The organism is Streptomyces sp. NPDC051776, assembly GCF_040681345.1.
Classification (GTDB): domain Bacteria; phylum Actinomycetota; class Actinomycetes; order Streptomycetales; family Streptomycetaceae; genus Streptomyces.
The window spans coordinates 1-57671 of sequence record NZ_JBFAYQ010000037.1 but is presented as its reverse complement, the minus strand read 5'-3'; the positions used below and the strand labels follow the sequence as shown (position 1 = coordinate 57671).

At 71.9% G+C, this 57671-nt stretch carries 43 protein-coding genes and 2 pseudogenes (1 of these 45 running past the window's edge); 12 read left to right on the top strand and 33 right to left on the bottom strand.

The window, feature by feature from the left end; translation table 11 throughout:
• Both AB0M26_RS24410 and AB0M26_RS24405 read left to right on the top strand, forming a co-directional pair.
• On the top strand, positions 1-467 hold the 3' portion of the coding sequence (locus AB0M26_RS24410; RefSeq protein WP_365263957.1) for a metal ABC transporter permease. The gene continues 433 nt to the left of window position 1, outside the view; the window shows 467 of its 900 coding nt (coding positions 434-900); its start codon lies beyond the left edge, outside the window; it ends in the stop codon at positions 465-467.
• Positions 468-537: 70 nt separating this feature from the next.
• The gene (locus tag AB0M26_RS24405; protein WP_365263956.1) at positions 538-981 is read left to right on the top strand and encodes a transcriptional repressor; all 444 of its coding nucleotides are present in this window, start codon (positions 538-540) and stop codon (positions 979-981) included.
• A gap of 521 nt (positions 982-1502) precedes the next feature.
• On the opposite strand, the gene AB0M26_RS24400 is transcribed toward AB0M26_RS24405, so the two are convergent.
• From AB0M26_RS24400 to leuA, 4 genes are all read right to left on the bottom strand, one after another.
• Positions 1503-2339 carry an isoprenyl transferase gene (locus tag AB0M26_RS24400; protein WP_365263955.1) on the bottom strand — a complete coding sequence of 279 codons (837 nt, stop codon included), beginning with the start codon at positions 2337-2339 and terminating at the stop codon, positions 1503-1505.
• A gap of 66 nt (positions 2340-2405) precedes the next feature.
• Positions 2406-3155, bottom strand: coding sequence for a DNA repair protein RecO (gene recO, locus AB0M26_RS24395; protein WP_365263954.1), 750 nt, complete (start codon positions 3153-3155; stop codon positions 2406-2408).
• A 99-nt stretch (positions 3156-3254) separates the two neighbouring features.
• On the bottom strand, positions 3255-3929 hold the full coding sequence (locus AB0M26_RS24390) for a TerB family tellurite resistance protein (RefSeq protein WP_365263953.1): 675 nt from the start codon (positions 3927-3929) through the stop codon (positions 3255-3257).
• A 328-nt stretch (positions 3930-4257) separates the two neighbouring features.
• A complete protein-coding gene (leuA, locus tag AB0M26_RS24385; protein ID WP_365263952.1) occupies positions 4258-6042 on the bottom strand; it encodes a 2-isopropylmalate synthase in 1785 nt (594 codons plus the stop codon).
• A gap of 296 nt (positions 6043-6338) precedes the next feature.
• On the opposite strand from leuA, the gene AB0M26_RS24380 reads away from it, so the two are divergent.
• From AB0M26_RS24380 to AB0M26_RS24370, 3 genes are all read left to right on the top strand, one after another.
• Entirely contained in the window at positions 6339-7436 is a 1098-nt protein-coding gene (locus AB0M26_RS24380; RefSeq protein WP_365263951.1) for a M4 family metallopeptidase, read from the top strand.
• A gap of 26 nt (positions 7437-7462) precedes the next feature.
• The gene (locus AB0M26_RS24375; RefSeq protein WP_365263950.1) at positions 7463-7729 is read left to right on the top strand and encodes a protealysin inhibitor emfourin; all 267 of its coding nucleotides are present in this window, start codon (positions 7463-7465) and stop codon (positions 7727-7729) included.
• An 869-nt stretch (positions 7730-8598) separates the two neighbouring features.
• Positions 8599-10020: an MFS transporter gene (locus tag AB0M26_RS24370; protein WP_365263949.1), complete on the top strand. Its 1422-nt coding sequence runs from the start codon at positions 8599-8601 to the stop codon at positions 10018-10020.
• Positions 10021-10092: 72 nt separating this feature from the next.
• Here the strand turns inward: AB0M26_RS24370 and AB0M26_RS24365 are convergent.
• From AB0M26_RS24365 to AB0M26_RS24355, 3 genes and pseudogenes are all read right to left on the bottom strand, one after another.
• Positions 10093-10386: pseudogene (locus AB0M26_RS24365) on the bottom strand (DUF2867 domain-containing protein); the annotation flags it as partial.
• Positions 10387-10459: 73 nt separating this feature from the next.
• Positions 10460-11401, bottom strand: coding sequence for a GTPase Era (era, locus tag AB0M26_RS24360; RefSeq protein WP_365263948.1), 942 nt, complete (start codon positions 11399-11401; stop codon positions 10460-10462).
• Between the two features lie 276 nt (positions 11402-11677).
• Positions 11678-12031 carry a cytidine deaminase gene (locus AB0M26_RS24355; RefSeq protein ID WP_365263947.1) on the bottom strand — a complete coding sequence of 118 codons (354 nt, stop codon included), beginning with the start codon at positions 12029-12031 and terminating at the stop codon, positions 11678-11680.
• Positions 12032-12167: 136 nt separating this feature from the next.
• On the opposite strand from AB0M26_RS24355, the gene AB0M26_RS24350 reads away from it, so the two are divergent.
• On the top strand, positions 12168-12659 hold the full coding sequence (locus tag AB0M26_RS24350) for a GNAT family N-acetyltransferase (RefSeq protein ID WP_365263946.1): 492 nt from the start codon (positions 12168-12170) through the stop codon (positions 12657-12659).
• Here the strand turns inward: AB0M26_RS24350 and AB0M26_RS24345 are convergent.
• The 14 genes from AB0M26_RS24345 to hrcA all read right to left on the bottom strand — a co-directional run bounded on the left by AB0M26_RS24345 (position 12656) and on the right by hrcA (position 29278).
• Positions 12656-13981: a hemolysin family protein gene (locus tag AB0M26_RS24345; RefSeq protein WP_365263945.1), complete on the bottom strand. Its 1326-nt coding sequence runs from the start codon at positions 13979-13981 to the stop codon at positions 12656-12658. The two genes, AB0M26_RS24350 and AB0M26_RS24345, sit on opposite strands and share 4 nt — an antisense overlap.
• A gap of 16 nt (positions 13982-13997) precedes the next feature.
• On the bottom strand, positions 13998-14495 hold the full coding sequence (ybeY, locus tag AB0M26_RS24340; RefSeq protein ID WP_365263944.1) for an rRNA maturation RNase YbeY: 498 nt from the start codon (positions 14493-14495) through the stop codon (positions 13998-14000).
• A 25-nt stretch (positions 14496-14520) separates the two neighbouring features.
• On the bottom strand, positions 14521-15522 hold the full coding sequence (locus AB0M26_RS24335; RefSeq protein WP_365263943.1) for a PhoH family protein: 1002 nt from the start codon (positions 15520-15522) through the stop codon (positions 14521-14523).
• Between the two features lie 239 nt (positions 15523-15761).
• Positions 15762-16826 carry a PfkB family carbohydrate kinase gene (locus tag AB0M26_RS24330; RefSeq protein ID WP_365263965.1) on the bottom strand — a complete coding sequence of 355 codons (1065 nt, stop codon included), beginning with the start codon at positions 16824-16826 and terminating at the stop codon, positions 15762-15764.
• 390 nt (positions 16827-17216) lie between these two features.
• A complete protein-coding gene (locus tag AB0M26_RS24325; protein ID WP_365263942.1) occupies positions 17217-18674 on the bottom strand; it encodes a M1 family metallopeptidase in 1458 nt (485 codons plus the stop codon).
• Positions 18675-18841: 167 nt separating this feature from the next.
• Complete coding sequence (locus AB0M26_RS24320; RefSeq protein ID WP_365263941.1) at positions 18842-19765, bottom strand: ribonuclease Z; 924 nt, start codon at positions 19763-19765, stop codon at positions 18842-18844.
• 15 nt (positions 19766-19780) lie between these two features.
• Positions 19781-20140: a histidine triad nucleotide-binding protein gene (locus tag AB0M26_RS24315; protein ID WP_365263940.1), complete on the bottom strand. Its 360-nt coding sequence runs from the start codon at positions 20138-20140 to the stop codon at positions 19781-19783.
• Positions 20141-20218: 78 nt separating this feature from the next.
• Positions 20219-20623, bottom strand: a complete 405-nt coding sequence (locus AB0M26_RS24310) for a hypothetical protein (RefSeq protein ID WP_365263939.1) — start codon at positions 20621-20623, stop codon at positions 20219-20221.
• 206 nt (positions 20624-20829) lie between these two features.
• Positions 20830-21165 (bottom strand): tetratricopeptide repeat protein, encoded by a 336-nt coding sequence (locus tag AB0M26_RS24305; RefSeq protein ID WP_365263938.1) that lies wholly within the window; start codon positions 21163-21165, stop codon positions 20830-20832.
• Positions 21166-21378: 213 nt separating this feature from the next.
• Positions 21379-24627: a PDZ domain-containing protein gene (locus tag AB0M26_RS24300; protein WP_365263937.1), complete on the bottom strand. Its 3249-nt coding sequence runs from the start codon at positions 24625-24627 to the stop codon at positions 21379-21381.
• Positions 24628-24986: 359 nt separating this feature from the next.
• Positions 24987-25742 (bottom strand): 16S rRNA (uracil(1498)-N(3))-methyltransferase, encoded by a 756-nt coding sequence (locus AB0M26_RS24295; RefSeq protein WP_365263936.1) that lies wholly within the window; start codon positions 25740-25742, stop codon positions 24987-24989.
• On the bottom strand, positions 25739-26818 hold the full coding sequence (locus tag AB0M26_RS24290) for a nitronate monooxygenase (protein ID WP_365263935.1): 1080 nt from the start codon (positions 26816-26818) through the stop codon (positions 25739-25741). The genes AB0M26_RS24295 and AB0M26_RS24290 overlap by 4 nt, the downstream gene beginning before the upstream one ends.
• Before the next feature lie 306 nt (positions 26819-27124).
• Positions 27125-28261 (bottom strand): molecular chaperone DnaJ, encoded by a 1137-nt coding sequence (dnaJ, locus tag AB0M26_RS24285; RefSeq protein WP_365263934.1) that lies wholly within the window; start codon positions 28259-28261, stop codon positions 27125-27127.
• Complete coding sequence (hrcA, locus tag AB0M26_RS24280) at positions 28262-29278, bottom strand: heat-inducible transcriptional repressor HrcA (protein WP_365263933.1); 1017 nt, start codon at positions 29276-29278, stop codon at positions 28262-28264.
• A gap of 199 nt (positions 29279-29477) precedes the next feature.
• Here hrcA and AB0M26_RS24275 point away from each other — a divergent pair, with 199 nt between their 5' ends.
• Together AB0M26_RS24275 and AB0M26_RS24270 are read left to right on the top strand one after the other, a co-directional pair.
• Positions 29478-30215 (top strand): MBL fold metallo-hydrolase, encoded by a 738-nt coding sequence (locus AB0M26_RS24275; RefSeq protein ID WP_365263932.1) that lies wholly within the window; start codon positions 29478-29480, stop codon positions 30213-30215.
• Positions 30216-30249: 34 nt separating this feature from the next.
• Positions 30250-31071, top strand: a complete 822-nt coding sequence (locus AB0M26_RS24270; RefSeq protein WP_365263931.1) for a DUF3097 domain-containing protein — start codon at positions 30250-30252, stop codon at positions 31069-31071.
• Here AB0M26_RS24270 and AB0M26_RS24265 read toward each other — a convergent pair.
• The 5 genes from AB0M26_RS24265 to lepA form a co-directional block, all read right to left on the bottom strand.
• Positions 31058-32608 (bottom strand): MFS transporter, encoded by a 1551-nt coding sequence (locus AB0M26_RS24265; protein WP_365263964.1) that lies wholly within the window; start codon positions 32606-32608, stop codon positions 31058-31060. The two genes, AB0M26_RS24270 and AB0M26_RS24265, sit on opposite strands and share 14 nt — an antisense overlap.
• A gap of 371 nt (positions 32609-32979) precedes the next feature.
• Entirely contained in the window at positions 32980-34212 is a 1233-nt protein-coding gene (gene hemW, locus AB0M26_RS24260) for a radical SAM family heme chaperone HemW (RefSeq protein ID WP_365263930.1), read from the bottom strand.
• Positions 34213-34420: 208 nt separating this feature from the next.
• Positions 34421-36310, bottom strand: a complete 1890-nt coding sequence (locus AB0M26_RS24255; protein ID WP_365263929.1) for an AMP-dependent synthetase/ligase — start codon at positions 36308-36310, stop codon at positions 34421-34423.
• Between the two features lie 281 nt (positions 36311-36591).
• Positions 36592-37599 carry a hypothetical protein gene (locus AB0M26_RS24250; RefSeq protein ID WP_365263928.1) on the bottom strand — a complete coding sequence of 336 codons (1008 nt, stop codon included), beginning with the start codon at positions 37597-37599 and terminating at the stop codon, positions 36592-36594.
• A gap of 388 nt (positions 37600-37987) precedes the next feature.
• A complete protein-coding gene (gene lepA, locus AB0M26_RS24245) occupies positions 37988-39862 on the bottom strand; it encodes a translation elongation factor 4 (RefSeq protein ID WP_365263927.1) in 1875 nt (624 codons plus the stop codon).
• Between the two features lie 194 nt (positions 39863-40056).
• On the opposite strand from lepA, the gene rpsT reads away from it, so the two are divergent.
• On the top strand, positions 40057-40323 hold the full coding sequence (gene rpsT, locus AB0M26_RS24240) for a 30S ribosomal protein S20 (protein ID WP_365263926.1): 267 nt from the start codon (positions 40057-40059) through the stop codon (positions 40321-40323).
• Between the two features lie 790 nt (positions 40324-41113).
• Entirely contained in the window at positions 41114-41734 is a 621-nt protein-coding gene (locus AB0M26_RS24235) for a hypothetical protein (protein ID WP_365263925.1), read from the top strand.
• Positions 41735-41979: 245 nt separating this feature from the next.
• Here AB0M26_RS24235 and holA read toward each other — a convergent pair whose 3' ends face one another.
• The gene (gene holA, locus AB0M26_RS24230) at positions 41980-42978 is read right to left on the bottom strand and encodes a DNA polymerase III subunit delta (RefSeq protein WP_365263924.1); all 999 of its coding nucleotides are present in this window, start codon (positions 42976-42978) and stop codon (positions 41980-41982) included.
• A gap of 365 nt (positions 42979-43343) precedes the next feature.
• On the opposite strand from holA, the gene AB0M26_RS24225 reads away from it, so the two are divergent.
• A complete protein-coding gene (locus AB0M26_RS24225) occupies positions 43344-43646 on the top strand; it encodes a hypothetical protein (protein WP_365263923.1) in 303 nt (100 codons plus the stop codon).
• Between the two features lie 4 nt (positions 43647-43650).
• Here the strand turns inward: AB0M26_RS24225 and AB0M26_RS24220 are convergent, their stop codons facing one another.
• The 6 genes and pseudogenes from AB0M26_RS24220 to leuS form a co-directional block, all read right to left on the bottom strand.
• On the bottom strand, positions 43651-44457 hold the full coding sequence (locus AB0M26_RS24220) for an arylamine N-acetyltransferase (protein ID WP_365263922.1): 807 nt from the start codon (positions 44455-44457) through the stop codon (positions 43651-43653).
• A gap of 230 nt (positions 44458-44687) precedes the next feature.
• Positions 44688-47426 (bottom strand): annotated as a pseudogene (locus AB0M26_RS24215) (ComEC/Rec2 family competence protein); the annotation flags it as partial.
• Positions 47423-48415, bottom strand: a complete 993-nt coding sequence (locus AB0M26_RS24210; protein WP_365263921.1) for a ComEA family DNA-binding protein — start codon at positions 48413-48415, stop codon at positions 47423-47425. The pseudogene AB0M26_RS24215 and the gene AB0M26_RS24210, both read right to left, overlap by 4 nt.
• Before the next feature lie 1680 nt (positions 48416-50095).
• Complete coding sequence (locus tag AB0M26_RS24205) at positions 50096-50944, bottom strand: DegV family protein (protein ID WP_365263920.1); 849 nt, start codon at positions 50942-50944, stop codon at positions 50096-50098.
• Positions 50945-51096: 152 nt separating this feature from the next.
• Positions 51097-51942: a hypothetical protein gene (locus AB0M26_RS24200; RefSeq protein WP_365263919.1), complete on the bottom strand. Its 846-nt coding sequence runs from the start codon at positions 51940-51942 to the stop codon at positions 51097-51099.
• A 543-nt stretch (positions 51943-52485) separates the two neighbouring features.
• On the bottom strand, positions 52486-55380 hold the full coding sequence (gene leuS / locus AB0M26_RS24195) for a leucine--tRNA ligase (protein WP_365263918.1): 2895 nt from the start codon (positions 55378-55380) through the stop codon (positions 52486-52488).
• Between the two features lie 576 nt (positions 55381-55956).
• On the opposite strand from leuS, the gene AB0M26_RS24190 reads away from it, so the two are divergent.
• Positions 55957-57636 carry a hypothetical protein gene (locus tag AB0M26_RS24190; RefSeq protein ID WP_365263917.1) on the top strand — a complete coding sequence of 560 codons (1680 nt, stop codon included), beginning with the start codon at positions 55957-55959 and terminating at the stop codon, positions 57634-57636.
• Positions 57637-57671: the final 35 nt, after the last annotated feature.

Below are 57671 nucleotides of genomic sequence, written 5' to 3'. Positions count from 1 at the left end.
CGGTCGCGCTGGGACTGCGGCGGCAGCTCTTCGCCGTCTGCCAGGACGAGGAGTTCGCACGCGTCACCGGGCTGCCGGTACGCCTGCTGAATCTGCTGCTGGCCGTCACCGCGGCACTCACCGTCACCGTGGCCATGAGGGTCGTCGGCCTGCTGCTGGTGAGCGCGCTGATGGTGGTGCCGGTCGCCGCGGCGCAGCAGGCCACCCGCGGTTTCGCCATGACGCTGGTGGCCGCGATCGGCATCGGCGTCGCCGTCAGCCTGTCCGGCACCGTGTACTCCTTTTACGTGGACGTGCCGCCCGGGGCGAGCATCGTGGTCCTGGCCATCGCCGTCTTCGCGGTGATCACCGCGCTCGCGACGCCGGTGGCGAAACGGCGGGCCCGCCGGGCAGCCGCGGCATACGAGGAACAGTGCACTCTGGAGGCAGGAGGCCCGAATCCGCCCGGGGACGACGTGAAGGTGTAGGCACTGTCGCACTCGCAGACTGGCACAATGGCCAGTCGTACGAGCGGACGGCGAGCATGAGGAGGCAACGGTGGCGACCGCGGGGAGCAGTGGAACGAGCACACCCCCGCCGGTGCGTGGCCGGTCGACCCGGCAGCGCGCGGCGGTGGCGGCGGCCCTCGACGAGGTCACCGAGTTCCGCAGCGCCCAGGAGCTGCACGACATGCTCAAGCACCGCGGCGACTCGGTCGGCCTGACCACCGTCTATCGCACGCTGCAGTCGCTCGCGGACGCGGGTGAGGTCGACGTCCTGCGCACGAGCGACGGCGAGGCCGTCTACCGCCGCTGCAGCACCGACGACCACCATCACCATCTGGTGTGCCGCAGCTGCGGCAAGGCGGTGGAGGTGGAGGGCCCCGCCGTGGAGAAGTGGGCCGACCAGATCGCGGCGGACAACGGATTCGTGGACGTGGCGCACACGATCGAGATCTTCGGCACATGCGGTGCCTGTGCGGCCAAGGCCTCCCAGGCGTAACGGGCGCCGGCCCGCGCGCGGGGATGCGGCGCCGGGACGGGCGTTCGCCCATGGGCCGAGGCGGGTTCGGCCCCGCCTGACCGCCGACCCCAGTGCCGGCCGGGGCCGCTCCGGCGCCGCAATCCTCGGCGCGGTACCGCGCGCCGGTAGCCGGGACCGCACTGCACTGCGGGACCGCATGCCCAAAGGCTGAGCACCGCAGCGGCCGGTTCCCGCCGCGGCCCGGCGATGCCCAACCAGCCTCAGTCGGAGGTCCGTTCGGCGGCCGGCCAGCGTGCGTTCGGCAGCGCCGGACTCCCCCGTACCCGCGGAGTACCGCCTCGGCGGACAAGGGTGGCTCACCACTGCCGCGGCGAACGAGGGGTTGCCGCTGCGGCGAGATCCACGCCGCGCGGCCCGGCGGTGGCCAACCAGCCTCAGCCGGAGGTCCGTTCGCCGGACGGCCGAGGCGAACTCCGCACCGCCGGGCAATGCCGTACGTGCCCGAGCGCCGAAGCGGACACCGGGCCGTGCCGCAACCGTCAGGCCGGAGCCCGGCCCGGCTGCGGCGGGGGCGTCTCGTTGGGGAGCGCGCCACCGAAGCGCCGGTCGCGCTGCGCGTACTCCAGGCACGCACGCCACAGGTCGCGCCGGTCGAAGTCCGGCCACAGCACGTCCTGGAAGACCATCTCCGCGTACGAGCTCTGCCATATCAGGTAGTTGGACGTACGCTGCTCGCCGCTCGGGCGCAGGAAGAGATCCACATCCGGCATGTCCGGGTAGTACAGGTACTTCGCGAAAGTCTTCTCGTTGACCTTGGACGCATCCAGCTTCCCGGCCTGCACATCGGCCGCCAGCTTCGCGGCCGCGTCCGCGATCTCCGCGCGGCCGCCGTAGTTGACGCAGAAGTACAGCGTCATCGCGTCATTGTGCTGCGTCTGCTCCTGGGCAACCTGGAGCTCCTGGACGACCGATTTCCACAGCTTCGGCATCCGGCCGACCCAGCGGATCCGGATGCCCATCGCGTCCATCTCGTCGCGGCGGCGGCGGATGACGTCGCGGTTGAAGTTCATCAGGAAGCGCACCTCTTCGGGCGAGCGCTTCCAGTTCTCGGTGGAGAAGGCGTACAGCGAGAGATTCTTGACCCCGATCTCCAGACAGCCCTTGAGGACGTCGAGGACGACGGACTCTCCGACCTTGTGTCCCTCGGTGCGCGGCAGGCCGCGTTCCTTCGCCCAGCGGCCGTTGCCGTCCATCACGCACGCCACGTGGTTGGGGACCAGTTCGCCGGGGATCTTCGGCGGGCGCGCACCGGAGGGGTGCGGCTCGGGAGCCAGGTATTCGCGGCGGGTACGGCCCAGAATCCCGCGTCGTGCCATGCGGTTCACGTCTCCCATGTCGATGGTTCTCGTGGATCTCGTGGATCTCGGTGTTCTCTGCCCGTCCTACGTCTTCTCCACGTACCGGAGCGACCGCAGACCCCGCTCCAAGTGCCAGAGCAGATACGCCGCCACAAGTCCGCTGCCCTCCCGTACGTGCCGCGCCTCGCACGTGTCCGCCGTCTCCCAGTCGCCGGTCAGCAGCGCGCCGAGCAGGGTCAGCGTCTCCGCAGAGGGTACGACGCTTCCCGGCACGCGGCAGTCGGCGCACACCACGCCTCCCGCGGCGACCGAGAAGAACCGGTTGGGGCCCGGTATGCCGCACCGCGCGCACGCGTCGAAGCTGGGTGCGTAGCCGCCGACCGCGAGGGAGCGCAGGAGGAAGGCGTCGAGGACGAGATGCGGGGCGTGCTCGCCCGCGGCGAGCGTCCTCAGGCCTCCGACCAGCAGCAGGTACTGCTGAACGGCGGGCTCGCCCTCGTGGTCGGTGAACCGCTCCGCGGTCTCGAGCATGGCGGTGCCAGCGGTGTAGCGGGCGTAGTCCGTGACGATACGGCCACCGTACGGAGCGATGGTCTCGCTCTGTGTGCACAGCGGCAGGCCGCGGCCGACCAGTTCGCTGCCGCGCGCGAAGAACTGCACGTCGACATGGGAGAACGGCTCCAGCCGTGCCCCGAACTTCGACTTGGTGCGCCGCACTCCGCGGGCGACCGCCCGGACGCGTCCGTGGCCGCGGGTGAGCAGCGTGATGATCCGGTCCGCCTCACCCAGCTTCTGGGTGCGCAGCACGATGCCGTCGTCGCGGAACAGACTCATGCGGCCATTGTCCCGTACGGGGAGGCCTGGACGGACCGACGGGGCGTACCGGAACCCTCGCGGGCGACGGCGGCGGAACGATACGGCAGGCCTGCGCCGTCAGAAGGGCATGCGCGCCGCGGCCGCCAGCAGCTGCTCGGTGTCCGGTTTGCCGATCAGCAGGGCGCGGCCGACGGCCGCCAGCGCTTCGCGCTCGGCGGGCTTGTACGGGCCGTCGGCGAGGGCGATACGGGCGCCTTGCAGCAGGATCCCCTCGCGACCCGCGGCGGCGAGGTGCGGGGCCAGGGGTTCGAGGGCCTCGTGGAGTTCGATGGCGAGAGCGGTGCCGCCGTCGCCGCCGTCCTCGTACCGGTCCGGGAGACGGCCGGTGTCGGCAGCCAGTGCCTCGACGAGGGTGAGGAGCTGCTCGCCCGTGCAGTCCTCGAAGCCGGCGCCGCTCACCGCGTCGACCGCCGCCTCGAGGACCGTACGGTCCTCGGCTCCGCCCGCCGCGAGGACCGCGAGGGCCACTGTGTGGACGGCGTCGCGGAGCATGGCCGAGAAGCGGTGAGTGGTGGGGTGGTCGAGCACCTCCGCACCGAACCTGGTGCGGCACGAGGAGCATTCGACGACCGGGGCGGCGGTGCCGCGCGGGAGGAGCGGCAGTCCGAGCACGGCGAGGCGGCGGCGGCCCGTACGGCGGCGGTAGTTGCGGTCGCCGCCGCAATCGGGACAGAAGAACTCGCCGTCCCCCACCGTGTGCCACGTCGTGCGCACACCCCACACGCGCTGCATAAGCGCACCTCCGGCGCGTAGGCCCAAAGAGTTCCGGAATTCCTGGTCGCAACGGACCGCTGCGACTCGGTGACTCTTCGGCAACGGCGCCGTGTTGGAGGTGATGTTAACCACATCGTTGAGGTGACGTCAGCACCTCGCGCCGAGGGATGGCGGGAAACGGTGGCCACGGCGCTCGCCCCGCGCGTGGGGCGCGGGGCAAGCGCGGCAGGTCCGGCGCGCGCCGGCTTGGTCAGGCGTGCGTGCGAGCGGTCAGGAGAACGGCCGGTCACGCGCGATCGCGGACCTGCGGCGAGCGCGACCGGCCGGGCGTGTGCGGCGTGCGCCGTCAGGCGCGGGCGGCCCGGTTGACCGCGGAGACCACGGCCTTGAGCGACGCACGCGTTGTGTTGGGGTCGATGCCGATCCCCCACAGCACCTTTCCGTCGATGGCGCACTCGATGTACGAGGCGGCCTGCGCGCTCGCGCCCTCGCTCATCGTGTGCTCCTGGTAGTCCAGGAGCCGTGCGTCGACCCCGACGTGCGCCAAGGCGTCGAAGAACGCCGAGATCGGGCCGTTGCCCGTACCGTTCAGGACGGTTTCCTCGCCACCCACGACGGCTTCGACGGTGAGGGTGTCGATGCCGTCCTTGTCGGTGGTCGTCTGCCCGGCGCGCAACTGGAGCCGGCCCCACGGGTTGTCCGGATTGGGCAGGTATTCGTCCTGGAAGACCGCCCAGATCTCCTGCGGCGTGATCTCGCCGCCCTCCGCATGGGTCTTCGCCTGGATGATCTTCGAGAACTCGATCTGCATCCGGCGCGGCAGGTCCAGCTTGTGGTCGTGCTTCAGGACGTAGGCGACACCGCCCTTGCCGGACTGCGAGTTGACGCGGATCACTGCCTCGTAACTGCGGCCGACGTCCTTCGGGTCGATCGGCAGGTACGGCACGGTCCACTCGATGTCGTCGACCGTCACGCCGTGTTCGGTCGCGGTGACGTCCATCGCTTCGAAGCCCTTCTTGATGGCGTCCTGGTGGGAGCCGGAGAAGGACGTGTAGACCAGGTCGCCCGCGTAGGGGTGGCGCGGGTGGATGGTCATCTGGTTGCAGTACTCGGCGGTGCGGCGGATCTCGTCGATCTGCGAGAAGTCGATCTGCGGGTCGACGCCCTGGGAGAAGAGGTTCATCCCCAGCGTGATCAGGTCGACGTTGCCGGTGCGCTCGCCCTGGCCGAACAGACAGCCCTCGATGCGGTCCGCGCCCGCCATGATGGCCAGTTCGGCGGCGGCGACGGCGGTGCCGCGGTCGTTGTGCGGGTGCACGGACAGGCAGACGTGCTCGCGCCGCGACAGATGGCGCGACATCCACTCGAAGCGGTCGGCGTGCGTGCTCGGTGTCGAACGCTCCACGGTGGCGGGCAGGTTGAGGATGATCTCGCGGCCCGGCTCGGGCTGCCAGACGTCCATGACGCCCTCGCAGACCTCCAGGGCGAAGTCGAGCTCGGTATCGGTGAAGATCTCCGGGCTGTACTGGTAGCCGAAGGCCGTACGGTCGTCGAGCAGCTTCTCGGCGTACTCCATCACCAGCCGGGTGCCGTCGGTGGCGATGGCCTTGACCTGCTCGCGGGTGCCGCGGAAGACGACGCGGCGGAAGGTCGGGGCGGTCGCGTTGTAGAGGTGAACGGTGGCCCGGCGCGCGCCCTTCAGGGACTCGACGGTGCGCTCGATCAGCTCTTCACGGGCCTGAGTGAGGACGGAGATCGTCACGTCCTCCGGGATCGCGTCCTCCTCGATGATCGAGCGGACGAAGTCGTAGTCCGTCTGTCCCGAAGAGGGGAAGCCGACCTCGATCTCCTTGTAGCCCATCCTGACCAGGAGGTCGAACATCGCGCGCTTGCGGGAGGGCGACATGGGGTCGATCAGGGCCTGGTTGCCGTCCCGCAGGTCGGTGGAGAGCCACCGCGGGGCCTGCGTGATACGGCGATCGGGCCAGGTGCGGTCCGGGATGTCCACGGCCTCGTACGGCCTGTACTTGTGGACCGGCATGCCGGAGGGCTTCTGGGTCACGGTCGCGGCCGTGACGGGAGTGGGGCGGCCCACGGAATTCCCGGACGCGGAATTCGGAGAGGTCGTCATGGGGGCTGGGCTCCTGTCGAATGGGCTTCGACGGCCGACGTGACGGCGGTGAGCAACACCGGACACCGCGGGGAGGGGGTCGGCCTTCGACTACAGGCCCTCGCCGCGGCAGCTAAGGAGAAGCAGCCCGAAACGCATGATGCGCAGAAGCCTAACCGAGCCTGCGCCAGGGCACCGAGTCCGTTTCAGTATGCAAGACGCGATGGGAACCGGGCAGAAGATGATCCATCGCTTCATTTCACTCGGTCCGGTTGCAACCAGTGACAGACCATGAACTCTGTGCCACATTGCGCTTCATGACCGTACACCCCGTACATCCCGTCTTCTGCACGATCGTCCCGCCGCACCTGCTCGACCGGCTCGCCCGGTCGGGCGAGGCGGCCGTCGCGGGCCCCGCCCGGCGCACCCTCGAGCGGGACGCCGCCCAGCGCACCCGCCGCCGGCTGACCACGGTCGCCGGCACACCGGCGGCCCCGTCGGGCCGACGCGGCCCCTCCGACCGCCCTCACCGCACGATCAGCGACGCCGGCCACCGCGAGCACCTGCCCGGCCGCGAGGTGCGGAGCGAGGGTGAGGACCCGGTGCGGGACGCGACCGTCAACCGCGCCTATGCCGGTCTGGGCGCGACCTTCGAGCTGTTCCTCAAGGCGTACTCCCGCAACTCCGTCGACGGCTCGGGGCTGCCCCTGGACGCGACCGTCCACTACGGAGAGGACTACGGCAACGCCTTCTGGGACGGCGAGCGGATGGTCTTCGGGGACGGTGACGGGGAGATCTTCCTCGACTTCACCATTCCGGTGGACGTGATCGGCCACGAGCTGACCCACGGCGTCACGCAGTACGCCGCCAATCTCGAGTACTTCGGCCAGTCCGGGGCGCTGAACGAGTCGATGTCCGATGTTTTCGGTTCGCTCATCAAGCAGTACGCGCTCGGCCAGACCGCGGCCGAAGCCGACTGGCTGATCGGCGCCGGGCTGCTCGCCCCGCGCGTCAGCGGCGTGGCGCTGCGCTCGATGAAGGCCCCGGGCACGGCCTACGACGACGATGTGCTGGGCAAGGACCCGCAGCCCGCCACGATGGACGACTACGTCCGCACCGGCAGCGACAACGGCGGCGTGCACATCAACTCCGGCATCCCGAACCGCGCCTTCCACCTCGCCGCCACGAGCCTGGGCGGCCACGCCTGGGAGCGGGCCGGACAGATCTGGTACGACGTGCTGACCGGCGGCGAGCTGGCCTCCGACGCCGACTTCGCCGACTTCGCCCGGCTCACCGTCGCCGCCGCCCGGGAGCGCTACGGCACGGGCGAGGAGCACGAGGCGCTGAAGAAGGCCTGGGAGGAGGTCGGTGTGGAGACGGCGGAGCGGAAGGCGGGGGATCCGTCCGGGACGTAGGCCCGGAAGGGGGTACAGATGAACCCATGCGAATTCAGGTGAAGCGCAGCGGAGGGTTCACGGGGATTCCCCGCCACGCCGAGGTGGACACCGCGGGACGGCCCGACGCCGGGGACTGGCACGACCTGGCCGAGCAGGCCCTCGCAGAGGGCCGGGACACGCCTCCCGTGGGGGTGCCCGACGGCTTCAGCTACCAGGTCACCATCGGGGAGCGCACGGTCTACTGCGCGGACCCCCGCCTCAGTGAGGCACAGCGCAAGTTGATCACGCGCGTCCTCAAGGAAGGCGTGTAGGGCGGGAGGCGCCGGCCGGTGCACGCGGACGGCCGGGCGCCTGCCCGGTGCCGCCCCGCCACGAGGGCCGCCCCCGTCCGGGTTCGCCCCGCTCGCCGTCCCGGCACGGCCGTCCGCTGCGTTGCCGGATCAGCCGAGCAGGCCCCCTGCGAGGCCGGTCCGGCGACGTGTTGTCGACCGCACCAGGGCGCCTCGCCACCGGGCAGACCTGGTGCGGTGGGTGCTGTGGCCGGGGCCGCCGTGCTCTTGGCTCGAACGAGGCAGAAGGCCTGAACGGGTCGGTGAGCGCAGTGGGCACGTCGGCGCAGGTCGACGACCGTGCCGCACGCGCCCGCACCAGGCGGGGGCGAACGATCCGGCCCGTTCACGTCGGGCTCCTCGTGGTCGTTCCGGGCCGCCGCCTGCCCGCTGGTCAACTCGCCTGAGCAATAACGCTGTTGGCCGAGCGGTAGCGAGCCGGCCCGATGGCTGGGCTCCACCGCTTTCTGCGATGCACCGCCCGTCGCGGTGTCGTGACCTTCGGCGCCAGGCCGGTACGTACGGTCGCCGTTCGGCCTTCGAGTGGCTTCCCGCGGAACGGGCCGGGGACGTGGCCGCGTTGGCCGCCGCGGAGCAGCGGTGAGGTCCTCTTCTCGGCTTCCGCGTCCACTTCGACGGCGAAGCGATGCACCTGGAGGTACGCGCTACCGGCGACGGTGCCGCGCTGCTCGGAGAGCTGTTCGGTCCCGGCCCAACTGCCTGACCACAGCGGCCTGTCCGGCCGTCCGCCGCGCGTCCGTTGTCCCCCGGCCTCGGGAACACCGGCGACCTCACCCCACAGAAGCTCGGATAAACCATGGCAACCGCCCATGAATCCGTAGAGTCGCCTCATGGGGCCGACGAGCGCAGCGAGAGAAGAGGCGGAGGCCGCAGGCAGGCGGCGGCAGGGGTGGGTGCTCGCCGCGTCGAGTCTGGCGCTGGGCATGACCTTTCTCGACGAGACGGTCGTCGGCGTGGCCCTGCCCGCGATCCGGAACGACCTCGGGATGAGCGTCGCGCTCTCCCACTGGGTCCCGAACGCGTACATCCTCGCCTTCGCCTCGTTCGCCGCGGCGGGCGGCCGGTTCGGGGATCTCTTCGGAACGCGGCGGATGTTCGTCCTGGGCACCCTGGGCTTCGCCGTGGCCTCCGTCGTCTGCGGTCTTGCGGGGAGCGGCGGGGCGCTGGTGGCGGCGCGGGCATTCCAGGGTGCCGCGGCGGCCGCCATGCTGCCCCAGACGATGGCCATCATCACGGACACCTTTCCGCCGGAGCGGCTCGGCAAGGCGATCGGGACGTATGTAGGCGCCGCGTCCGCCGCGCTCGCCGCGGGTCCTCTGCTGGGCGGTGTGCTGACCGAGTACGCGGGGTGGCGTTCCGTCTTCCTGCTCAACCTCCTTCCGGCGGTGGTGATCCTCGTGCTCGCACGGACCGCGGTCGGGCGGCGTCCGCCGCGAGCCGTGTCGGGCTCTTTCGACGGTGCAGGCCTCGTCACGTCCGTGATCGGTCTCGGCGCGGTGGTGACCGCCCTCATGCAGTCCGGCGGCCAGGGGTGGCCGGCTGTCGTCGTCGTCGCACTGCTCGGGGGCGGCCTGGCGACGCTGTGCGTGTTCGTGCGTATCGAGACGCGGCGACGGACACCACTGGTCGACGTGGGGCTCCTCGCCGAGCGGCGGTTCCTCGGCTCGGCAGTCATGGTCCTCTGCGCACAGTTCAGCTTCCTCTCCGCGGTCGTCTACGGCGCCGTCTACGTCCAGGACGCACTCCGCCTCAGTCCGATGTCAGCGGGTCTGGCCATGCTCCCTGCCATGGCGCCCACAGTCGCCCTCGCCCCGGCGACGGGTGCCCTGGCCCGGCGCTTCGGCGCCCGCGCGCTGACGGTGACGGGGGCGGCGGGCGGAGCGCTGGGCTTTGCGCTCATGGGCGTGGCCGTCGGCGGTAACAGCTACTGGCCGTTCGGCGGGGCCCTGTTGCTGTGGGGGGTGTCGGTCCCACTGATCTTCAACCCGGCCATGTCCGTGGCGATGTCGGCGCCTCCCCCGGACCGCCGGGCAGGGGCCTCCGGACTGCTGGAAACGAGCCTGCAGGTCGGCGGAACGTTCGGTATGGCGGTCGTGGGCGCGACGCTCCTCCACGCCCACCCCGGGTCGGCCCCGCTGCCGGGCGACGCATTCGCCCCCGGCTTCCGTCTGACCGCCGGCGTCCTGGCGGCCGCCGCGCTGACCCAGACGTACCTGATCGCGTCGGCGCGCAGCGGGGACGCCAACGCGTAGACGGAGAAGGCCGGTTACCGGCGGCTGTGCGCCGGAGGGCAGGGCGGAACCGGCTGGTGCAGGAGCGGAGATCAGGGGGCGCGCCGTGGCCTTGGGCACCGAGGTGACCAGCCCCACCCAGAGGCTGGACAGCCGAGGCGTGAGCACGTGGACGGGGATGTTGAGCCGCTGGGGCAGACCGGGAGGACGGCGTAGCGCTGCATCATCTCCCGTTACGTGACGACGACCGGCCCACCGGAGTCGAACGTGCGGTTCACCGCATGCGGCAGACGAGCGCACGCCACGAGCAGGCGCAGCACGTCACGGATGGCGATCGGCCGGGTGCTGGGTGCGGGTGCGGGTGCGCACCCAGCTCGGGGTGACCAAGCCTCGCGGCCTGATCAAACCGACCGCCTGTTGCAACGCCCCCTGGAAACCACCAAACCTGGGTGGGGCGGCACTAGAAGCCCAGCCTGCGAAGCTGCTTGGGGTCCCGCTGCCAGTCCTTGGCGACCTTCACATGGAGGTCGAGGAAGACCGGGGTCCCGAGCAGGGCCTCGATGTGCTTGCGCGAGGTGGTGCCCACCGCCTTCAGCCGGGCGCCCTTCGGGCCGATGACAATGCCCTTCTGGCTCGGCCGCTCGATGTAGATGTTGGCGTGGACGTCGAGCAGCGGCCGGTCCGCGGGGCGGTCCGGGCGGGGCTGCATCTCCTCGACGACGACCGCGATCGAGTGCGGCAGCTCGTCCCGTACGCCCTCCAGCGCGGCTTCGCGGATCAGCTCGGCGACCATCACCTGCTCCGGCTCGTCGGTGAGGTGGCCCTCGGGGTACAGCTCCGGGCCCTCGGGCAGCAGGGGCACCAGGAGATCGGCGAGCAGCCCGAGCTGGGACTCCGCCACGGCCGAGACCGGGACGATCTCCGCCCACTCGAGACCCAGTTCCTTGCCGAGCCGGTCGACGGCGAGGAGCTGCTCCGCAAGCCGCTCGGAGTCCACCAGATCGGTCTTGGTGACGACGGCGACCTTGGGCGTCTTCTTGATCCCGGCGAGCTCGCCGGCGATGAAGCGGTCGCCTGGGCCGATCTTCTGGTCGGCGGGGAGGCAGAAGCCGATGACGTCGACCTCGGCCCAAGTGGTCCGTACGACGTCGTTGAGGCGCTCGCCGAGCAGCGTGCGCGGCTTGTGCAGGCCGGGGGTGTCGACGAGGACGAGCTGGCCGTCGGGACGGTGCACGATGCCGCGGACGGTGTGCCGGGTGGTCTGCGGCCGGGTGGAGGTGATCGCCACCTTCGTCCCCACCAGCGCGTTGGTCAGGGTCGACTTCCCCGCGTTGGGGCGGCCGACGAAGCACGCGAAGCCCGCGCGGTGGTGGTCCTGGCCGGTGGAGGAGGGTGCAGTCATGGGGACCATTCTCCTCGATGGCGAGGGCCCGGCCGACCACGCGGGCCGCCCCCGGCCCGCGGCCTCTGCGCCCCGCCCCTCTGCCCTCTCCATGAGGGCTGAGCGGGCGACCGCCCCGTCGTCGCCACGGAGCCCGGCCGCGCGCCCGGGGGCCGCGAGGTGCGAACGGGCGCTTTCCGTCGAGGAGTTTGCCCCGGCGCCCGGGCGGGAGGGCGTGAACACCGGTGGAGACGAGATGGCGGGCGGAAGCCTCGCGGCCGACGGAAGCGGCCGTGCTCAGCCGGCGGTGACGGTGGCCCGCAGCGTGCCGTCGGGCCCCGCAAGCAGCACCGGGGTCCCGGCGCCGCCGAGGTCCCGTACGGCCGCGCGGTCCTCGTCCGGTACGGCCTCCGCGTCGGTGACCACGGCCGCCGCTTCGAGGGACGTGGCCCCGCTGGCGACCGCCATGGCCACGGCGGTCCGGAGCGCGCTGAGCGCCAGTGACGGGAGGTCGACGGTGCCGGCGACATAGGTGCGGCCGGTCTCGTCCCGTACGGCCGCCCCCTCGGGCACCGCGTTCCGCGCCCGGGCGGAACGCGCCAGCGTGATGATCTTGCGGTCCTCGGTGGTCAGGGCGTCGATGTCGCTCATGCGCCGATCATAGAGAGCGGCTTCCGGCGGGGAAGCAACGGCCCGGCCGCGGCTTCCGGCGGGGAAGCAACGGCCCGGCCCTCCCCGGCCGCGGTCCGGCTGCGGGACACGGGCGCGCCTGGCTACGCTCGCCCGTATGGCGATCCGCAGCGAAATCCGGCGTGTGACCAGGCAGGACGACGTGATGGCGGCAGGTCGTCTCCTCGACGGGCCGCCGAAGCAGGGTGCGACCGAACGCTTCCTCGCGGAATCGGGCCACCACATGCTCATCGCCTACGTGGACGGCGTCCCCGCGGGCATGGTCACCGGGGTCGAGACGACACACCCCGACAAGGGGACCGAGATGTTCCTGTACGAGCTGGCCGTGGACGAGCCGTACCGCCGCCACGGCATCGGCCGGGCGCTCACGGCCGCGCTCGCGGATCTCGCCCGGCGGCGCGGCTGTTACGGGATGTGGGTGGCCACAGAGGGCGACAACGAGCCCGCACTGGCCACGTACACCTCCGCGGGCGGCGTGTCCGAGCCCGATCAGACCGTGCTGGTCTGGACGTTCGAAGAGGACCCCGCGGACACGGTCCCCGCGGGGCCCGGACCGGACCGGACGGACCGCACGGACCCGCGCGGCTAGCCAGTGCCCGAGTCGACGTCCTCGCCCGCGACCGTGGAGCGCACCGGCTCCACCAGGACGGTGATGATCCGGTTCCTGCGTCCGGCGGCCGCCTCCGCCGTCAGCCGCAGCGCCTTCAGCTCGGGGGCGGAGGTGTCCTCCGACAGATCGACCTCCGCGGTCGCGCCCGCGATCGGCACCCGCCCCAGGGACTTGGCCAGCAGCCCGCCGACGGTCTCCACGTCCTCGTCGTCCAGCTCCAGGCCGTAGAGCTCGCCGAGATCGCCGATGTCGAGGCGCGCGGTGACGCGGTAGCGGTCCTCGCCGAGCTCCTCGACGGGCGGGAGTTCGCGGTCGTACTCGTCGGTGATCTCGCCGACGATCTCCTCGAGGATGTCCTCGATGGTGACGATGCCGGCCGTGCCGCCGTACTCGTCGATGGCGACGGCGACGTGGTTGCGCTCCTTCTGCATCTCGCGCAGCAGGTCACCCGCGTTCTTGGTGTCGGGCACGAAGGCGGCGGGCCGCATCGCGGTGGAGACCGGGTCGCTCTCGGCGTCGCGGTTGATATGCGTCTTCCGGACGAGGTCCTTCAGGTAGACGATGCCGACGATGTCGTCCTCGCTCTCGCCGGTCACCGGGATGCGGGAGAAGCCGGATCGCAGGGCGAGCGTGAGGGCCTGGCGCACGGTCTTGGCCCGTTCGATCACGATCAGGTCGGTGCGCGGCACCATCACCTCGCGGACGAGGGTGTCGCCGAGTTCGAAGACCGAGTGCACCATGCGGCGCTCCTCGTCCTCGATGAGCTGCTCGGACTCGGCGAGGTCGACCATGGCGCGCAGTTCGGCCTCCGAGGCGAAGGGGCCTTTGCGGAAGCCCTTGCCGGGGGTGAAGGCGTTGCCGAGGAGGATCAGGAGTTGCGGGACCGGTCCCATGACGCGGGCGAGCGGCAGCAGAACGTAGGCCGCGGCGGTGGCGGTGTTCAGCGGGTGCTGGCGGCCGATGGTGCGCGGTGACACACCGACGGCGACGTAGGAGACGAGGACCATCACGCCGAGCGCGACGGCCAGCGCCTCCCAGGTCTCGTCGAACTCCTGCAGGCAGACGTAGGTCACGAGGACGCCGGCGCCCATTTCGCAGGCGACGCGCACCAGCAGCGCGACGTTCAGATAGCGGGTGGGGTCGTCGGCGACAGCGAGGAGTCCCGCACTGCCGCGCCGCCCGGAGCGTACGGCCTCCTCGGCGCGGAAGCGTGTCGTGCGGGTGAGACCCGCCTCGGCGCAGGCGGCGAGCCAGGCGACCACGACCAGCAGGACGGCCACCGCGATGAACTGACCGGTCATCGTGTCGTCCGTCCCCTCATCGTGTGGTGGGGGCCGGGGAGGGACCCTCGAGACCGCGCTCGGTGCGCCAGCCGTCGATGATCGCCTTCTGCAGGCCGAACATCTCGGCCCGCTCGCCGGACTCCTCGTGGTCGTATCCGAGCAGGTGCAGCACGCCGTGGACGGTGAGGAGCTGGAGCTCCTCGTCCATGGAGTGCTGCGTCGGTGCCTCCTCGCCCTGCTTCCTGGCGACCTCGGGGCAGAGCACGATGTCGCCGAGGAGCCCCTGCGGGGGCTCCTCGTCGTCCTTCGCGGGCGGACGCAGCTCGTCCATCGGGAAGGACATGACATCGGTGGGCCCCGGCAGATCCATCCACTGGATGTGGAGCTGTTCCATGGCGGCGGCGTCGACGACGATCACCGACAGCTCGGACAGCGGGTGGATGCGCATCCGGGCGAGGGTGTAGCGGGCGACGTCCAGGATCGCCTGCTCGTCGATGTCCGTGCCGGACTCGTTGTTGACGTCGATCGACATGAGGGTGGTGTCTGGCTCTTTCGTGTCACTGCCCGTTGCGGCTGTCGTACTGCTCGTAGGCGTCGACGATACGGCCGACGAGCTTGTGGCGGACCACATCGGTGCTGTTGAGGATGGAGAAGTGCACGTCCTCCACCCCGTCGAGGATCTCCCGCACCTGGCGGAGGCCGCTCTTGGTGCCGCCCGGGAGGTCGATCTGGGTGATGTCGCCCGTGATGACGATCTTGGAGTCGAAGCCCAGCCGGGTGAGGAACATCTTCATCTGCTCGGGGTTCGTGTTCTGTGCCTCGTCGAGGATGATGAACGCGTCGTTGAGCGTCCTGCCGCGCATGTACGCCAACGGTGCCACCTCGATCGTCCCGGCCGCCATGAGCCGCGGGATGGAGTCGGGGTCCAGCATGTCGTGCAGCGCGTCGTAGAGCGGGCGCAGATACGGGTCGATCTTCTCGTAGAGCGTGCCGGGCAGGAAGCCGAGCCGCTCGCCCGCCTCGACCGCGGGCCGGGTCAGGATGATCCGGTTGACCTGCTTGGACTGCAGTGCCTGGACCGCCTTGGCCATGGCCAGATATGTCTTGCCGGTGCCCGCGGGGCCGATACCGAAGACGACCGTGTGCTTGTCGATCGCGTCGACGTAGCGCTTCTGGTTGAGCGTCTTCGGCCGGATCGTGCGGCCGCGGCTGGAGAGGATGTTCTGCGTCAGCACCTCGGAGGGGGTCTCGGCCGTGCCCTCGGCGCCCTCCTCCTCGCGGAGCATCGCGATCGAGCGCTCGACCGCGTCCTCCGACATGGGCTGGCCGGTGCGGAGCACCAGCATCATCTCGTCGAACAGGCGCTGGACCAGCGCGACTTCCTTGGAGTCCCCGGTCACGCTGATCTCGTTGCCGCGCACATGGATGTCGGTCGAAGGGAACTCCTGCTCGATGACGCGCAGAAGGGAGTCCCCGGACCCCAGAACCATCACCATGGGGTGCTTGGGCGAGACGGTGAAGTGGGCGGTTGCCTGCGATCGTGTGGGTGTCTGAGTCATGGGCCGGCTCTCTGGCCTGCTGACCCCGCCTTCTGTGCTCGACGTGCCGTACGCGGTTTCCGTACGGGCTTGATAGTCCAAGCCTACGACGGAGCACCGACAACCCCCGAGCCCTTTTCACCGCCGTTCTCCGGCGCTCTCCAGCGCTCTGCGCCCCGTTTCTCCCCCGTCCCGTCCCCGTGCCCCGGGCAGCCCCGTGCGCCCGTCACGGCGCCGTTCGTGGGATCGAGCGGGCCCCCTCAGCGCCGGCGGAAGCCGACCGTGGGGACGGCGCGGCGCAGCGGCAGGGCGCGGGCGGCCGAGGGCAGCAGATCGTCGAGGAATCCGTAGTGGCGCAGGGCGGCCGCCCGGTCGTCGTGGGTCTTCACGTGCTGCCACCAGGCGGCGATCTCCACCCAGCCGGGGGCGGAGAGCGATCCGCCGAACTCCTGGACGGACAGCGCCGCGGTCAGGCCCGCGAAGGCGAGCCGGTCGGCGAGCGGCCAGCCCGCGAGCGTGCCCGTGACGAAGCCGGCGACGAAGACGTCCCCGGCGCCCGTGGTGTCGAGGGCCTCGACCCGGATGGCGGGCACGGACGCGGTCTCGCCCGTACCGCCGTCCACCGCGTACGCGCCCTCGGACCCCAGCGTCACCACGGCCAGCGGGACCTTCTCGGCGAGCGCACGTGCGGCGGCGCGGGGGCTCACCGTGCGCGTGTAGCGCATCGCCTCCTCGGCGTTGGGCAGGAAAGCCTCGCAGTGCTCGAGGTCGGCGAGCGCCGAGAGCTCCCAGCGGCCCGTGTCGTCCCAGCCGACGTCCGCGAAGATCCGGCTGCCGCGGCCGGCGGACTCCGCGATCCACTCCTCCTGGCGCCCCGGGGCCAGAGCGGCGACACAGGCGCGGGAGGGGGGCGGGCAGCCGGGGGCGGGGTCGGGCGAGGGCGCCTCGTGCCCGTGGGAGACCATCGTACGCTCGCCCTCGTACGCCATGGAGACCGTGACCGGGGAGTGCCAGTCGGCCACCCGGTGCGACGGCGTCAGGTCGATGCCCTCGCCGTTCTCCAGGCTGTCCCAGCAGTAGTCGCCGTAGACGTCGTCGCCGAAGGCGGCGGCGAGCGAGGTGTGCAGGCCGAGGCGGGCAAGGGCGGTGGCCATGTTGGCGATGCCGCCCGGGCTCGAGCCCATGCCGCGCGCCCAGGACTCGGTGCCGCGGACTGGGGCGCTGTCGAGCCCGGTGAAGATGATGTCCAGGAAGACGGTGCCGGTGAGGTAGACGTCGACGGGCGGATCGGCGGGCGTGCGGAGCGCGGCGAGGGGGTCCACCAGGTGCCCCGCCGCTGCCGGGGTGCCACCGCCCGGGTCACCGGGGGCGGCTCGGTGCGCTCCGGGTGCGGGCTCGTCCTCCGGGGCGGGCCTGGCCTGCGCACCGCACGGGCGGAGCGGCCGGTTCTCGTCGCTTCGCGTCACGCTCCACTCCTCGTCCGACGACGATCGGTGCAGGTCGCACCGCCTGACCTGAGTATGGATCCGGCTGCGGGGATCGGGCCAAGTGCGCTCCGTACGGTACGCCGTCGGTCACGCCGGGCGACCCGGATCCGGTCAGCCGGCTCGCCCGCCGGCGGATTCCGGTCAACAGGGGCGCCCCTCGACGGACGCCGGTCAACCCGGTCGCCCGCCGGCGGATGCGGTCAACGGGTCGCCCGCCGGCGGATGCCGTCAGCGGATGCCGTGCTCCCGCCAGAATGGGCCGAGTTCCCGGGCGGTGACCGCCTGCGCGGCGCGACGGAAGGAGGCGCTGGTCGACACCCCGTGCCAGTGGTCACGGGCGTAGTCCTTCATCAGCCGCGCCATGGCCGATCCGCCGATCTCCCGCTCCAGCGCGTGCAGTGCGCAGGAACCGCCCTTGTAGACAGCGGATTTCCATGCGCCCTCATGCCCGGCCCAGTGGCCCATGGAGCGGGACATGCCGGTCGCGGGCCGGCAGTCGGGGCGGCGGTCGCCGCGGAAGAGGTCCTCGGCGTAGACGGCGAAGCCCTCGTCGAGCCAGGGCGCGTCGAACTGGTCGTTGCCGACGATGCCGTACCACCACTGGTGCGCCATCTCGTGGACCGTCGCGCCGCCCGCCGCACGGGAGTTGAGGAGGACGAGCCCGGGGTACTCCATGTCGCCCGGGGTCGTCCCGAACCCCTGGTGCAGGACGAGGTCCGCCTCGCTGTAGGGATAGCGTCCGAAGCGCGCGCCGAAGTCGTCCAGGGCCTCGGCGGCGAGCCGCCTGGTCGACGACGCGACCGGGGCGGGGGTGGCGGCGGGACGGAACGTGGTGACCCGGACTCCGCCCTGGGACTCGGTCGTTGCCGTGGCGAAGGGGCCCGCGGCCCAGGCGAAGTCGCGCACCCGGTGGGCGGTGGCGGTGGTGACGGACCTGGCGCTCCCGTCCCCGTCGTTCCCGCCCTCACCGGTACCGCTCCGGCCGGCACCCGTGCCGTTCCCGCCCTCACCGGTACCGTTCCGGCCGTCACCCTGCACGGTGACGGCCGTGCCCGTGGTGGGCACCTTCAGGTCCGAGGGGTGGTAGAGGCGGACCCGGAAGCCCGCGGCCAGCGTGTAGTAGCTCTCGCCGAAGCCGACATCGCGATCGAGATGCCAGCCCTGTGCGTCGTGTACGCCCAGCACGGGCAGGGCGTTGCCCAGGTAGGTGTACGGGCCGTCCCGGCCGAAGCGTTCGGTGCGGCGGGGCGCCGTGAGCTCGACGTCGAACGCGACCGTCGTGCGCGCCCCGTGCGCGAGGGGGCCCGGCAGATCGATACGGAGAGCGGTGCAGCCGGCGGACAGGCCGCGGGACGTGCCGCCCTCGACGCGGGTGACGCGCACGGGAGTCGGCCGCTCGCAACCGTCCCAGGCGTTTCCCCACAGCCGCAGATACACCTCGCGCAGGGGCCCGCCCGTCGTGTTGGTGAACGTCACGCTCTCCCGCCCGGTCCAGCGCGCCCCGCCCTTGTCGCCGCTGAGCGAGACGTCGTAGGCGACGCGTGTGGGACCGGCGTGGGTCCGGGCCGTGGTCGCGGCGGCGACGTGCTCGGGGCGGTCCGGCTGCCCGGCGGCCCCGGCGCCGAGAACGGCGAGCAGCGCCACGAGCGCCGCGGCCGGCCTGCTGCTGCGGACGGTCGGCCTCATGGTGAACCGCGCTCCCCGCCGGTGCGGCGGCGCCCTGCAAGGCGCACATTCCCCAGCCTACGACGGCTCGTCAGACTCCGCCCGGCGGGGCTGAACGCCGTCCGGGCCCGGGACTTCGGTGGTTCCGCGTGCGACCGCTGGCCCGGCCCCGCATGCGGCAGAACGCGTCAGAGCCGCTTCGGAAACGCAATGCGGTTCAGGTCACGGGCGATGGTCAGCTCGCCGTCGAACCCGGCCGCCCGCGCCTCCCGTTCAAAGTCCGCCGGCTCCGCGTACCGCTGCGAGAAGTGCGTGAGCACCAGATGCCGTACGCCCGACTCCGCCGCCACCCGGCCCGCCTGACCCGCCGTCAAGTGGCCGTACTCCTCCGCCATGACCGCCGCCTCGTCGAGGAACGTGGACTCGATGACGAGCAGGTCACAGCCCTCGGCGAGCGCGTGCACGCTCTCGCACATCCGCGTGTCCATCACGAATGCGAAGCGCTGTCCCCGCCGCGCCTCGCTGACCTGCGCGAGGGCGACCGTGCCGCGCCCCGGGACCTCCAGGGCCCCCTCGCGCTGCAGACGTCCGATGTCGGCCCCGACGATCCCGTACGCCGCCAGGCGCTCCGGGAGCATGCGGTGGCCGTCCGGCTCGGTGAGGCGGTAGCCGTACGCCTCCACGGGGTGCGAGAGGAGTCGCGCCTCCAGGGTGAACGGTGGTCCCTCGGCGAGCACTTCGCCCTCTCCGCTGACGGGCCGCTCCACAATCCGCGCCTTCTCGTGGTACGCCGTGGAGTACCTCAGCCGCCCGAAGAAGCGCTCGCCGCTGGCCGGATAGTGCGCGGTCACCGGGTGCGGCACGCGGTCGAGATTGATGCGCTGGACGACCCCTGCCAGGCCCAGGGAGTGGTCGCCGTGGAAGTGCGTGATGCAGATCCGGTTGATGTCGTGGGCGGCGACACCCGCGAGCAGCATCTGCCGCTGGGTGCCCTCACCGGGGTCGAAGAGGATGCCCTCGCCGTCCCAGCGCAGCAGATAGCCGTTGTGGTTGCGGTGCCGGGTGGGCACCTGGCTCGCGGTGCCCAGGACGACGAGTTCGCGGGCGGACATGTCGGGTCTTCCGCCTTATCCCGGTGGCCAGTTGAAGCCGCGGCCGCCCAGGACGTGGGCGTGCGCGTGCCATACGGTCTGGCCCGCGCCGCTGCCGGTGTTGAACACGATGCGGTAGCCCGTCCCGTCCACCTTGTCCTCGGCCGCGACCTCGCCCGCCTCGCGGAGCACGTCCGCCGTCACCTGGGGGTCGGCGGCCGCCAGGGAGGGGGCGTCCCGGTAGTGGACCTTGGGGACGACGAGGACGTGCGTGGGCGCCTGGGGGTTGATGTCGCGGAACGCGAGCGTCGTGCCGGTCTCGCGCACGACGTCCGCCGGGACCTCCCCCGCGACGATCTTGCAGAACAGGCAGTCGTCCTGCCGCTCTCCGGCCATGGTCCGGGCCTCCTTCGCGCCGATCCTCGCACCGCCCCGTACGGTCGGACCGTGCCGCGGATCATCCGAGTCGATCGTTTACGGGTCGCATGCTAGTGCCGTCCCGCCGAGGTTTGCCCCGCTCACCGCCCTGGCACGGCCGTCCGCTGCGTTGCCGGACCGGCCGAGCAGGTCCACTACGAGGCCGTTCCGGCGCCTTGCATCCGACCACACCGGGACGCCTCGCCACCGGGCAAACCTTGACGGGGCGGCCGAAGCGGCCCGTACCTGCCCGGTTTCAATCCTTGGGCCTGCGCACCGCAGCGCCGCCCGGCAGCTCCAGTACGCCAGGACCACCAGCCGGACGGAGTGGGCGACGGTCGCGCCGAGGAAGGCGGCGTCGGTCCACGGCACGGTCACGATCAGCACCGACACCAGGGCCATGGGCGCGATGACGCCGGCCAGGACCGTGACGGGGACGCTGCGGCGCGGCAGCCTCGACATCCCATGTCGAGGCGCCGCCGGGGTCGCCCGGCCCTTCGGCGGCAAGCGGGCGCTCCAGGCGCCGTACGTCCTCACCTCCGCCGCTCCCCATGTCGTCGCCAGTAGCCTCTCCCGTACCGTCGCCCGTGACGGAGGACTCGACGAAGCGGGGCGGTACGACGTCGCCGACCTCGCGCTCGGCCGCCTGCCAATCGAAGCCGCCCTGTTCACCGGGGACTTGGGAATTGGGCGGCGTACCGGTAGGGGCGTCCTGGCCGGTGCGGCCGCCGGTGGCCGAGGGGGTGGACCCGCCCTCCGACAGGGGCGTGGCGCCGGGCCCGGTGGCGGACGCCGGGCCGCCGCCCATGGCGCGCGCCATCAGGGGCCCCCGCCTGCGCGTCGCCCGGGGCGCGCTGGAGGGCGGCCGCGATCTCGGCCACGGCCTTGTCCGTCCGTCCTTCGCCGAGCAGCAGCTCGGCGAGGTGCAGACGCAGAGGGACATCGTCGGGAGCGGCCTCGACGGCGGAACGCAGACTGCGGATGAGCGGTGTCTCCTCGGCCATGGCACCACCCTACGGAGGGCCTCCGGCGCCCAGAACGCCAGGTCGCCCCACCGCCCACTGGCATGCGGGGGCCGCCTGTTGATCGCGCCGGAGGCGCCCGGACTCCGCGCCTGGCGGCGCCGCTCGGAGCCGCCCCGGAAACCCGCGCCGGCAGCGGGAGGCGGCCCCGCCGGACGCCTCTCCCTGCCGCCGCCTCCCCAAGCCGCCCGGGCGTTACGGGAGTTCGGGGAGCCGCGGCGGGATCTTCGCCGGGTTCTCCGAGAGCGCCGCCAGGGCGATGCGGATCGCCTCGTCGAGCTGGGGGTCGCGGTCCGCCGCCGAGTCCTGGGGTGCGTGGACGATCTCCACGTCCGGGTCGACGCCGTGGTTCTCGACACCCCAGCCGTAACCCTCCAGCCAGAAGGCGTACTTGGGCTGGGTGACCTCCGTGCCGTCGACCAGCGAGTAGCGGCGGTCGATGCCGATGACGCCGCCCCAGGTGCGCTCCCCGACCACCGGGCCGATGCCCAGGGCCTTGACGGCCGCGTTGACGATGTCGCCGTCGGAACCGGAGAACTGGTTGGCGACGGCGACGACCGGCCCGCGCGGCGCGTCCTGCGGATAGCTCACCGGCTGCACGCCGCGCGGCAGGTCCCAGCCGACGATGCGGCGGGCCAGCTTCTCCACGACGAGCTGGGAGGTGTGGCCGCCGCGGTTCTCGCGGACGTCCACCACCAGCCCCTCGCGGGCGACTTCGACCCGCAGGTCGCGGTGGATCTGCGCCCAGCCGGGCGCCTGCATGTCGGGGACGTGCAGATAGCCGAGGCGCCCCCCGGACTGCTCGTGCACGTACGCCCGCCGCCCCGCGACCCACGCGTGGTAGCGCAGCGGCTCCTCGTCCGCGACCGGGACGACCACGACGTGCCGCGGGTCGCCCCCGCCGGACGGCGCGACGGTGAGCTCGACCGGCTTGCCCGCGGCGCCGACGAGCAGTGGCCCGGGACCGGTCACCGGGTCCACCCGGTGGCCGTCGACGGCCAGGATCGCGTCACCGGCCCGTACGGCCACGCCCGGGGCGGCCAGCGGGGAGCGGGCTCCTGGATCGGAGGTCTCGGACGGCAGGATGCGCTCGATCCGCCACACGCCTTCCTCGTCGCGTGCCAGGTCGGCGCCGAGCAACCCCTGCCGGTGCGCGGGGTCGCCCCAACCGCCGGGCGGGGTGACGTACGCGTGGGAGGTGCCCAGTTCGCCCTGGACCTCCCACAACAGGTCGACCAGGTCGTCGTGGGTGGCGACGCGGCCGAGCGCCGGACGGTAGCGGTCCAGGACGGCGTCCCAGTCCGTGCCGCCCAGGTCCGGCCGCCAGAAGTTGTCGCGCATGAGGCGCCCGGCCTCGTCGTACATCTGCCGCCACTCGGCGGCCGGGTCGACGGTCAGTCGGATCCGGGAGAGGTCGACCGTGGTGCTGCTGTCGCTGTCGTCGTCGTCCGAGGACTTGGCGTCGGCCGGTACGGCGCGCAGCTTGCCGTCGGTCGAGAGCAGCACCCGCTTGCCGTCGCCGCTGACCGCGAAGTCGTCGACGTCACCGGCGAGTTCCTCCAGTCGCCGCTGGGCGAGGTCATAGCGGACGAGCGCGGTGGTCGGCCCGTCGTCCTCCGGCGTGGCCAGGCCGGAGCCGAGGACGCCGCGCATCGGGTGGCGCAGCCACAGCACGCCGTCCTCCGCCGAGCGCAGCGTGGAGTACCGGCCCGCCTCGACCGGGAAGGGCACGATGCGGTCGGCGAGACCGTCGAGGTCGATACGGGTGACGGGCGGCGTCTGGTCCTGGTCCTGGTCGCCGCCGTCGTGGTCCGTCTTGTCGTCCTCGCGGGGGCGGCCGTGCCGCTGCGGGCCGAACGGCGACGGCGTGGCCGCGGCGAGCGTGATCAGGTGCGGACGGCACGCGCCGACGAAGGCCAGGTCGAAGACGTGTGCGTCGTAGACCGGGTCGAAGGCCCGCTCGGAGAGGAACGCCAGGTGCTTGCCGTCGGCGGTGAAGGCGGGCGAGAAGTCGTTGAAGCGCAGCGGGGTGGCTTCGGCGACCGACAGGTCCGTGGCGTTGGCGATCTTGAGCTGGCGCAGCGGTCCGGGGCCCGGGTGGGACCAGGCGAGCCAGCCGGAGTCGGGCGAGAAGACCAGGCCGTCGGCGTCGCCGAACTCACTGCGGGCGACCTCGCGCACCTCCCCCGACTCGCGCTCGACGAGCAGCACCCGTCCGTCGTGCGAGGCGACGGCCACCCGGCTGCCGTCGGGCGCCGTGGCGAGGTCGAGAACGCGGCCGAACAGCCCCGCCCCGATGCGCCGGGGCGCCGTGCCGGGTGCCGTGCCGGCGGCGGGCGCGAACTCCAGGGCGTCCTCGCCCTCGGCGTCCGTGACCCAGACGACGTGCTCCTCGCTCCCGCCGCCCGCCCGGAAGACGCGGGGCAGCCGTCCCCGTACGCCCGCCGTGGCCGCGAGCGCGCGGGCCGGGCCCTCGCGGTGGGTCACCCAGTGGATGCTGCCGCGCACCTCGACGGCGCTGCCCCGGCCCGTACGGTCGGGGCGGGCGTCGCCGAGGTAGGCAGAGGCCCGCACCGGGTGCGGCTGGAGGTCGGTGCGCTGGCCGCCGAGACGGACGGTCATGAGCCGCGGCTCGGCGCTCTCCAGGTCGTCCAGCAGCCACAGTTCGCCGCCGGAGGAGTAGATGACGCGCGTGCCGTCGGTCGCGGCATGGCGGGCGTAGAAGCCGTCGAGCGGCGTGTGGCGGCGCAGGTCCGACCCGTCGGGGTGCGAGGAGTAGAGCGCCCCTGTGCCCTCGTGGTCCGAGAGGAACGCGAGCCGGTCCCCCACCCAGAGCGGGAACTCCATGTTCCCGTCGAGGTCCGCGTGGAGCCGCTCGAACTCGCCGCTTCCGTCGCGGTCGAGCCACAACTTGCCCGCCGTGCCGCCGCGGTAGCGCTTCCAGGCCGCGGCCTCGCGGCCCATGGTGGCCGAGAGCAGCAGGACGGCACCGCGCGGGCCGTAGGCCACGTCGCCGACCGGGCCGTACGGGAGCGTGCGCGCGGGGCTGCCGTCCAGCGGGAGCGCCCGGGCCCAGGTGCGGCGCAGGGACGCCTGCCCGTACGTGCTGATCGCCAGCACCTCGCCGTCCGGCGTCCAGCCCCGTACGGCGGTCTTCCAACTGCCCCAGTGGGTCAGGCGCTTGGCGCTGCCGCCGTCGGCGGGGGCCACGTGCACTTCGGGCGCCCCGTCGCGGGCGGAGGTCCAGGCGATGTGCCCCCCGTCCGGCGAGATCCGCGGACACGAGACGGGCAGGTTGTCGGCGCTGACCCGCCAGGCGCGGCCCCCGTCCAGGGGCGCGGCCCAGACGTCGTCCTCGGCGGTGAAGGTGATCAACTCGCCGTGCAGATGCGGGTGGCGGAGGTATGAGGGTTGCGGCGAAGAAGGCGTCGAAGGCTGCGTCACGCCCGCCACACTAATGACGCAACAGAGGCCCTACCAGCACTTTCCGGTACTCGGTGACCGGAATTCGGTACCGGCGGAAGGGAGATGACGACCCTTGCCGCACCGGGCGCGCGCTCCGGCCCGGACCGGCAGGCCGCTCAGGACCGGCTGCCCCCTCCGGACCGGCGACGCGCTCAGGACCGGCTGCCCCCTCCGGACCGGCGACGCGCTCAGGACCGGCTGCCCGCTCAGGACCGGCTGCTCCCTCAGGAGCGGCGGAGCCCGCTCAGGACCGGCGACCCGCTCAGGACCAGCGGCGCCCGCTCAGGACCGGCGACCCGCTCAGGACCAGCGGCGCCCGCTCAGGACCGGCGACCCGTTCAGGACCAGCGGCCCGTACGGCCCAGCAGCAGGGCCGTCGCCGCGGTACCCGCCGTGGAGGTGCGCAGCACGGTTGGACCGAGCCGGTACGGCTTCGCCCCCGCTTCCCCGAACGCGGCCAGCTCCTCCGGCGAGACGCCGCCCTCGGGGCCGACGACGAGCACGATGTCCCCCTGGGCGGGGAGTTCGGCGGTGGCCAGCGGTTCGCCGCCCTCCTCGTGGAGCACGCCCGCGAACGCCGCGTCCGCGAGCAGCCCGGCCACCTCTCGCGTCGTCATCGGCCCGGCCACCTCGGGGAAGCGGAGACGGCGGGCCTGCTTTCCCGCCTCACGGGCAGTGGTCCGCCACTTGGTCAGCGCCTTCGTCCCGCGCTCGCCCCGCCACTGGGTGACACAACGCGCCGCCGCCCACGGCACGATCGCATCGGCGCCGGTCTCCGTCATGGTCTCGACGGCGAGCTCGCCCCGGTCGCCCTTGGGCAGCGCCTGGACGACGGTGATCCGGGGCCGCGGCTCGGGCTCCTCGCGCCACGCCGAGACCGCGACGTCCAGCCGGTCCTTGCCTTCGACCGCGGCCACGGTGCCGTACGCGCCGGTGCCCGCCCCGTCCGTCAGCACGACCTCCTCGCCGACCCGCAACCGCCGTACGGACACCGCGTGGCGGCCCTCGGGCCCCTCTAGGGCGACGGCCGTGGCGCCCTCGTGCCGGAGGCGGTGCAGCAGGTCGCGGTCGGCGAGGAAGACCGGTGCCGTCACGACCCGGCTCCGGTCACCAACGACTCGCGCGCCGACTCCAGTTCTGCCACCAGCACCTCGACCAGCTCACCGGCCGGGAGCTGGCGCGCCAGCCGGTGGCCCTGCCCCGCCCAGAGCGCCATGCCCTGCGGGTCACCCGCCGTGGCCGCGGCCTTGCGCAGCCCCGCGGTCATGTGGTGGATCTGCGGATAGGCGGCCGGGGCGTATCGCCCGTGCTCGCGGATGAACCGGTTGACCAGGCCGCGGGCCGGGCGTCCCGAGAAGGCCCGGGTCAGTTCGGTCCGCGGGAACAGCGGATCGGTCATGGCCCGCTTGTGCAGGGCGTTGGCGCCCGACTCCGCGGCGACGAGGAAGGCGGTGCCGAGCTGGGCCGCCTCCGCGCCGGCTGCCAGTGCACCCGCGATCTGGCCGCCCCGCATCACCCCGCCCGCGGCGATGATCGGCAGCTGGACGGCCTCGCCGACCTGTGCGACGAGCGTCAGCAGACCGACCCCGGACGAGGTGCCGTCGGCCTGCGGGTCGTCGTGGTGGGTGCCCTGGTGGCCACCGGCCTCGATGCCCTGGACGCAGACGGCGTCGGCACCCGCCCACTGGGCCGCCTGCGCTTCGTCGGGGCTCGTGACGGTGACGACCGTGAGCGTGCCCGTCTTGGCGAACGCGTCCAGGGCGGCCCGCGAAGGGCAGCCGAAGGTGAAGGAGACGACGGGGACGGGGTCGTCGAGCAGGATCGCGAGCTTGGCCTCGTACGCGTCGTCCATGCTGCCGTCGGTGTCGCCGAGCGGCGTCTCGTACCAGGACGCCTCGCCCGCGAGCTGCTCCCGGTAGACCTCGAGCGCACCGGCGTCCGCGAGCGAGGGCTGCGGCATGAACACATTCACCCCGAAGGGGCGCTCGGTCAGCCCGCGGAGCCGCTTGACCTCCTGGTACATCGCCTCCGGCGTCTTGTACCCGGCGGCGAGGAATCCGAGGCCGCCCGCCTCGCACACGGCTGCGGCGAGCTCGGGGCAGGAGGCCCCGCCGGCCATGGGGGCCTGCACGATCGGGTACGGCGACAGATCCGAGAACACGGAGGGCATGGCCGTATGGTGTCACGCGGTTCCGTCCCGCGGCTGATCGGGTCAGCCGGTCCCCCATCGCTGTGGGCATGCGTTCGCCGGGGCCGGGGCCCGGCGAAGTCCGGGGGGCGGCGGCCCGCAGACGGCAACGGCGGGGGCACCTCCCTGTGTTTGCCGCTCACGCGGCAAGCCCGCACCGTGCTGCGGTTCGCCGATTCTCACGTGGCCGCGAGTCGGCGGGTTCGGTGTGCCCATCCTCCCTCGGGACTTCGTCCGGGGCCCGGACGAATTCGACGCCTGCCACCGGTTGGCCTCGGCCAAGACCGGTCAGCGGCCGTTGAAGGCGTCCTTCAGGCGGGAGAACAGCCCCTGCTGCCCCGGCTGGAAGTGCCCCGAGGGCCGCTCCTCACCGCGCAGCTTCGCGAGCTGCCGCAGCAGATCCTCCTGCTGCGGATCGAGCTTCGTGGGTGTCTGGACCTCGACGTGGACCACCAGATCGCCGCGCCCGCCGCCCCGCAGGTGCGTGACGCCGCGCTGGTGGAGCGGGATCGACTGCCCCGACTGCGTGCCGGGCCGGATGTCGACCTCCTCCAGCCCGTCGAGCGTCTCCAGCGGCACCTTCGTGCCGAGCGCGGCCGCCGTCATCGGGATGGTGACAGTGCAGTGCAGGTCGTCCCCGCGCCGCTGGAACACCGGGTGCGGCATCTCGTGGATCTCGACGTACAGGTCGCCCGCGGGGCCGCCGCCCGGGCCGACCTCGCCCTCGCCGGCGAGCTGGATGCGGGTGCCGTTGTCCACGCCCGCCGGGATCTTGACGGTGAGGGTGCGCCGCGAGCGGATGCGCCCGTCGCCCGCGCACTCCGGGCAGGGGTTGGGCACGACCGTGCCGAAGCCCTGGCACTGCGGGCACGGCCGCGAGGTCATGACCTGGCCGAGGAAGGACCGCGTCACCTGCGAGACCTCGCCGCGCCCCCGGCACATGTCGCAGGTCTGCGCGGAGGTGCCGGGCGCGGCGCCCTCGCCCGAGCACGTGGTGCACACGACGGCGGTGTCGACCTGGATGTCCTTCGTGGTGCCGAAGGCCGCCTCGTCCAGCTCGATGTCGAGCCGGATCATGGCGTCCTGGCCGCGCCGTGTGCGCGACCTCGGGCCGCGCTGGGACGCGGTGCCGAAGAAGGCGTCCATGATGTCGGAGAAGTTGCCGAATCCCGCGCCGAAGCCGCCCGCGCCGCCGCCCGCGGCTGCGCCGGAGAGCGGGTCCCCGCCGAGGTCGTAGACCTGCTTCTTCTGCGGGTCGGAGAGCACCTCGTAAGCGGCGTTGATCTCCTTGAACCGCTCCTGGGTCTTCGGGTCCGGGTTGACGTCCGGGTGCAGCTCACGGGCGAGGCGACGGAACGCCTTCTTGATCTCGTCCTGCCCTGCGTCGCGGCGCACGCCGAGGACGGCGTAGTAGTCCGTGGCCACTTACGACTCCGCCAGGATCTGTCCGACGTAACGTGCCACTGCGCGTACCGCTCCCATCGTTCCGGGGTAGTCCATGCGGGTCGGTCCGACCACGCCGAGTTTGGCGACTGCCTCGTCGCCCGAACCGTAGCCGACCGCGACGACCGATGTGGAAGTCAGCCCCTCATGGGCGTTCTCATGCCCGATTCGTACGGTCATGCCCGAGTCCTTGGCCTCGCCGAGCAGCTTGAGGAGCACCACCTGCTCCTCCAGAGCCTCCAGCACCGGCCGAATGGTCAGGGGGAAGTCGTGCCCGAAGCGGGTGAGATTGGCCGTGCCGCCGATCACCAGCCGCTCCTCGGTCTCCTCCACCAGGGTCTCCAGCAGCGTCGCCACGACCGTGGAGACCGCGGGATGGTCCTCCGCCTCGAAGGAGTCCGGCAGATCCTGGACGAGCTGGGGCACATCGGCGAAACGCCTGCCTCCGACACGGCTGTTGAGCCGCGCCCGGAGGTCGGCGAGTGAGCTTTCACCGAAGGGCGCGGGCAGGTCGACCATGCGCTGCTCCACGCGGCCGGTGTCCGTGATCAGCACCAGCATCAGCCGGGCGGGGGCAAGCGACAGCAGTTCCACGTGCCGGATGGTCGATCGCGTCAGCGACGGGTACTGCACCACGGCGACCTGCCGCGTGAGCTGTGCCAGCAGCCGGACGGTACGGCCGACCACGTCGTCGAGGTCGACGGCGCCGTCCAGGAAGTTGTGGATGGCGCGGCGCTCGGCCTGGGACAGCGGCTTGACGCCCGCGAGCCTGTCGACGAAGAGGCGGTAGCCCTTGTCCGTCGGGATGCGGCCCGCGCTCGTGTGCGGCTGGGCGATGTAGCCCTCTTCCTCCAGCACCGACATGTCGTTACGGACGGTGGCCGGGGAGACACCGAGGCCGTGCCGCTCCGTGAGCGCCTTGGAGCCCACGGGTTCCTCCGTGCCCACGTAGTCCTGGACGATGGCGCGCAGCACTTCGAGTCTGCGTTCGCTGAGCATGCGCACACCTCCAGCTGTGGTCCCTCGGTCCGGGCTTGGCACTCGCTGTGTCTGAGTGCCAGCTTCCCCCCGGCCAGTGTACGGCGCAGTGGTATGACCAGGGCAAGGGCGGCCCGCTCGCCCGGGGCCCGTCCCGCGCCCGCGGCCTATGTGAACTCGGCAGCGAGCAACGCTACCTGGCTGGGACTAGCGTCGTCGTATGAACCGCACTTGGGAAGAGGCGGGCTGGGAGCAGCTCACACCGGGCGTCGCCCGTCGCCGCCTGCCGCGCTGGGACGCGACGGCCGGCCTTGTCCACGGGCCGGCCGCCGTGCTCATGGTGGATGCGGGTGCGACGCTGCTCGAGGGCGCCCAGTTGCGGCACCAGGCGGAGGAGGTACTGGGGCGCCGGGTGACGCATCTCGCACTCACGCATCCGCACTTCGACCACCTGCTGGGCTCCGCGGCGTTCGCGGGGACGCAGATCTACGGCGCGATCCGGATGGACCTGATGATGGGCGGCACGCGGGCGCGCGAGACGCTGCGCGACGACGCCGTACGGCACGGACTCGACGGCGAGGCCGCGACCGAGGCCGCCGAGTTGCTGCCGCGGCCGAATCACCTGGTCAGCGGGGAGATGACGGTCCCGCTCGGCGACGGGCGGGACGCGGTGCTCGTCAACGTCGGCCCCGGGCACAGCGGACACGACCTGGCCGTACTGGTGCCCGGGCGCGGGGGCGAGGCCAGCGTCGTCTTCTGCGGCGACCTGGTGGAGGAGTCGGGCGAGCCGCAGGCGGGCCCCGACGCGGTCCCCGCCCAGTGGCCCGCCGCGCTGGACCGGCTCTTGGCCCTCGGCGGCGAGGACGCACTGTACGTGCCCGGTCACGGAGCGGTGGTCGATGCGGCCTTCGTACGGGCGCAGCGCGACGAGCTGGCGGCCCGGTTCGGCGTGTCGTAGGCGCGCCGTACCGCGGGTCCGTAAGATCGGCCGGATGCGCAGCAGAAGTTACGGGCCGGACCTCACCCCGCCGTGGAAGAAGCAGAAGCCCGCACCCGAGGTGCCGGTGGAGGCGGACATGGTGGTCGAGGAGGTCGCGACCGGTTTCTGCGGCGCGGTGGTGCGCTGGGAGAAAACGGCCGAGGGCCCGACCGTCACCCTGGAGGACCGCTTCCTCAAGCAGCGCGTCTTTCCCATGGTGCCCCGCGGCTTCCTGCTCGAGGGCCGCGTCGTCACGCTCGTACGGCCCACGGTCGCGGCGCCGCGTCCCCCGACCCGTACGGCGTCGGGCTCGGTCGCGGTCCCGGGCGCGCGGGCGCGGGTGGCGCGCGCCGGGCGGATCTACGTCGAGGGGCGGCACGACGCCGAACTCGTCGAACGGGTCTGGGGCGACGACCTGCGCATCGAAGGGGTGGTCGTCGAGTACCTGGAGGGCGTGGACGACCTTCCGGCCATCGTCGAGAGCTTCTCGCCGGGTCCCGACGCGCGCCTCGGCGTGCTGGTCGACCATCTGGTGCCCGGGTCCAAGGAGTCCCGCATCGCCACGGAGATCACGGGCGACGACGTGCTGGTGGTGGGCCACCCGTACATCGACGTCTGGGAGGCGGTGAAACCCTCCTCGGTGGGCATCCCGGCCTGGCCCTCCGTACCACGCGGCCAGGACTGGAAGACGGGCGTGTGCCGAGCGCTCGGATGGCCGGACAACACCGGCGCCGCGTGGCAGCGCATCCTGGGATCGGTCCGCAGCTACAAGGACCTGGAACCCGTGCTGCTGGGCCGGGTCGAGAAGCTGATCGACTTCGTCACCGCTCCGTAGCGGCGGTTCCGGCGCCGGTCTCCGGCTGCTGTGCGCCGTCGTCCCCGCCCGCGACGCGTGTGCCGGGGTGGAAGCCGGAACAGATGAACGCGATGGCCAGCGCGCCGGCCATGCAGAAGAAGACGACCTGGTTCGCCTCCGCGAAGTCCATGCGGATATCGCTCAGGGCATCGCTGCCGAGGCGGGCCAGCGGGCTGTCGCCGCTCGGCGGACGGTTGTCCGCGTTGCCGGAGATCGCCTCGGCGATGTCCCGCGCGCCCGCGTGGGCCTGCTCCGGCGAGGCGCCCCGGGCTTCCAGGCTCTCCACGACGCGGTCGGTCATGGTGTGGGTCAGCACCGTGCCGAAGACCGCAAGACCGATGCTGGCCGCGTAGTTGCGCACCGTCTGCGTGATGCCCGTGACCTCGCCGTACGAAGTGCCGATCGAACGGTTGACGGCGTCGGTGGAGGCGGGGGCCAGCAGGAAGCCGATCCCGGCACCGGCCAGTGCGGCGTACGGCCACTGGTCGTGCAGGGAGAGATCGGTGAGCTTGTTGGCCCAGAGGGCGAAACCCACGGCGCCGAGTGCGGTGCCGAGCCGGAGGGCGGGCCTGGCGCCCTGCTTGTCGAGGATGCGGCCGCCCCACTGGGAGGCGATGGCGAACCCGGCGAAGAAGTAGAGCAGGAAGAGCGCGGCCTGGTTGGGGGACGAACTCAGCGACACCTGGGCGTAGATCGAGGTGAAGAAAAACACCGGGACGAACGCCATCATCGAGAAGAACAGCACGGCGACATCGGCGGAGAAGGCCCGGTCGGTGAAGACCTGCAGCTTGATGAGCGGATGGCGGGAGCGCAGCTCGTAGCCCACGAACAGCGCGAGGACCACCAGGCCGCCCAGAATGCACAGCCAGGTGATGGCGCTGCTCCACCCCCACGCACTGGCCTGCTGCAGCCCAAGGACGCTCAGCCCCATCCCGATGACCACCAGCGCTGCGCCGGCCCAGTCGATGGACTCGCGGCGCGGCTCGTTCCTGATGCGGGCGGCGAACGTCAGGGCGATGGCGATGATCGCGACCGGGATGTTGACCCAGAAGATCGCGCGCCAGGTCCAGGTGGTCAGCCAGCCGCCGAGCAGCGGGCCGATGGCGGTCAGCGCGCCGGAGATCCCGAAGAACAGCGCGAGCGCCCGGCCGCGCCGCGCCACCGGGAACACGGCGACGACCACGGCGAGCGCGGCCGGGAACATGAGCGCCGCACCGACGCCCTGAGTGGCGCGGAAGGTGACCAGCCACGCCTGCGCCCCGTCCCCGGTGGGAACCGCACCGCACAGCGCCGAGGACACGACGAAGACCAGGGTGCCGATCAGCATGAGCCGTTTGTGACCGAAGACGTCGGACAGCCGGCCACCGAGGGCGAAGAAGGCGGCGAGGGTGAGCAGATAGGCGTTGACGACCCACTGCATGCCTGAGGAGGAGAGGTCCAGCTCCTTGATGATGTCCGGCGCTGCGATGGAGACGATCGTCTGGTCGATGAAGGTCATCGCCACCGCGAACATCATGGCCGCCAGGGCCACGGACTCGCTCGGCGCCTCCGCCGCGGCGGTGCGTGCCGGTTCCGGTGGGGGTGACGGCGGTGGCTGACGGCCCGAGGAACCCTTCATGTCGCTCACAGCAAGGATTCTCCGGGCCCTCACCGGCCGCGGCATCCCGGCGTCGGCCGCGCTCCCCCGGGCGGGTGAGTCCGGGGCCGCCGGGCCGCACCACGGGGCTGGGCCGGTCTTCTGGATCAGCTCGGATCAGCCTGCGGCGTCTGGTGCGGTGGATCGCAAGGCGGCGGAGTGTCCTCGTAGTGGCCCCACTCGGTGCGCCGACAACGCAGCGAGGTGCCGTGCCAGGTGTCGCGGGCCCGAGCTGATCCAGAAGACACGGCCTAGTCGACCAGGTCGCGTACGACGGCGTCCGCGAGCAGACGTCCGTGCAGGGTCAGCACCGCCCGGCCCGACTCGTACGGGCCCGGCTCGAGCAGGCCGTCCGCCAGCGCGCGCCCGGCCGCCCGCGTGCCCGCCGGAGCGAGCAGGTCCAGCGGGCAGCCGTCCTTCAGACGGAGCTCCAGCAGGATGCGTTCGACCCTGCGGTCCTCGCCGGACAGCACCTCGCGCCCCGCTCCCGGGGAGCGGCCCTCGCTCAGGGCCTGGGCGTACGCGCCCGGGTGCTTGACGTTCCACCAGCGCACTCCGCCGACGTGGCTGTGGGCCCCGGGACCGGCGCCCCACCAGTCGGCGCCGGTCCAGTACAGCTCGTTGTGGCGGCAGCGGCCCGCCCGTGACGTGGCCCAGTTCGACACCTCGTACCAGCCGAACCCGGCGGCCGACAGGGTCTCCTCCGCTATGAGGTAGCGGTCCGCGTGCACATCGTCGTCGGTCATCGGCACCTCGCCGCGCCGGATGCGGCGGGCGAGCTGCGTGCCCTCCTCGACGATCAGCGCGTACGCGGAGACGTGGTCGGGCCCGGCGCCGATCGCGGCGTCCAGGGAGGCGCGCCAGTCCGTCTCGCTCTCCCCCGGCGTTCCGTAGATCAGGTCGAGGTTCACATGGTCGAATCCGGCGGCCCGTGCCTCCGCGACACAGGCCTCGGGGCGCCCGGGCGTGTGCGTACGGTCCAGGATCTGCAGGACGTGGCGGCGGGCGCTCTGCATCCCGAAGGAGACACGGTTGAAGCCCGCCTCCCGGAGCTGGGCGAGATAGCGCGGGTCCACGGACTCGGGGTTGGCCTCGGTGGTGATCTCGGCCCCGGCCGCCAGCGAGAACTCCTCCCGGATCGCGGCCAGCATCCGGCCCAGGTCGGCGGAGGAGAGGAGCGTCGGCGTGCCGCCACCGACGAAGACCGTCTCCACGGGGCGTGGGTCGTCGCCGAGGACCTTGCGGGCGAGCCGGATCTCCTCGGTGAGCGTCTCCGCGTAGTTGTCGCGCGAGGCCAGGACGCCGCCGGAGCCGCGCAGCTCGCTCGCGGTGTAGGTGTTGAAGTCGCAGTAGCCGCAGCGCGTCGCGCAGTACGGCACGTGCAGATAGAAGCCGAGCGGGCGGGCGGCGGCACCGTCGAGGGCGCGGCCGGGCAGTGCCCCGTCGTGGGGCACGGGCTCGCCGTCGGGCAGTGCGGAGGGCATGCCCCCCATTGTCCACTGCCGCAGGAAGACCCCGGGCCGGCCGGCAAGGGGTGGGCCTCCGGGCGGACGGGCCACGGTCGGGCAGGCACCGTACGGCGGGCCACGGTCGGGCAGGCACCGTACGGCGGGCCACGGTCGGGCAGGCACCGTACGGCGGGCCCCGAGCGCGGAGAGCGCCCGGGGCCCGGTAACGTCCGCGCGGAGGCGGCTACACCTCGCGCGTACCGTCGTACATCTCGTCGATCAGGTGCTTGAATTCTCGCTCCACGACCGGCCTCTTGAGCTTGAGGCTGGGCGTCAGCTCGCCGTGCTCGACATCGAGGTCGCGCGGCAGGATCCGGAACTTCTTGATCGTCTGCCAGCGCTGCAGGCCCTCGTTCAGGCGGCTGACGTAGCCGCCGATCATCTCCTCGACTTCCCGGGAGGTGACCACGTCCGAGTACCGCTTGCCCGCCATGCCGTGGTCGGCGGCCCAGGCCGTGATCGAGGGCTCGTCGAGCGCGATGAGCGCCGTGCAGAAGTTCCGGTCGGCGCCGTGGACCAGGATGTTGGAGACGAACGGGCAGACGGCCTTGAACTGGCCCTCGACCTCCGCGGGCGCGATGTACTTGCCGCCCGACGTCTTGATCAGATCCTTCTTGCGGTCGGTGATCCGCAAGAAGCCGTCCGAGGACAGCTCGCCGATGTCGCCGGTGTGGAACCAGCCGTCGGACTCCAGCACCTCGGCCGTCCTGTCCGGCAGACCGTGGTAGCCCTCCATGATGCCGGGGCCGCGGAGCAGGATCTCGCCGTCGTCGGCGATACGGACTTCGGTGCCGGGCAGCGGCCTGCCGACCGTCCCGGTGCGGTAGGTGTCGCCCGGGTTGATGAAGCTGGCGGCGCTGGACTCGGTGAGGCCGTAGCCCTCCAGGATGTCGATGCCGGCGCCGGAGAAGAAGTAGCCGATGTCCGGGGCCAGCGCGGCGGAGCCGGAGACGGCGGCGCGCAGCCGGCCGCCGAACGCTTCGCGCAACTTGGCGTAGACGAGCTTGTCGGCGATGGCGTGCTTGACGGTGAGACCGAGGGGCGCCGTCCTGCTGCCGGTGCGTCGCAGGTTGTCCTGGGAGATCTTCGCGTACTCGCGGGCGACGTCCGCGGCCCACATGAAGACCTTGTACTTGGCCGGGCCGCCCGCGCGGGCCTTGGCCACGACGCCGTTGTAGACCTTCTCGAAGATGCGGGGCACCGCGGCCATGTAGGTCGGCTTGACCACTGGAAGGTTCTCGATGATCTTGTCGATTCGGCCGTCGACGGCGGTGACGTGGCCGACCGCGATCTGGCCCGAGGTCAGGACCTTGCCGAAGACGTGCGCCAGCGGCAGCCACAGGTACTGGACGTCCTCGCCGGTGACCAGGCCGGTGGACTCGATGGCCCGGGCCATGTAGGCCCAGTTGTCGTGCGGCAGCCGCACGCCCTTGGGGCGCCCTGTGGTGCCGGAGGTATAGATCAGCGTGGCGAGCTGATCGGCGGTGATCGCACCGATCCGCTTGCGGACGACGTCCGGGTTCAGCTCCAGGTAGGCGGCGCCGCGCCGTTCGAGTTCGGCGAGGGAGAGCACCCAGTCCTCGGGGTCGCCCGGGGCCGTCAGCGCGTCGGTCTCGTTCATCACGACGACGTGCGCCAGATCGGGGAGCTGGTCGCGCTGCTCTCGGGCCTTGCCGAGTTGCTCGGCGTTCTCGGCGATCATGACCCGGCTGCCGGAGTCCGCCAGAATGTACGCCGTCTCCTCAGCGTTGGTGGACGGGTAGACCGTGGTGGTCGCCGCACCGGCGCAGAGCACGCCGAGGTCGGCCAGGATCCAGTCCAGACAGGTCGCGGAGGCGATGGCGACCCGCTCCTCGGGACGTACGCCGATGTCGATCAGGCCCGCGGCGATGGACAGGACGCGGTCGGCGGACTGCTTCCAGGTGAGCGAGCGCCAGTCGTCCGGGCCGTCGCCCGAGGCGGGCGGCACGGGGTAACGAAAGGCCTCCCGCTCCGGTGTGGCCTCGACCCGCTCCAGGAAGAGCGTCGCCACGGAGGGCGGCCGGTTTTCGATAAGGGTCTGCGTGTCGCTCACGACATCCTCCGTGCCCCGCGGCAAGTGCTGTGAGTGGGAGCTGTTCAATCCGTCCGCCAGTTGTTTAACTCGCGAGTAACCTCGAGCAGCCATCAGCGTAGGGCGCGTTCCGCCTTTGCGTAAGAGGGAACTGCGCACTCGTTGAAGTGCGTTTCACCCAGTGGACGGCACGAAACCGTCATCTGCCAGTCATGGATAACGAACATGGAGAAGCGGGCCCGGATTGATATGTCCGGACCCGCTCGCACGCATCGCACGCTGCCGCCTAGGGAGGGCCAGGTTCAGCGGGCCGCGGGCATGCCGCCGAACTGACCACCCTGACCCTGGCCGCCACCGAACTGACCGCCCTGGCCCTGGTTGCCGCCGAACTGACCACCCTGGCCGCCCTGACCCTGGTTGCCGCCGAACTGAACACCCTGGCCCTGGTTGCCGTCGAACTGGCCACCCTGGCCCTGGTTGCCGCCGAATTGACCACCCTGGCCCTGGTTGCCGCCGAATTGACCACCCTGGCCCTGGTTGCCGCCGAACTGAACGCCCTGACCCTGGTTGCCGCCGAAGTGACCACCCTGGCCGCCGCCGAACTGGCCACCGGTGAACTGACCATCCTGACCCTGGTTGCCGCCGAACTGGCCACCCTGGCCGCCGGTGAACTGACCACCCTGACCCTGACCGCCGCCGAACTGGCCGCCCTGACCCTGACCGCCGCCGAACTGACCACCGGTGAACTGACCATCCTGACCCTGGTTGCCGCCGAACTGACCACCCTGGCCGCCGGTGAACTGACCACCCTGACCCTGACCGCCGCCGAACTGGCCCTCCTGACCCTGACCGCCGCCGAACTGACCACCCTGGCCACCGGTGAACTGACCACCCTGACCCTGGTTGCCGGCGAACTGGCCGCCCTGGCCGCCCTGGCCACCGGTGAACTGACCACCCTGGCCCTGGCCACCGCCGAACTGGTCCCCGGCGAGCGTTCCGGTGGATGGGTTCGCGGCCGCGTCGTGGCCCTGCCCCACCTTCTCGAGGACGGTCCTGCGGATGTCGTTGTCCACCCGGCGCGGGTCCATCATCTGGCGCTGCAGTGGAGTGGTGGCGGCGGAGAGAACCTCGTTGAGCGGCTTCTCCGCCGGGGGCTTCATATCGTCCAGCGGCTGGTCCTTGAGCAGCCTCGCCCAGCCCTGCGGCGTCGTCCCGGAGGCCGCGGGCCCGTCGTGGGCAACGGCGGCGGATCCGGTTCCGAGGGCCATCACGGAACCGGCGATCATGGCGGCAGCCTTCGTGTACTTCACTCGAGCATCCCTTCCCGAGCGGTGTCTGCGCGGCACGACCGTCGTGCCCCGCCCGGGTCCGCGCTGGGGCCGCCCGGATCACCGCTGCGCAGTGCGTAACGGCACGTTTCTTCCGCGAGAAACCGGAAGGCCCGGCATTCACCCGTATGCCACACGAAGGCGCCCGCCCCCGGGTGCCTGGGGACGGGCGCCTTTACGCCGTTCTACGCCGTGGCGGCCGCTTCTCGGCTTCGGCCCCGCTTCTCAACTTTCGCCTCAGTGCTCAACTTTCGCCTCAGTGCTCGACTTTCGCGCCACCGCTCGGCTTTCGCCCTACTGCTCGGCTTTCGCGCCACCGCTCGGCTTTCGCCCTACTGCTCGGCTTTCGCGCCACTGCTCGACTTCGGCCTTACTTCCTGGCCTTGGCTTCCCCGCCCTCGGAATCCGTGGACAGCACTGCGATGAAGGCTTCCTGGGGGACCTCCACACTGCCGACCATCTTCATCCGCTTCTTGCCTTCCTTCTGCTTCTCCAGCAGCTTCCGCTTACGGGAGATGTCACCGCCGTAGCACTTGGCGAGGACGTCCTTGCGGATGGCGCGGACGGTTTCCCGGGCGATCACACGGCTGCCGATGGCGGCCTGAATGGGCACCTCGAAGTTCTGCCGCGGGATCAGCTCGCGCAGCTTGGCCACGAGCCGCACGCCGTACGCGTACGCCTTCTCCTTGTGGGTGATCGCCGAGAAGGCGTCGACCTTGTCGCCGTGCAGCAGGATGTCGACCTTGACCAGGTCGGCGGTCTGCTCGCCGGTGGGTTCGTAGTCGAGCGAGGCGTAGCCGCGGGTCTTGGACTTCAGCTGGTCGAAGAAGTCGAAGACGATCTCGGCCAGCGGGAGCGTGTAGCGCAGCTCGACGCGGTCCTCGGAGAGGTAGTCCATGCCGAGCAGCGAGCCGCGCCGGGCCTGGCACAGCTCCATGATCGCGCCGATGAACTCGCTGGGGGCCAGGAGGGTGGCGCGGACGACCGGTTCGTGCACCTCGGCGATCTTGCCGGTGGGGAACTCGCTCGGGTTGGTGACCGTGTGCTCGGTGCCGTCCTCCATGTCCACGCGGTAGACCACGTTGGGGGCGGTCGCGATCAGGTCGAGCCCGAACTCGCGCTCCAGACGCTCCCGGATGACGTCCAAGTGCAGCAGGCCGAGGAAGCCGACGCGGAAGCCGAAGCCGAGCGCGGCGGAGGTCTCCGGCTCGTAGACCAGCGCGGCATCGTTGAGCTGGAGCTTGTCCAGGGCCTCGCGGAGTTCGGGGTAGTCAGAGCCGTCCATCGGATACAGGCCCGAGAAGACCATCGGCTTCGGGTCCTTGTAGCCGCCGAGCGGCTCCTCGGCGCCCTTGTTGAGCTGGGTGATGGTGTCGCCGACCTTGGACTGGCGGACGTCCTTCACACCGGTGATCAGATAGCCCACCTCGCCGACACCGAGGCCGTCGGCCGGGGTCATCTCCGGCGAGTTGGTGCCGATCTCCAGGAGCTCGTGCGAGGCGCCGGTCGACATCATCCTGATCCGCTCGCGTTTGTTGAGCTGACCGTCGACCACCCGGACGTAGGTGACAACGCCGCGGTACGAGTCGTAGACCGAGTCGAAGATCATCGCGCGGGCCGGGGAGTCCTTCACCCCGACCGGGGCCGGGACGACGTCGACGACCTTGTCCAGCAGCTCGGGAACGCCGTCACCGGTCTTCGCTGAGACCTTCAGCACGTCCTCGGGCTCGCAGCCGATGAGGTGCGCGAGCTCCTCGGAGAACTTCTCGGGCTGCGCGGCGGGCAGATCGATCTTGTTGAGGACCGGGATGATCGCGAGGTCGTTCTCCATCGCCAGGTAGAGATTGGCAAGGGTCTGCGCCTCGATGCCCTGGGCGGCGTCCACGAGGAGGATCGTGCCCTCGCAGGCAGCGAGCGAGCGGGAGACCTCGTAGGTGAAGTCGACGTGGCCGGGGGTGTCGATCATGTTGAGGATGTGGGTGGTGCCCGCACCCTCCCCCGCGGTCGGCGCCCACGGCAGCCTTACCGCCTGGGACTTGATCGTGATGCCGCGCTCGCGCTCGATGTCCATCCGGTCGAGATACTGGGCGCGCATCAGCCGCTGCTCGACGACGCCGGTGAGCTGCAGCATGCGGTCGGCGAGTGTCGACTTGCCGTGGTCGATGTGCGCGATGATGCAGAAGTTGCGGATGCGCGCCGGGTCGGTACGGCTCGGCTCCGGCACATTAATAGGGGTCGCGGGCACGCAGGGTCCTGTTTCTTGAGGCGTCTGCCGCCTCTGGTCGGATCGATACGTAGCCTCCATAGTCCCACGCCCGCGGGGAAGCGACGGGTTTGGGAGGCCCTCGGAGCGGCTGGTAGCCTGGTCCACTGTGCCTCGTGCCCTCATCAGCCGGGGCACTGCTCAAGAATCCGGACGAACCTGCAAAGGCTCTATACGTGGCGAACATCAAGTCCCAGATCAAGCGGAACAAGACGAACGAGAAGGCGCGCCTGCGCAACAAGGCCGTCAAGTCCTCGCTCAAGACCGCGATCCGCAAGACCCGTGAGGCCGTCGCGGCCGGCGACGCCGAGAAGGCCACCGTGGCCGCCCGCGAGGCGTCCCGCAAGCTCGACAAGGCCGTCAGCAAGGGTGTGATCCACAAGAACCAGGCCGCCAACAAGAAGGCAGCTCTGGCTCAGCGGGTCGCCACCCTCCAGGGCTGACACCCGTAGCACCTGCCTCACCACACCTCAACAGTGACGTGATGTACGGGGCTCCGGCCCCAGGGCCCTCCAGGGGCCCGACCCCGCCGGCCCGGATCCAGCGGTCCCTCTCAACCGCTCCGGACGGCAACCCACGCGCCGCACGCGGCCTGCGTTCGCCACGCGGGTGCGGCGCACCCGAGTTCGTACCCGATGGCCCGATGCCTGTCCCTTCCCCAGGACGGCACCGGGCCTTCGGTGTGTCAGGGCTTTCGGTTGTACGGGCCTCTTCGGTGTGGCAGGGCCTTCGGTGGCAGGGCCTTCGGAGTACGGGCGTCGTGCCTCGGTATTCGCCGGAGGCGGGCTTGGTCAGACGTACGGAATGAGGGCTCCGGTACGGGGGAGCGGGTCGCACGGACCCCGGGCTTCTGCGCGGATGCGGTGCGGGGCGTGGATCCTGCGCGGCCGGACCGGGGCGCGGCCGGACCGGGGCGCGGCCGGACCGGGGCGCGGCCGAGCGCGGGACCGGGGCGCGGGGAGTGAAGCGCGCGCCGGTGTCGTATGCGGACAGTTCCGCTATCTTCACGGCATGTCGATACCGGGGGACCAGTCGAATCCGTATGCCGCACAACCGTACGGTGCGCAGTCTCATCCGCAGCCGCCTCAGCCACAGCATCCACAGCCGACACATGCGCACCAGCCGCAGCCGCCCGGCCAACCCGCGCTCTACGTACCGCCGCAGCCCCAGCCGGGCGGTTACGGCTTCGGGCCGCCGGTTCCGCCCGCCCCCTCCAGCGCCGGAGGCCGCGGCTTGCTGTGGGCACTCGGCGGCGCGGTCGTCGCCTCCGCCGTATGGGTCGCCGTCGTCTTCGCGACCGGAGGCTTCCCGGGCCAGGGAGGCGGAGGCCCTGACCTCGGCGGCTACACCTTCCGCAAGGACATCTGCCCTGACACCGACCTCTCGGCCGTCAAGGAGCAGTACCCGGCGGAGAAGTCGTCGCCCAAGAGCGATGCGGCCACGCACAAGGCGCTCGACGCCATGTGGTGCACGACATCGCTCGCGCCGTCGGGCGCCCAGTACTCGAGCGCGACGGTGACCGTCGAGATGTGGCTCTACAAGGCCACCGATCCGTCCGCCAACTTCGAGGCGCAGTACGAGAGTTTCGACCAGCGGGGCGACAGCGGGAACACGTTCTCGGTACGGAAGGTCCCCGGCATCGGTGACGTGGCATACCTGGTGACGCCCGAGGAACCGCGCGAGACGGGCTCGTCGGCGTATCTGGCGGTGCGCGACGGCTGGATGACGTACCAGATGAGCCTCAGCAACTACGTCTCGTCCAGCGAGACCGGAGTCTCGGAGCCCGACCTGTCGGAGATCGAGGACATGCTGAAGCAGGACACGAAGGCGACGTTGACGAAGCTCAGCGGCTGAGAACGGAGCCGACCGAGGAGAACCCCGCACGGGGGCCGAGGACAACCCTGCATGGGCCCGAGGAGAACACCGCGCGTGCCCGGACAGCGAACGTGCGGGGTTCTGCCCGGGGCAAGTGGCCGGTCCGGCAGCGAAGTCGGACGGGCGACGACCCGCACACGTCACGTCGCGACGCAACCGACGGGCCCGAACGGGGCAGGAAGAGTGGTTCGGCCCAGGTTCAGCTGCAGCTCGTCGAGTGCGGGTCAGCGCGGGCGAGAAGGTCGCGCCGCGCGCGCGATGGTCACCACGGCCTTCTCCAGGGCGAATTCGGGGTCGTCCCCGCCGCCCTTGACCGCGCCGTCCGCCTCTGCCACCGCCCTCAGCGCGACCGAGACGCCGTCGGCCGACCATCCCCGCATCTGCTGGCGCACGCGGTCGACCTTCCAGGGCGGCATGCCGAGCTCGCGGGCCAGGTCGACGGGGCGCATACCGCGGGGCGCGGAGGCGAGTTTTCCGATGGCCCTGACGCCCTGGGCGAGCGCGCTGGTGATCAGAACGGGCGCGACACCGGTGGACAGTGACCAGCGGAGCGCCTCCAGCGCCTCGGCGGTCCTGCCCTCCACCGCCCGGTCGGCGACGGTGAAGCTGGATGCCTCTGCGCGACCCGTGTAGTACCGGGCGACGACGGCCTCGTCGATGGTCCCCTCGACGTCGGCGGCCAACTGCGAACAGGCGCTGGCGAGTTCGCGCAGGTCACTGCCGATCGCATCGGCCAGTGCCTGGCATGCCTCGGGCGTCGCGGAACGTCCACCGGCACGGAACTCACCCCGCACAAAGGCCAGCCGGTCCGCGGGCTTGGTCATCTTCGGGCAGGCGACCTCGCGGGCTCCCGCCTTGCGCGCGGCGTCCAGGAGCCCCTTGCCTTTGGCACCGCCCGCGTGCAGCAGGACGAGGGTGATCTCCTCGGCCGGAGCGGCGAGGTAGCTCTTCACGTCCTTGATCGCGTCCGCTGAGACGTCCTGGGCATCGCGCACGACGACGACCTTGCGCTCGGCGAACAGCGACGGACTCGTCAGCTCGGCGAGCGTGCCCGGTCGCAGCGCGTCGGGCATGAGCTCGCGCACATCGGTGTCGGTGTCGGCCGCGCGTGCGGCCGCGACGACCTGCTGCACGGCGCGGTCGAGGAGCAGGTCCTCCTGGCCCACGGCGAGCGTGACGGGGGCGAGAAGGTCGTCGTTCTGGGTCGCAGTCTTCCTGGCCATCGCGACCAGCATCCCACGGGCCACCGACAGCAACGTCCCGGGCGGACTGCGAGGTGCGCCCGACCGCTCCGGAGAGCCGCCCGCCCGGAGAACCGTCTGCGGACGGAACCACCTGGGCACCGCGGGCCGGGGCAACATCCGGAACAGCGGCCGCCTGCCTGGAGAGGTCACCGTCACGGAGAGGGACGCCCCTGGCCACGAGGGCAGCCGCCCGCAGGAGGACGCCGCAGGCCCGGGGCCAACGCCCGCTGACAGGGGCGTAGCGGGCAGGGGCCATGCGGACAGGGCCTGGCGGACAGGGGCGTGGCGGACAGGGCTATGCGGACAGGGGCCGTGCAGCAGGGGCCGTCACGCACAATGGGCGGATGAGCAGCGCCGCGTCCCTTCCGCCCGAAACGGATCAGTCCCCCGGTTCCGACGCCCCCGTAGCCCTGCACCACGTCCTTGTGTTCCCCGACCGCGAGTCGGCGGAGGATGCCGCAGAGGAAGTGGTCGACCGGTTCGCACCCGGCAGCATGCCTCAGCTCGTGCGGGACGCGCTTGCTGGTGAGGACGACGCCGAGGACGCGCAGTGGCTGGTGGTCATCGACGACCCGGCGGAACGACTGGACGCCGCGGAGCTGGCCGCCCTCTCGGAGGAGTACGAGGGCTGGCTCGAGGAGGAGTGACCCCCTACCGCCCGGAGACCTCGCTCAGCGGAGCCAACACCTCCGGTACATGGCGGAGTTCGATGCCGAAATGGGAGCGGTAGGCGGACAGGACGTCGTGGTCGGTCTTCAGTTCCTCCTCCCGGCGACCGCCCGCCGTCGTGGTGACCAGCTTGCGGCCGCTGAGCGTGATCCGGCCGCCGTTCTCCAAGAGCCGGGAGCAGACGAGGGAACGGGTGAAGCGGGACTTCGGTGAAGTGCGGTGCCACCAGCAGGTCGCCTCGAAGTCGCCCAGTTGGCGGGGGCGCGTGTCGAGGCGGAACTGCGGCTCACCGTCCTTGAAAACGTCCAGGTCGCCAGCCGGGGCCTCGACGATGCGGAAGGTTCCGCGAGGGTCGGCCTGGGCCTCGCCGTCGGCGAACCGGAGCGGGTGGTGGCTGTGGTCGCCGAACCCGACGTCCGCGAGCCAGGGTTCACCTCCGTCCGGGCTCTCGACGCGCAGCGCCATGTGATCGTAGGGCGGACCGACACGTCCGGGCCCGGTGAAGACCCGGGCTGCCAGCAGTGACACCGACCAGCCGAGGGAGGTGAGCAGTGCCGCGAAGGCGCCGTTCAGCTCGTAACAGAACCCTCCGCGCCGTGCCCCGACGACCTTGTCGACGAGTGGGGTCTCCTCGAGGACGATCTCCTCACCGAGGTGGATGGAGAGGTTCTCGAACGGGACGGAGCACAGGTGGCGCAGTTGCAGGTCACGCAGCGCTGCCTCATCGGCCCGGGCGGGGCGCGTCGCGCCGATCCGCCGGAGGTACGCGTCGGTCTGTGCGGAATCCATGTCCCCTTTATCGCGCAGGAGGCGTGCGCGTGCCATCGGTCCTCGACTCTCGGCCTGCCGGGCACACCGCGTGACACAACACCCCGACGGCATCGGCGTCGGCATCGGCGGGACAGGACTGGTGAGCCGCGTCGGCGGGGCAGGCTCCCGGGCGCCCGGGGACCGGCGTACCCGCGTACGGCTCCGGCACGGGTGCCCCTCACCACGGCGGCGAGGCGGGACGAGGGCCCACCGGTGACGGCGATCGCGCCGACGGTGTCGGTGCTGAGCACCATGGCACCGTGATTCCGGAGCGCGGCAACGGTACGAGGAGACGGGTGCCCGTACGGGTTGTCCCGTCCGGCCGAGATCACCGCGATGCGGGGGCTGACCCGGCGCAGTAGCCGGAGGTCCTGGTAGGCGGAACCATGGTGGGCGACCTTGAGGACATCGACGGACGGCAGATCGGGAACGGCAGCCAGCAGCCCTTGTTGGGCGGGGGGTTCGAGGTCGCCGAGCAGGAGCAGGGTCAGCCCTGCGGTGCGGACCAGAAGCGTCACGCTCGCGTCGTTCGGACCGTGCAGCGGGGGCGCCGGAAACGTCGGCGAGGGCCGCGCGGCCGTCCCGCCGGGGTCCGGGGGCGGGCCGGCCGGTGGCCACAGGACACGCCAGCGCAGCGGGCCGAGACGCCGCTCCCCCGGTGCCGTGCGGACCATCGGGACACGGGCCTCGGCCGCCACACGCCGCACGAACCCAGCCTGGTCCACGGGCTCCGCCAATGTGGTGGTCTCGATGGCTCCGACGGCGCGGCCCCGTAAGACCCCGGGCAGGCCGGCCACGTGATCGGCGTGGAAGTGCGTCAGCACGACCAGCGGGATCTTGGTGACGGCCAGGGCACGGAGGCAGCGGTCGGCGAGACGGGGGTCGGGTCCGGCGTCGACGACTACGGCGGTTCCCTGGCCCGCGGCCAGGACCAGTGCATCGCCCTGGCCGACGTCGCACGCCGCGAAACGCCAGCCGGACGGCGGCCAGCCGGTGATCAAGCGCGGGAGCGGCGCCGGGCGTGCGATGGCCAGCAGCAGGACGAGCGCGCAGGCCCCGGAGAGCCACGGGTGACGCAGCAGCCGGGGCGCGGCGAGCACGAGGACGATCGTGACGACGGCGAGCAGCAGCCCGCCCGCCCAGCCGCCCGGCCAGTCCAGTTCGGCGCCGGGCAGTGCGGCACCCGTACGCGCCACCGCGGCGATCCACTCCGCCGGCCAACCGCCCAGCCACGCCAGGCCCTTGGCGAGCGGCAACGCGACGGGCGCGAGGGCCAGCGCGGCGAAGCCGAGGACGGTGGCGGGCGCCACGGCCATCTCGGCCAGGAGGTTGCACGGCACGGCCACGATGCTGACGCGTGCCGCCAGCATGGCGGCCACCGGAGCGCAGACCGCCTGTGCTGCTGCGGCGGCCGCCAGCACCTCGGCGAGCCCGGGCGGTACCCGGCCCCGCTGGAGTGCCACGCTCCAGCGGGGCGCGATCGTCAGCAACGCGCCCGTGGCCAGGACCGAGAAGAGAAAACCGTAGGAGAGGGCGAGCCACGGGTCGTAGAGGACGAGGAGCAGAACCGCCGCGGCCAGTGCGGGCAGCAGCGATCGGCGGCGGCCGGTGGCGATCGCCAACAGCGCCACAAGCCCGCAGGCGGCAGCCCGCAGGACGCTCGGCTCGGGTCGGCAGACCACCACGAACGCGAGGGTGAGCAGTCCGCCGAGGAACGCCGTGGTGCGCAGGCAGGCACCGAACCGTGGCGCCAGGCCGCGGCGTTCGGCACGGATCGCGAGGTGTGGAGGGCCGATGAGCAGGGCGAGGAGAATGGAGAAGTTCGCCCCGCTGACGGCGGTCAAATGCACCAAGTCCGTTGCATGGAAGGCTTCTTCGAGGTCGGCGGGCATCCGGCTGGTGTCACCGATGACCAGTCCGGGCAGCAGGGCCCGGGCGTCCGCCGAGAGCCCGTCGGTCGCCTCCCGCAGCCCGCCGCGCAGTTCCCCGGCGACGCGCTGCATAGTGCTCGGTCCGTCGATCACCTGCGGTGCCGCGCGTTCGCCCTCGGCCACCCGCAGGACGGCAGCGACGGGCTCCCCTCCTCCGCCCGGCAGCGGTGTCGCCGCCTTGGCCCGGACCCGGAGTCGCGTCGAAGGAAGCAACCCAAGCCAACGCGCCCGCGGAGAGGCTCCTCGTGACTGCTCGAGTACGCCGGGTGGGGCAGCCGGACCGCCCCCGGAAGCGGTGATGGCCGTCTGGGCTCCGTCGGCCGCCACGGCATGCGGCGGAGCCCATCCTGTCCTGGTCGCACCACTCCTGCTGCCGTCGCGGCCGGATACGGGACCGGGGGGACCTGTAGCGCCGGGCGCCGCGCGCAGACCAACCGCGCTGCCGCTGGGGCGTGATGGAGAAAGGGAGCCCGGTGGATGGACGATGACCAGCACCGGCGTGCGAGTCGTCGTGACCGAGCCGTCCGGGGCGGTGACACGCTCTGCGTCGGCCCTCAGGACGACCGCGCCGGGGGCACGTTGCGCTCCGTGCACCCGCGGGCGGGTCAGCCGGGGATCGCCGGTCAGGGTCACCTCGGCCGTGACGTATGCGCTTTCCCGAGCGAGGAACGGCAGCGGACCCTGCCGGAGATCCGCCGCGTGCAAGGTTCCGGATGCCGCTGCCGCAGCAGCACAGAGCAGCGCCGCCGCGGCCACGGGCCGGGCGCGAACGCCACCGCGGACGCGGGTCCTGCGGACCGCCGCCCCGCCGAGCAACAAACCCAGCGCCACTGCCACGCAGGCCGTAAACCCGGCGACGGCCCAGCCCGTGGGCGCGGTGACCGCGAACGCGGCTGCGGCCCAGGCGGCAAGCGCCGGCGGGAAGAGGCGGAGGTCGGCCGGTCCCTCCTGAGGCGGGGCGGACTGGACCGAGCGGTGTCCCGGGTCCATGCGCGCCCCTGTTCGCGTGGTCGTCATGGCTGGACAAGGGGCTGAAGGTCGGCGAAGCGAGAGTCCCCGATACCGTTCACCTCTCGGAGTTGGGCGACGGAGGTGAAGCCGCCGTTCTGCTCGCGGTATTCGAGGATGTGCCGGGCCAGCACAGGACCCACACCGGGCAGCGCGTCGAGCTGCTCCGCGGTGGCGGAGTTCAAACTGACCGGGCCGGCACCGCTGCCTCCGGAACCTGGGGCACCGGCAGGGCCCGCGGCGGAGGTCCCCGGCCCGGTTCCGCCCACACCGGGCGCTCCGCCGACCACGATCTGCTCGCCGTCGTTGAGAACACGCGCCCGGTTCAGGGCGCGGGTGTCCGTGCCCGGGCGTACTCCGCCGGCCGCATCGAGGGCATCGGCGACCCGCGAACCGGCAGGCAGACGAAAGATGCCGGGGTTGCGGACCTTGCCTGCGACATCGATCACGACACGGCGGGCGCCGCCCGCACCCGAAGCCGCGGGCGAAGGTCCGGGCGCGATGGCACCAGGGGCCGACGCGTGGGGCTGCGGGGGCTCGGCCGCAGGTGCCCGTACCGTCTGGGGTCGCCCGGTCCAGTAGTGATACGCGGCCAGGCCGCCCGCCAGTACGAGGACGACAGCGAGCGCTGCCAGCGTCCGCGGTTCGATGCCGACCCTCAACTGCAGCCACAGCGGCAACCGTTCGCGCAGGGCCAGGTGCCACCGCAGGCGCCGGGGCTGCGGGGCTGTGGACGGAACGCCCGGTGCTCCGAGGCCCGCCGACCCGATCGGGGCCTGTGGCTCAGGCTCGGGTTCGGGGTCCGGCGTCCAGGGTGGCTGCCCGAGCGCTGCCGGGTGGAGCCGCTCCCGCCGCGAGGACCTCGGCCCGACGGACGGACTTCCCTGTCGCCACGCCCGGACGGCGTCACGCTGCCCCACCGACGACCACGGCCGTGTCTGCTCGACACCCGCCGCCCGCGTCACGTCCGGGGCCGGCCCCGGCGCCCGGTTGAGCATCAGCTCGACCGTGGGGGCCTCCGACTGACCGGGCTTCCTCGGCCCCCTCCTCGCCCGGCTGGGCTGCGGGAACTGGGTTTCTGCCGGATCCGGCTCTGCGGGCGCGGGTTCGGCCGAGCGGAAGGTCCCGGTCCCCGTTCCGGGCTGTCCCCCCTTCGGGGGCCGCGGAGCGCTCCGTTCCGCCGTCACGCCGTCCCACCCGATGTTCCGCCCGCTTGGCACAGCATCGAGAACTGCCGTCGCCGGCTCGTCCAACTCCGCGTGGGCCGGGGTCGCTCGGGCCGGGGTCGCTCGGGCCGAAGACGCATGGGCCGAGGTCATCGCGCAGGCCTTTCCCACTCGTACGGATGCCGACACCCGTGACGCGGACCAGCTCGGGACCCACGGCCCAGCAGTCGGCCCGACGGCTTCCGGCGCGATCCGGCCCTTCCGCGAGACGTCCGGACGCTCGGGGGGACCCCCCGCCTTCCCCGCCGGAGCGACATCGGGCGGCTCCGTGACTGCTCGGCTCGCACCGGACTGCCGTACAGCCGCCGCGGACTGCCGTACAGCCGCCTCGGCCCCCCGTACAGCCGCCCCGGACTGCCATACAACGGGCCCGGGTTTCCGTACAGCCGCCCCGGACTGCCGTACAACGGGCCCGGCTTTCCGTACAGCGGGCCCGGACAGCACTGGGGCCGCATCGGCACCAGGTCCGACCCCCGGCCCGGTTCCCGGCACTTCGGGCACTTCCCGTTCGGCCCGCTCAGTCGCCTCAGTCGGTTTCCGACGATCGGAGCGCGAGGCATCGGACGTCTCGCGCCGCCTCTCCATCTCCTGCGGCGCATCCATGCCGAGGAACGGAGGATCCGCCTCCCACCCGGTTCCATCAGAGACTTGCCGCTCCGGTCCCCGCTGCGCCCCGTACGCGCCCTGCGGTCCGGCTTCCCGCTCCTCCCCTGCCGAGACCCCCTCTTCCGCTCGCTGTCGCGCCCAGCTCGGCACCCGGCGACGCGACACCCGCTCCGAGGGCGAGGGAGCGGCTTCGCCGACGCCGTCTCCGCTCGCCGGACCGGCCACCGCCCGTCCCGCATACGACGGGGCCGATTGCGGCCTCAACTGCACCGCGCCGCGCGGGAGAACCAGCGCGTCCGGATGAGCGGACAGCGTCGGCATGACATCCGGCCCGGGGCGTTCGCCAGGAAGGCTCGTGGCATGCGGCGAAGACGTGGTGGCACTGCCCAGTGGGCCGAGGAGCGCCTCCGCGCGGGCACGCAGAGCGGCAGGGCCCGGCGACCCGGGTGTTGCGGCCGGTCTCCCGCCCGCGACCGCACGGCGCCACCCACGCTGCGCCACGGCGCCGTCGACGCGGTGTGTCCCCCCGCGATCGGCCCGGTGTGCGCCTGCACGGCGCGCACCGGGATTGCGGCCGCCCAAGCCGCGCGAACCGTGACGACGCGCCCCATGGCGCCGTCGGGCGCGCTGATCGGAGTCCGGTGCCCGGCCAGGTCCACTCGTTACGCTGCGTGCTCGCATCTCCATGGCGACCGACCGTAGGCGCGAACCCCGACATCCGCTCAGCAGCGCCAATTTCCGTGGACAGCCGACGAGTTGTGGACAACCTCACCACCCGCACGAGTGACCTCGGCAGACGTCGGCGGGGCCGAAGCACCCGGCGCCCGCCGTCCTCGCGCGCCCCGTTCAGCCCTTCGGCGAGAGCACGGCGCCGAGCAGCCCGGGACCGGTGTGTGCCCCGATCACCGCGCCCACCTCACTGACGTGCAGCTCCTCCAGACCGGGCACGCGGGCGCGGAGCCGGGAGGCGAGCTGGTCGGCGCGTTCGGCCGCGGCGAGGTGGTGCACCGCGATGTCCACGGGCGTACTGCCGGCCCGTTCGACGACGAGTTCCTCGAGACGCGCGATGGCCTTCGATGCCGTGCGCACCTTCTCCAGCAACTCGATCCGCCCGCCGTCGAGCTGAAGCAGCGGCTTCACCGCCAGGGCCGAGCCCAGCAGGGCCTGTGCCGCGCCGATCCGCCCGCCCCGCCGAAGGTAGTCGAGCGTGTCGACGTAGAAGTACGCGGAAGTCCCCTCGGCACGCTTCTCGGCCGCAGCCACCGCCTCGTCCAACGCGCCGCCCGCCTCAGCGGCCTCCGCCGCGGCCAGGGCGCAGAAACCGAGGGCCATCGCCACCATGCCGGTGTCCACAACGCGCACGGGTACGGGCGCGTCCTTCGCCGCGAGCACGGCCGCGTCGTACGTTCCGGAGATCTCCGCCGACAGGTGCAGCGACACGATCCCTTCCGCGCCCGCATCCGCGGCGGCCCGGTAGGCCGCGGCGAACGTCGCCGGGCTCGGCCGGGACGTCGTCACCGGGGTACGGCGCTGCAGGGCCTGAGCCACGGAGCGGGCGGAGACCTCGGTGCCCTCCTCCAGCGCCCGGTTGCCGAGCACCACCGTCAGCGGCACTGCCATGATGCCGTGCCGCTCCATCGCCTGCGGGGGCAGGTACGCCGTGGAATCAGTGACGATAGCGACAAGCCGGGACATGACTGGGAGGTTATCCGGGCAGGCCGGTGGCCGACAGTCCGGGACCGCGTCACCGTCCACTCTCACGCCCCCGGTCGACTCGCCCACTGCTGTGCCGCCTGCTCAACTCCCGGTTCTCCTCAGCTGTCGGTTCACCCGGCCGGGAGATCCGTTCACGTCGTGCTCTCCGGCCGGCGGACGGCCTTCTTCTCCCAGGGATACCGGGCCCGCTGCTCCCGGGGGTCCTGCGCGGTGATGGCGGGAGGCGGCTCCTGCGACGCGACTCCCGGCTGCGAGACATCCGGCCAGGCGGGCGTGGGATGCGAACCGGAAGCCGAGGACGGGGCAGACCCGGAGGACTCGTACGCCGCGGCCCCGGACGGCGCGGAGGGCGCCGAGGACGCCGAGGACGCGGAGGACGCCGAGGACCCGCAGGACGCGGAGGGCTTTGAGGCCGTCGCGTTCGCCGACGGCGCGGGCTTCCAGTGCCGCAGCGCCCCCGATTCGATGTCGATCTGGGTGCCGAGTGTCGTCAGGTCGTCGTCGGCGAAGCGCCGCGCTCGGTCCTGCGCCGCCCAACGCAGGGAGTCCGCGTGACGGGTGATCTGCTGCGTCCGCTCGCGCAGATCCGGCAGCCGGGCTGCCAGCGCGGCCCTGTCCGGCTCCCGCTCCAGCCGCTTGAGCTCGTCGTCCAGTTCGCGCCCGTGTGCGCTGAGCCGCTCGAAGAGGCCCTGGGCCTCGGACAGCGACTCGTCCTCGCGGCGCCCGGCGTGCAGGACGTCCTGGGTGGCCCGCATCGACGTGCGCAGCGAGAGGCGCAGTTCGGCGAGCTGCCCCTGCGGGCCGGGCTGGGCGATCTGACGCGCTCTGAGGGTCGTGTCCTCCACCGTGCGGCGCGCCTGGGCGACCGTGCGGTCGACACCCCGCTTCGCCGCCCCCACGGCCTTCACCGTCGCGTAGGCCCCGAGCACCACGAAGGCGAGGAACAGCAGCGCGAGGATGAGGATCGCGGCTTCCATGGGCGGTCGCTCCTTCGCGGTGACGGTGCCGGGCGGGCGCTACCGGACGGTCCGGCCGGGCACGGACCCCGAGTGCGCGGGGGCCAGCCGGTCGTGGCCGTGACGACATCGTGTCTCCAGCCTAAACGGCCCGGGCCGGTCGAGGGTTCCGGCGGAACCCCCAACCGGCCCGTAGGGGAATGCCCTCAGCCAGGCGCCGGCCGCGCTCCGCCGGCCCGGGCACAGGGCCGGACGCAGAGCCTGCCGCACCGGGTCCTGCCGTACCTGCCTGTCGCACCGGGTCCTGCCGTCTGCTGGCGTGCCTGGCCTGCCGCACCGGGTCCTGCCGTCTGCTGGCGTGCCTGGCCGGGACCCATCAGGAATCAACCCGGGGCCCATCGGGGACCCGGGACCCGTCCAGGGAGCCGCCCGGTTCCCCATCCGGGATCAACCCGGCCCGGGGACCCGGCCAGGGAGGACGGTCGCGTCCGGCCACAGGCACCCGCCAGGTTGCCGGGCACGCTCCGAGCCACCGCTCCGCTTCACGCGAGCCACCGTCCCGCTTCACACAGGGACGATATTCACCAGCTTCGGCGCCCTGACGATCACCTTGCGGATGCCCGCGCCGTCCAGCGCCGACTGCACCGCCGCGTCGCCCAGCGCCAGCTTCTCCAGCTCCTCGTCGCCGATCGACGGCGACACCTCCAGCCGTGCCCTGACCTTGCCCTTGATCTGCACCACGCAGGTCACGGTCTCGTCCACGACGTAGGCCGGGTCGGCGACGGGCATGGGCTCGTACACGACCGACGACTCGTGGCCCAGCCGGTGCCACAGCTCCTCGGCGATGTGCGGCGCCAGCGGCGCGGCCAGCAGCACCAGCTTCTCCGCGACCTCGCGCGGTACCGGGCCGCCCGCCTTCGTCAGGTGGTTGTTCAGCTCGGTCACCTTGGCGATGGCGGTGTTGAAGCGCAGGCTCTCCATGTCCTGCCGCACACCGTCGATCGCCTTGTGCAGGGCGCGCAGCGTGCCCTCGTCCGGTTCCGTGTCGGCGACGGTGACCTCGCCCGTGTTCTCGTCCACGACGTTGCGCCACAGCCGCTGCAGCAGCCGGTACTGGCCGACCACCGCGCGGGTGTCCCAGGGCCGGGAGACGTCCAGCGGACCCATGGCCAACTCGTACAGGCGCAGGGTGTCCGCCCCGTACTCGGCGCAGATCTCGTCCGGAGTCACCGCGTTCTTCAGGGACTTGCCCATCTTGCCCAGCAGCCGGGAGACCCGCTCGCCCTGGTAGAAGTACGCGCCGTCCCGCTCCTCCACCTCGACCGCCGGGACGGCGACACCGCGGCTGTCCCGGTAGACGTAGGCCTGGATCATGCCCTGGTTGAACAGCTTGTGGAACGGCTCGAACGAGGAGATGTGGCCCAGGTCGTACAGCACCTTGTGCCAGAAGCGGGCGTACAGCAGGTGCAGAACGGCGTGCTCCGCACCGCCCACGTACAGGTCGACGCCGCCTGCGGGCCGGTCCTCGTTCGAGCCCATCCAGTACGCCTCGACGGCCGGGTCGACGACCTGCTCGCCGTTCCGGGGGTCCAGGTAGCGCAGCTCGTACCAGCACGAACCGGCCCAGTTGGGCATGGTGTTGGTCTCGCGGCGGTACATCTTCGGTCCGTCGCCCAGGTCCAGCTCCACGTTGACCCAGTCCTCGTTGCGGGACAGCGGGGTCTCGGGGGAGGTGTCGGCGTCGTCCGGGTCGAAGGTGCGCGGCGCGTAGTCGTCGACCTCGGGCAGCTCGACCGGCAGCATCGAGTCGGGCAGGGCGTGGGCCGTGCCGACCTCGTCGTAGACGATGGGGAAGGGCTCGCCCCAGTAGCGCTGGCGGCTGAACAGCCAGTCGCGCAGCCGGAAATTGACCATGCCCTCGCCGATGCCCTGCGCCGACAGCCACTCGGTCATCTTCGCCTTGGCGTCGACGACTCCCAGGCCGTCCAGCGAGGTACCCGGACCGGTCGAGTTCACGATCTTCGCGTCGTACGAGGCGAACGCCTCGTCCCAGGTCGACGGGTCGGTGCCCCGGTCGTCCGGGGGCTCGACGACGCAGCGCATGGGCAGTTCGAAGGAGCGGGCGAAGGCGAAGTCCCGGGCGTCGTGCGCCGGGACGGCCATGATCGCGCCGGTGCCGTAGCCCATCAGAACGTAGTCGGCGATGAAGACCGGGATCCGCTCCCCGCTGACCGGGTTGGTCGCGTACGCACCGGTGAAGACCCCGGTCTTGTCCTTGACCTCGGCCTGCCGCTCGACGTCGGACTTGGCCGCGGCCTGCTTGCGGTACTCGGCGACGGCTTCGGCCGGGGTCGCGTGCCCGCCGGTCCACACACCGTGGGTGCCCTGGGGCCAGGCCCCGGGGACGATCGCGTCCACCAGGTCGTGTTCGGGCGCCAGCACCATGTACGTGGCGCCGAACAGGGTGTCCTGACGGGTCGTGAAGACCGTGATCGCACCCTTGTCGCCCACGGGGAAGTCGATACGGGCTCCCTCGGAGCGGCCGATCCAGTTGCGCTGCTGCAGCTTGATGGCCTCCGGCCAGTCCAGCGCGTCCAGGTCGTCCAGCAGCCGGTCCGCGTACGCGGTGATGCGCATGTTCCACTGGCGCAGCTTGGCCTTGAACACGGGGAAGTTGCCGCGCTCGGAGCGGCCTTCGGCCGTGACCTCCTCGTTGGCCAGCACGGTGCCCAGCCCGGGGCACCAGTTGACGGGCGCGTCGGAGGCGTATGCCAGGCGGTACTCGCCCAGGACGTCGGCTCGCTCGGCGGCGGTCAGCTCGCTCCAGGGGCGGCGGTCCGGTGTCGCGCGGCGGCCCGACGCGAACTGCTCGACCAGGGTCTCGATGGGCCGCGCCTTCTTCTCCTCCTCGTCGTACCAGGAGTTGAAGATCTGCAGGAAGATCCACTGGGTCCACTTGTAGTAGTCCGGGTCGATCGTCGCGAACGACCGGCGCTTGTCGTGGCCCAGGCCCAGCCGGCGGAGCTGGGCCTTCATGTTCTCCATGTTGGCCTCGGTGGAGACCCGGGGATGCGTGCCGGTCTGCACCGCGTACTGCTCGGCGGGCAGGCCGAAGGCGTCGAAGCCCAGGGTGTGCAGGACGTTGTGGCCGGTCATCCGGTTGAAGCGGGCGTAGACGTCGGTGGCGATGTAGCCCAGGGGGTGACCGACGTGCAGCCCCGCACCCGAGGGGTACGGGAACATGTCCATGACGTACTTCTTGGGCAGCGCGGCGCGCTCCGCGGCGCCCGACAGGTCACCACTGGGGTTCGGCGTCTCGTACGTGCCCTCGGCGTCCCAGAAGTCCTGCCAGCGTGCTTCGATCTCGGCGGCCATGGCGGCCGTGTAGCGGTACGGCGCGACCACCTCGGCGGGGGCACCTCCCGCGCCCGGGGCAGGGGAGGAATTCGTCTCGCTCATGATCCTTAAGGCTCCATCGATCGTCTCTGCCAGCTGGTTCGGAAACGAAAAATCCCCTCGCACAGGAGGGGACGCCGCGCCGATTCCGGCCGGGATGTCCACCGGCCGGGACTGATCAGCGCGGCCCGCTAAGCAGAAGGCGTACGGCACGCATGGGCTCAGGGTACCGCAGGGGTCACTCGGACCGCACAGAGCCACTGTCCACTTGCGGACAGCAACCGTTCCCGTCACCGGCCCGCTCGGCCCGGTCGGCGGCTGCACGGAAGGCACCACCGGGCCCCCGGACGGGGCGAATCAAAACGAGATCCACGTCACATCGAGCGCCCACCGGAGGGGGCCGCCGCTTTGCATTCGAAGGGCCACGGGTCATCACAGTTTTCTCACAGACTGTCCGATTCCGCCTGCACGAATAGTCACCAAATAGCGCCGTTTACAGGGTTCCTGAGCATCCCTCGGGACCACGGTCCGTCTGCAATTGACATTCGAGCAAATAACGAAAGGGCTACGACGACGTTCCCGTACGGAATTAGCATGCGTTGCCGGGACCCCTCTCCCCGCACCACTGGAGTCGTCCGCATGAACCCACATCGCAAGATCCGACCACCGACGAACGTGCCACGGCCGGTCCTGCTCACAGGATCCGTCTCGGTCATCGTTCTCATCCCCGTGCTTGCACTTGCGACCGGTGACGTGTTCCGTGCCGCGATGGACTTCATCAGTGGCGTCCTCACGCTGGTGTCACTGACCTCCGCCGTCATCTGGGGGCTCATCGCCACCGACCGTGTCCTGCTGGAGCCCCGGCAGCGACTGCTCGCCCAGGCCATCCACCGTGTACTCGCGGTCTCTTCGCTGGCGTTCCTGCTCGTGCACATCGCGACCAAGGTGGCCGTGGGTCACGTCGGCATGCTCGGTGCCCTGGTCCCGTTCGGACTGGGTATGCACGGCCCGGGTGTCCTGATCGGTCTCGGTTCCCTCGCGGCGTACCTCATGGTGATCGCCGGCGCCACGGGCGCGGCCCGCAGCGCCTTCGCCAACCCCGGGCAGGCGGCGGGGCGGTGGAGGTCGTTCCACGCCCTGGCCTACCCGGCGTGGGGCGCGGCTCTGGTGCACGGGCTCCAGGCGGGGCGACCGGCCGCGGGCTGGGTTCTCACCATGTACTCCTTGATGCTGATCGCCGTTGGCGTCGCCCTGACCGTCCGCTTGCTGCCGCAGGCCCAGCGCCGGCGCATCGCCCGGCTGCTGATGACGTACACCCGCCCGGAAGCCCTGTCCGGCATTGACGTGCCCCCGCCCGCGCGGGACCCCGGGATCGCCCCGCTTCCGGGAGCGCGCAGGGTACCGGGCCAGCGGACCGATCCCACGGTCGGCCAGCCGCCGCTGCGCCTGGACTCGACGCGCCCCCCGCCGATATCCGCGAGTCGGGGTACCGGCATATCCGCGGCATACCGCGCGGTCTCCTCCACGCCCCCGCCCACGGACCCGTTCGCGGCACCGCCGACGCGGCCTCTGCCCTCCCTGCCCCCGCCCCCGCTGCCGGGCTTCTCCGATGCGCCCACGACGGTGTCGGGGCCCCTTTTCGACACCGGACAGCTGTCGCCGGTGCCGGAGCCGCGGCCTTCGGACACGGGATCGTTTCCGCGGCCAGCGGATACGGGCTCCTTCCCCAGGCCCGCCGATACGGGCGGCTTCCCCAGGCCCGCCGATACGGGCGGCTACCCGAGGGTCGCGGACACCGGAGGCTTCCCCGGGGTTTCCGATACCGGGAGCTTCCCCGGGGTTTCCGATACCGGGCGCTTCCCCGGGGTTTCCGATACCGGGCGCTTCCCCGGGGTTTCCGGCACCGGAAGCTCCCCCGGGGGCTCAGGCACCGGAAGCTTCCCTAGGATCTCGGACACCGGGAGCTTCCCCACCCCCACGCCGCTGGCGGGCCCGTTCGAGCCGCCCTCGCTCCACCAGCAGGACTCGTTCTACGAGCCCGGCCCCGCCCCGCTGACGGATCCGCTGCCCACCATGGGCTCGTACGCGACGCCCAGCCAGCCCCGGCCGTTCCCGTTCGACGACTCCTCGGAGCGTTGGCCCGGGACCCCCGCGCCCCAGCCGCAGGCGGACCGATGGCCGGCGCCTTCCCCGCCCCCGCCCGCGGAACACATCAGGCCCCAAGCCGAACCGGACCCGGTCTCCCGGCGCCGGACAGGCCCCCCCTACCCCCCACCACCCGGCGAGCCGTGGAATGAGCACGCAGGAGACCGGCCATGAACGCACCCCTGCCCGACGTACCGGATGTCCGGGTC

Excerpts from the sequence above, each read along its gene's own strand:
- AB0M26_RS24210 (WP_365263921.1), bottom strand. The coding sequence starts at position 48,415 with ATGCTCAACCGGGCGCCGGGGCCGGCCCCGGACGTGACGCGGGCGGCG.
- AB0M26_RS24350 (WP_365263946.1), top strand. The coding sequence starts at position 12,168 with ATGGCGATCCGCAGCGAAATCCGGCGTGTGACCAGGCAGGACGACGTG.
- AB0M26_RS24270 (WP_365263931.1), top strand. The coding sequence starts at position 30,250 with ATGCGCAGCAGAAGTTACGGGCCGGACCTCACCCCGCCGTGGAAGAAG.
- AB0M26_RS24380 (WP_365263951.1), top strand. The coding sequence starts at position 6,339 with ATGACCGTACACCCCGTACATCCCGTCTTCTGCACGATCGTCCCGCCG.
- hemW (WP_365263930.1), bottom strand. The coding sequence starts at position 34,212 with ATGCCCTCCGCACTGCCCGACGGCGAGCCCGTGCCCCACGACGGGGCA.
- AB0M26_RS24190 (WP_365263917.1), top strand. The coding sequence starts at position 55,957 with ATGAACCCACATCGCAAGATCCGACCACCGACGAACGTGCCACGGCCG.
- holA (WP_365263924.1), bottom strand. The coding sequence starts at position 42,978 with ATGGCCAGGAAGACTGCGACCCAGAACGACGACCTTCTCGCCCCCGTC.
- recO (WP_365263954.1), bottom strand. The coding sequence starts at position 3,155 with ATGAGTCTGTTCCGCGACGACGGCATCGTGCTGCGCACCCAGAAGCTG.
- leuS (WP_365263918.1), bottom strand. The coding sequence starts at position 55,380 with ATGAGCGAGACGAATTCCTCCCCTGCCCCGGGCGCGGGAGGTGCCCCC.
- AB0M26_RS24205 (WP_365263920.1), bottom strand. The coding sequence starts at position 50,944 with ATGTCCCGGCTTGTCGCTATCGTCACTGATTCCACGGCGTACCTGCCC.
- AB0M26_RS24315 (WP_365263940.1), bottom strand. The coding sequence starts at position 20,140 with ATGGCCGGAGAGCGGCAGGACGACTGCCTGTTCTGCAAGATCGTCGCG.
- AB0M26_RS24355 (WP_365263947.1), bottom strand. The coding sequence starts at position 12,031 with ATGAGCGACATCGACGCCCTGACCACCGAGGACCGCAAGATCATCACG.
- hrcA (WP_365263933.1), bottom strand. The coding sequence starts at position 29,278 with ATGCTCAGCGAACGCAGACTCGAAGTGCTGCGCGCCATCGTCCAGGAC.
- AB0M26_RS24325 (WP_365263942.1), bottom strand. The coding sequence starts at position 18,674 with ATGAGGCCGACCGTCCGCAGCAGCAGGCCGGCCGCGGCGCTCGTGGCG.
- leuA (WP_365263952.1), bottom strand. The coding sequence starts at position 6,042 with ATGACGACCTCTCCGAATTCCGCGTCCGGGAATTCCGTGGGCCGCCCC.
- AB0M26_RS24220 (WP_365263922.1), bottom strand. The coding sequence starts at position 44,457 with ATGGATTCCGCACAGACCGACGCGTACCTCCGGCGGATCGGCGCGACG.
- AB0M26_RS24290 (WP_365263935.1), bottom strand. The coding sequence starts at position 26,818 with ATGCCCTCCGTGTTCTCGGATCTGTCGCCGTACCCGATCGTGCAGGCC.
- AB0M26_RS24265 (WP_365263964.1), bottom strand. The coding sequence starts at position 32,608 with ATGATGTTCGCGGTGGCGATGACCTTCATCGACCAGACGATCGTCTCC.
- AB0M26_RS24225 (WP_365263923.1), top strand. The coding sequence starts at position 43,344 with ATGAGCAGCGCCGCGTCCCTTCCGCCCGAAACGGATCAGTCCCCCGGT.
- era (WP_365263948.1), bottom strand. The coding sequence starts at position 11,401 with ATGACTGCACCCTCCTCCACCGGCCAGGACCACCACCGCGCGGGCTTC.
- AB0M26_RS24370 (WP_365263949.1), top strand. The coding sequence starts at position 8,599 with ATGGGGCCGACGAGCGCAGCGAGAGAAGAGGCGGAGGCCGCAGGCAGG.
- AB0M26_RS24335 (WP_365263943.1), bottom strand. The coding sequence starts at position 15,522 with ATGACTCAGACACCCACACGATCGCAGGCAACCGCCCACTTCACCGTC.
- AB0M26_RS24375 (WP_365263950.1), top strand. The coding sequence starts at position 7,463 with ATGCGAATTCAGGTGAAGCGCAGCGGAGGGTTCACGGGGATTCCCCGC.
- ybeY (WP_365263944.1), bottom strand. The coding sequence starts at position 14,495 with ATGTCGATCGACGTCAACAACGAGTCCGGCACGGACATCGACGAGCAG.
- AB0M26_RS24390 (WP_365263953.1), bottom strand. The coding sequence starts at position 3,929 with ATGCAGCGCGTGTGGGGTGTGCGCACGACGTGGCACACGGTGGGGGAC.
- AB0M26_RS24310 (WP_365263939.1), bottom strand. The coding sequence starts at position 20,623 with ATGTCGAGGCTGCCGCGCCGCAGCGTCCCCGTCACGGTCCTGGCCGGC.
- AB0M26_RS24275 (WP_365263932.1), top strand. The coding sequence starts at position 29,478 with ATGAACCGCACTTGGGAAGAGGCGGGCTGGGAGCAGCTCACACCGGGC.
- AB0M26_RS24305 (WP_365263938.1), bottom strand. The coding sequence starts at position 21,165 with ATGGCCGAGGAGACACCGCTCATCCGCAGTCTGCGTTCCGCCGTCGAG.
- AB0M26_RS24200 (WP_365263919.1), bottom strand. The coding sequence starts at position 51,942 with ATGGAAGCCGCGATCCTCATCCTCGCGCTGCTGTTCCTCGCCTTCGTG.
- AB0M26_RS24345 (WP_365263945.1), bottom strand. The coding sequence starts at position 13,981 with ATGACCGGTCAGTTCATCGCGGTGGCCGTCCTGCTGGTCGTGGTCGCC.
- AB0M26_RS24400 (WP_365263955.1), bottom strand. The coding sequence starts at position 2,339 with ATGGCACGACGCGGGATTCTGGGCCGTACCCGCCGCGAATACCTGGCT.
- AB0M26_RS24320 (WP_365263941.1), bottom strand. The coding sequence starts at position 19,765 with ATGTCCGCCCGCGAACTCGTCGTCCTGGGCACCGCGAGCCAGGTGCCC.